Genomic DNA, 56,566 nt, shown 5'->3' on the forward strand with positions numbered 1-56,566 from the left:
GCGCCGATCGGGCCAGGGACGGCCCGTCGGCGCGTACCTCCGGAGCAAGCCCGGAGCGAGGGAACCCCCGAAGCGCAGCGTAGGGGGCCGGATGAGGGGAGCAGGGATTTTTTGGTGACTTTTTGATCCTTCAAAAAGTTACCCGCCGTAAGGGCGGAAAGGTGACGAAAAGCGTATATCGTCAATGAATGCGCATACATCTCCCAAAGCAATAACCATAAGCCCCGAACCCGAACCCGAACCCGAACCCGAACCCGAACCCGAACCCGACCCCATAAAAAAAGCCCCAACAACCATAAAGGCCATCGGGGCAAACGGTTGGGGGAGGATCCAACCAAAGGAGCTCTCAATTCAAAAGACGATCACCGCAAACTGGCCACCACCTCCGGCTGCCAGCCGCCGCCAAGGGCCTTGTAGATCGCCACGATCCCGCTATACAACTCAACCTCACCCTGCGCCTGCGCATCTTCGGCACTCAGCCGCTCCCGCTCGGCATCGAGCAGCACCAGGTAATCCACGGTCCCCTCGCGATAGCGAATCGACGCCAGCTCCGCCGCCTTGCGGCTAGCCTCGCTCTGGCGCATCAGGGCCAGCAGCCGCTGCTGGCGCTTGCCGTAATCGCTGAAGGCATTCGAAGACTCTTCCAGTGCCAGCAGCACGTGCTGCTCGTAACTGGCCAGCGCCCCCTCGGCATCGGCCTTGGCCCCGCGCAGGCGGGCCCGCACGCTGCCCAGGTCAAACGCCGCCCAGGTGATGCTCGGGCCCAGCGCCCAGGCATTGGCCGCCGTCGAACCGATCTGCGAGCCCCGCGCGGCCGTGAAGCCCAAAAAGCCGCTCAGGCTCACCCGCGGGAACAGGTCGGCAGTGGCTACGCCCACATTGGCAGTCGCGGCAGCCAACTGGCGTTCGGCGCTGCGAATGTCCGGGCGGCGGCGCAGCAGCTCTCCGGGGTCACCCACCGGCAATGCCTTGGCAATCGCCGGCAAGGCCTTGGGCGACAGGTCCACGGCCAATGCATCCGGGCGCTGGCCCAGCAGGGTGGCGATGCGGTTCTTCGCCCGCACCTGCTCGGCCTGCAACTGCGGCACGGTGGCCTCGACACCCGCCAGGCGGGCATCGGCGCGTACCACGTCGAGCTCGTTGCCAACACCGGTGTCACGCAGGGTCACGGTGATATCCCGCGACTCCTGCTGGGTTTTCAGGTTGGCCAGGGCGATCTTCTCGCGCAGTTGGGCGCCACGCAGTTGGCCGTAGGCGTCCACCAGCTCGGCGATCAGGCTCACCTGCAGCTGCGCAAGGTCGGCCGCGGCGGCCGCCTCCTGCGCTTCGCTGGCCTCGATGCGGCGCTGGATACGCCCGAACAGGTCAAGCTCCCAGGCCATGTCCAGGCCCAGGTCGTAGCGCTCGCTGTTGACCCGGCGCTCGGTCTGGCCCGGCACCTGGCCCTTGCCCAGGTCGCTGCTGGCACGGCTGGTGACCACCGGCAGTTGGTCGTTGGCCGCATCGTCGCGGATCGCCCGCGCCGACTTCAGCCGGGCAAAAGCCACCCGCAGGTCGCGGTTGCCATCCAGCGAGGCTTGCACCAACTGGTTCAGCACCGGGTCGTCGAACTGCTTCCACCACACGCTTTCGAAGTGGCTGCGGTCGAACGCCTTGGCCTCAAGGCCGCTGTCCAGCTTGGCCGGTTCAGTGGCCGGGGCCTGGTAGTCCGGGCCCACCGCGCAGGCCGCCAGGGCCAGCGCCAGCAGGCTCGGGGTCAGGGGTTTGAGCAGGTTCATGCATGGTTCTCCAGCGCGGGGGCGTGCGCAGCCTTGCGGGCCTGGCGACGCTCGACGAAACGGCGGATCAGGAAGAAGAACACCGGGGTCAGGAACAGGCCGAACACGGTCACCCCGATCATCCCCGAGAACACCGCCACACCCATGGCATGACGCATCTCGGAACCGGCGCCAGAGCTGAATACCAGCGGCACCACACCCATGATGAAGGCGATCGAGGTCATCAGGATCGGCCGCAGGCGCAGGCGGCAGGCTTCCAGTACCGCAGCCAGCGGGTCGAGGCCCTTGGCCTGTTCATCCTTGGCGAACTCGACGATAAGAATCGCGTTCTTGCACGCCAGGCCCACCAGTACGATCAAGCCGATCTGGGTGAAAATGTTGTTGTCGCCACCGGACACGATCACCCCGGTAATGGCCGACAGCAGGGTCATCGGCACGATCAGGATCACCGCCAGCGGCAGGCTCCAGCTCTCGTACTGGGCGGCCAGTACCAGGAAGGCCAGCAGCACGCACAGCGGGAACACGAACAATGCAGTGTTGCCCGAGAGAATCTGCTGGTAGGTCAGGTCGGTCCACTCGAAGGTCATGCCGTTGGGCAGCTCTTCCTTGAGCAGCTTCTCGATTGCTGCCTCGGCCTGGCCGGAGCTGTAGCCCGGGGCTGCAGCGCCGTTGATTTCGGCGGTGATGAAGCCGTTGTAGTGCATCACGCGGTCGGGCCCGGAGGTATCGCTGACCTTGAGGAAGGTCGCCAGCGGGATCATCTCGCCCAGGTTGTTGCGCACCTTCAACTGGCCGATCTGCTCGGCGTCGAGGCGGAACTGCTGCTCGGCCTGGACGTTGACCTGGTAAGTACGGCCAAAGCGGTTGAAGTCGTTGGTGTACAGCGAGCCCAGGTAAACCTGCAGGGTGTCGAAGATGTCGGTGATCGCCACGCCGTGGGTCTTGGCCTTTTCCCGGTCGATGGCGGCATCGACCTGCGGCACGTTGACCTGGTAGCTGGTGAACAGGCCCGCCAGTTCCGGCACGTTGTGGCTCTTGGCGATGATGTTCTGGGTCTCTTTGTACAGCGCTTCGTAGCCCAGGTTGCCGCGGTCCTCGATCTGCAGGCGGAAGCCGCCGATGGTGCCCAGGCCTTGTACCGGCGGTGGCGGGAAGATCGCGATGTAGGCGTCCTGGATATCGGCAAACTGCGCGTTCAGTGCGGCGGCGATGGCGGCTGCCGACTGGCTCGGGTCCTTGCGCTCGTCGAACGGCTTGAGCGGGGTGAACACGATGCCGCTGTTCGGGCTGTTGGTGAAGCCGTTGATCGACAGGCCCGGGAAGGCCACCGAGTCGGCAACGCCCGGTTGCTTCAAGGCGATTTCGCTCATGCGCTTGATCACAGCCTCGGTACGGTCGAGGCTGGCGGCGTCAGGCAACTGGGCGAAGGCCACCAGGTACTGCTTGTCCTGGGCCGGCACGAAACCGGTCGGGGTGGACGAGAAGCCCAGGTAGGTCAGGCCCATGAGCCCGGCATACACGAACAGCGCGATGCTGCTGCCGCGGATGACCCGGCGCACGCCGCCCACATAGCTGTGGCTGGCCCGGTCGAAGAAGCGGTTGAACGGGGCGAACAGCCAGCTGCCCAGGAGTTTTTCCAGCAGGCGCGAGAAACGGTCCTTGGGTGCGTGGTGGTCTTTGAGCAGCACGGCAGCCAACGCTGGCGACAGGGTCAGCGAGTTGAACGCCGAAATCACGGTGGAGATGGCGATGGTCAGGGCGAACTGCTTGTAGAACTGCCCGGTAAGACCCGAGATGAACGCCGCCGGCACGAACACGGCGCACAGCACCAGCGCCGTGGCGATGATCGGCCCGGTCACTTCGCTCATGGCCTTTTGCGTGGCCTCGAGCGGTTTCAGGCCCAGCCCGATGTTCCGTTCGACGTTCTCCACCACCACGATGGCGTCGTCCACCACGATACCGATGGCCAGCACCAGCCCGAACAATGACAGCGCGTTGAGCGAGAAGCCGAACAGGTGCATCACCGCAAAGGTACCGATCAGCGATACCGGCACGGCCAGCAGCGGGATGATCGAGGCGCGCCAGGTCTGCAGGAACAGGATCACTACCAGCACAACCAGAATCAGCGCTTCGAACAGGGTGTGCACCACTGCTTCGATGGAGCCACGCACGAACACGGTCGGGTCATAGACGATGCTGTAGTCCATGCCCTCGGGGAAGTCCTTCTTGAGCTCGGCCATTTTCGCCCGCACTTCGTCGGAGATCTCGATGGCGTTGGAACCAGGGCGCTGGAAGATCGGGATGGCCACCGCCGGCTGGTTGTTCAGCAGCGAGCGCAGGGCGTACTGGCTGGAGCCGAGCTCGACCCGGGCAATGTCTTTCAGGCGGGTGATTTCGCCATCGGCACCGGCGCGGATGATGATGTTCTCGAACTCTTCCTCGTTGACCAGGCGGCCCTGGGTGTTGATCGACAGCTGGAAGCTGCTGGCACCCGGGGCGGGCGGGGCGCCCAGCTGGCCGGCAGCCACCTGGCGGTTCTGCTCGCGAATGGCCGCGACCACGTCACCGGCGGTGAGGTTGCGCGAGGCGGTCTTGTTCGGGTCGAGCCACACGCGCAGCGAGTAGTCGCCCATGCCGAACAGCTGCACATCGCCCACGCCGCCCAGGCGCGCCAGCTCATCCTTGATGTTGAGGATGGCGTAGTTGGACAGGTACAGCATGTCGTAGCGTTGGTCTGGCGAGGTCAGGTGCACGACCATGGTCAGGTCGGGCGAGGCCTTGTCGACGGTGATGCCGATACGGGTCACTTCCTCGGGCAGCTTGGGCTGGGTGCGGGTGACGCGGTTCTGTACCTGCACCTGGGCGTTGTCCAGGTCGGTGCCCAGGGCGAAGGTGATGGTCAGGGTCAGCTTGCCGTCGGCGGTGGACTGCGAGGACATGTACAGCATGTTCTCGACACCGGTGATGGCCTGCTCAAGCGGCGCGGCGACGGTTTCGCCGATCACCTTGGGGTTGGCGCCGGGGAAGTTGGCACGCACCACCACGGTGGGCGGCACCACTTCGGGGTATTCGCTGATCGGCAGCTGGAACAGCGAGATCGAACCCGCAATCAGCAGCACCAGCGACAGCACCGCGGCGAAGATCGGCCGGGTAATGAAAAATTTCGAGAAGTTCATCGGTGTGGTCCCTTAACCGCGTGGCGCCTGGGCGCTGGCGACTTTCACGTTGGAGCCCGCAACCTTGGGCGCCGGGTTGCTGGCCTCCAGGGCCTGGCGCTGTTGGGCGAGGGCGGCGAGGGTCTGTTCGCTGGCCATCTGGGTTTCTTCAGGGGTGACAGGCGAGCCAGGGCGCACACGCTGCAGGCCCCTGACCACGATGCGGTCGTCCTTGGCCAGGCCGCTGCGCACGATGCGCAGGCCTTCAAGCTTTGGCCCCAGTTCCACGGCGCGGTAGGCCGCCTTGTTGTCCTTGTCCATCACCAGCACGAACTTCTTGCCAAGGTCGGTACCCACCGCTTCGTCGTTGATCAGCACGGCGTCGTACTGGGCGCTGCCGACCAGTTTCAGGCGGGCGTACAGGCCCGGGGTGAACTGTCCGTCGCGGTTGTCGAACACGGCGCGGCCACGGATGGTGCCGGTGCGCGGGTTGACCTGGTTGTCGACGAAGTTCATCTGGCCCAGGTGCGGGTTGCCGGTTTCGTTGGTCAGGCCCAGGTACACCGGGGTGCTCTGGCCGCGCTGGCCGTCGCGCGCCAGCTGGTTGTACTTGAGGTACACGCGCTCGTCGGCGTCGAAGTAGGCGTACACCTTGTCGGTGGACACCACGCTGGTCAGCGGGGTGACGTCGGCGCTGACGATGTTGCCGGCGGTGTATTGCGCGCGGCTGACGCGCCCGGCGATCGGCGCGGTGACGCGGGTGAAGCTCAGGTTCAGGCGGGCCAGGTCCAGTTGTGCCTGGATCGCATCGACCCCGGCGCGGGCTTCGGCGGCGGCGCTGGTGCGCGACTCGGCGAGCTCGGCAGAGATGGCGTTGCTGTCACGCAGGCGCTCGCCGCGGCGGGCTTCGTTGGCACTGCGAATGGCAGTGGCCTTGGCCTGCGACAGCTGCGCTTCGAGGCGGCGTACTTCAGCCTGGAACGGGCGCGGGTCGATCTGGAACAGCAGGTCGCCTTTCTTTACCTTGGCGCCTTCGGTGAAGGCCACCAGGTCGATCTGGCCCGAAACGCGTGGGCGCACTTCGACGGTTTCCGGTGCTTCGAGGCGGCCGGTGAACTCGTCCCATTCGTTGATCGGTTGTTCGATGACCTTGGCGACGCTGACCTTTGGCGCGGCGGGAGCCTGCACGGCGTCTGGGGTACGGCCACAAGCGCTGAGCACCACCACTGCCAGGGCAGCGAGCGGGAAGCGCAAGGGTTTGAGTGAGTGGTCCATGGAGAACTCCGCCAATGTATTTAGTAGTGGGCGGAGTGTGAGTGCCTTGCGCGTGACGCACGAATCGAACGCAGCGAAGGTTATTATCACGCGCAATGATATGAGCGATGCCGGTATCGATATGGGCGTATGGTTGATTCGCGCCTGGAGAGGACTACAGGTGCTTCTGAGCTTCGCGTAGGACGTTTCTTGTTCGTCGACTGGGTCGAATTTCAGCCTGTGCTGGCTGCTAGGGTTCCTGTCCTTCTTTTCGCGGACAGGGATCCCCGCCATGTGGCATACCGACCGGCAATCTTGTTTCAGTCATCCCTTGATGGACGGGGAGGCCTGAACATGGCAAATGACCTCCCGCCGTACAACGGCGTACGCCACAAGGAAGTCACCCAGATCATCAGCGCCGACGGCCGGCCGCTTAAAGCGGTCAGCGCCCCGGACTTCTTCATCCGCGGTGCCAACACCTTCGCCCCGGTGCGCAGCGGCAACCGGGTACGCTTCTTCACCAGCGGCCAGGCCTATTATCAGGACCTGGCCCAGGCCATCGACCAGGCGCAGGCGTCGATCTTCATCACCGGCTGGCAGGTCAACCATGACGTGCTGCTAGACGGCAAGCGCAGCCTGTGGCAATGCCTGCGCGCCGCGCTCAAAAGCAAGCCGGCGCTCAAGGTTTACGTGCTGCCGTGGCTCAGCCCCATGCCCAGCCTGGGCACCCACGATTTCGAAACCATGCTGGCGGTGTTCCACCTGAATGTGGGGCTGGGCCGCGCCCGGGCATTTTGCCTGCCGGCCATCCAGCAGAGCGACATGAAGGGCCTGGGCGCGGTGTTCTCGCACCACCAGAAGAGCGTGGTGATCGACAACCAGGTCGGCTATGTCGGCGGCATCGACCTGGCCTATGGCCGCTGCGACGACCATCGCTTCAGCCTCGACGCCAGCGCGCGGCGTGGCCGTGATGCCTACAACCCGTGCATCCCGCACCTGGGCTGGATGGACATGGACAAGCACGTCAGCCGCGCCGGCCTGCTGCTGGCCACCGTGCTCGACCTGTCGCTGCCGGCGTTTCGTATCCCCATCGGCAAGACCGGGCTGAGCATCCCGGTGCCCGCCGACCGCCTGCTCAACGCCAGCGCCTGGCTGCGTGACCTGGCGATCAGCCCGATGCACCCGGTGTTGGCCTGGCTGGTCAAGGCCGGCAGCAGTTTCAAGGAGCTGATCGGCGCCATCACCCACCCGCTGGAGGCCGGCAAGCAGTACCTCACCGATGCGGCGATCCGCCAGGTCGCCGCACTGATACGCCACAACTGGCAGCGGCTGCCGCTGGCCGAGCCGCTGAAAAGCCAGGCCGAGGCCTGGCTGCAGCAGGTCGAGGCGGCCCAGGGCGACCTGTCGATCGCCCTGCGCCTGCAAAGCCACCTGTTGATCAACCAGTGGCTGGGCAACACCGACCTTGGGCGCATGGTCGCGCTGCTGGGCGACAAGGGTTTCGATGCCATGCCTGCGGACAAGGCCATGTGGCTGAGCGGTATCGGCGAAGCCGCCAGCGCCTTGCTGATGCACCTCTACACCCTGTTGCAGCAGCGTGTGGCCAGCCACCAGGAGCCCTACCGCTACCTGGCCCACGACCCGCAGCCGTTGGGCTCGCCGGACCATCGCCGGCTGGCCGCCGACCAGCCGCGCATGCCCTGGCAGGATGTGCACAGCCGGATCGAAGGGCCGTCGGTGTACGACCTGTCGCGCAACTTCATCGACCGCTGGAACGGCCAGCAGGCGTATCTGGCGCAAACCCCGACCTTGTACAAGACCGACGCCGTGCTGGCCCTGATGGAATGGCTCAACCGCCTGGCCCGCGATGCCGGCATGCCGCACCATCTGGACCTTGCCGGCCACCTGCAACTGGACATGCCCAAACCCACGCCGGTGTGGATCGACCAGCCCGAGCTACTGCCCAGGCCCCCCGACATCGTCCGCGGCCAGGTGCAGGTACAGGTGCTGCGTAGCGCCTCGGCGGCGATGGCCGTGCAGGAGGCCAAGGGCCGCGCGCTGTCCCGGGTGCAATTGCCGCTGCCGCCGGGGATCAAGGCCGAAGGCATGCAGGACAACTGCAACAGCGCGATGCTGCAGGTGATCTCCAGCGCCCAGCATTTTCTGTACATCGAGAACCAGTTCTTCCAGAGCGAGTTTGGCGCGCAGGGCGAATTGAACGAAGGCCAGAGCTTGTCTGGCCCGATGGCCAGCCTGCGTGACCCCGACAGCCTGCGTGAGGACTTCGTCGTTCGGGTGAAGCTGCGTGAGGCGCTGGAGGCTCAGGACTATGGGCTGATCGATTGGGCAGAGCTGCAGGCCATCTGCAAGGCCTTTGGCCAGGAAGGCGTGGCCTTTGCCGAAGCCCTGCAGTCGATGTGGACGCTCAATGCCCAGGGTTGGCTGAGCCACAAACTGGGGGAACAGAAGCCGCTTGGCAACAAGATCGCCATCGCGCTGGCCGACCGCATCGGCCGGGCGATCTACGAAAACCGGCCGTTCCACGTGTATCTGGTATTGCCTGTTCACCCCGAGGGCAAGCTCGATGTGCCCAATGTGATGCACCAGGTTCACCTGACCATGCAGAGCCTGGTGTTCGGTGAGCAGAGCCTGGTAAAGCGCATCCAGCGGCATATGGCGCTCAAGGCAATCATGGATTGCGGGAAGAGCCGCGAATGTGCACAGAAGATCATCAAGCACACGAATGGCAAGGGCCAGCCGGTGTATGAGCAGCAGGACTGGAGCCGCTACCTGACGCTGCTCAACCTGCGCACCTGGGGCTACCTGAAGGGCCGGGTGGTCACCGAGCAGATCTACGTGCACAGCAAGTTGATGATCGCCGACGACCGCGTGGCGATTCTGGGCAGCGCCAACATCAACGACCGCAGCCTGAACGGCCAGCGGGATTCGGAGCTGGCAGCGATCATACGCGACACGCAACCGGTAAAGGCCAAGCTGGACGGCAAATACCCGCATACGGTGGGCAAGGCGGTGCATCAGTTGCGCGTGGACCTCTGGCGTAAACACTTCGGGCTCGATTTGCCGCCGGGCGGGCCGGTGGCGCCGTTTACCGAGCTGGCGGATTGCCTGGATCAGCCGGCGGCAGAGCATGTTTGGCGGGCGATACAGGAGCGGGCACAGCGTAATGCAGCCTCTTACGAGAAAGTATTCAATTTCATTCCTCGGAATAGAAGTCTGTTGCAGGTTATCGATAGCCCAGTGCGAAAACTGTACGAAAAAGGATTTCCTGCTCCGGTCTGGCCAACATGGACTTATCGCTTGGCCAGTAATTTGAATCTGGGGGGAGAGTTTGCTGCACTTCCAGTACATTGCGAAGCATTCTGGTCTAGTAAGTCTTTTGCAAAGTATGGGCAACTTTTGGCGCCCAAAAATATTGAGGGGTTTATCGTCAGTCTTCCGGTGGGATGGACTCGAGGCGAGAGAAATGACTCTGGCTTTAATTTGACAATTCTTGCAAGAAATAAGGTGACAGACGAACGGCTCCACGCTGGTGAATATGGGGTGGCGGAGAAAGGAGGGGGATATTCGTGATCAGGATTATCGGTTTGTTCTCATTCATGGTGTCGGTCACGCCTTCAATTGAAGCAGACGTCGCACGGCGAGAGTGTTTGGGGCGATCTACATTCGAGGTGCCTGAGTCGTTTTCCTGGGCAACCTCAAATATTAAAAAATACAGGATAGATAAGTCTAACGGGCACTCATTTACAGAGAATGTTGGAGGGGACGGTGATTTTGTCAGTTATGATTATAATGGGCTGATAGTGCGGGTGAGTGATGTAACTGTTCGCGAGCAGCTCGATTGGTCGCGAAACGCCATAATTGCTGATGTGGATGATTATAATGGCGAGCTTCGTAGAAAACTGGCCTGGGAGGAGCAGGATTTAGCGAAAGCTATAGCAAACGGTGCGGCGAAAGAAGAAATTGAAGAGCAAAATGGCTCGGTCGAGGAATTGAGGGGCAAGATTGCAGCTAATCGGGTTTATGAACACGATCTAGGGGTTTTGGACGCTCACATATTGGGGGGCGAAGATACCCCTTATGAATTTTTTTTGTGGCGTAATAGTCGGGTCTATTATTTTCATATGAGTGACCCCGCTCATAGTTCGTCCGAGCGAATCAAAGATTTGGTTGCTCGTTTTCAACCTCGAGACCTCTATGAAATTCCCGTTGGCCCAGGAATTTGCTTCCCCTACGGATTTATTCGCGACGATGGATTGACAGGTTACAGCGTGAAGAACAGTTTGCGTTTTGACAGCACTCCTAACGTAATTCTCAGCATCATCAACGCCTCACCCGATATGCAGATGCGCCCAACGTATGGCATTTACAGTACTCACTATCATCCTGCCTTCGATCGAAGGTTGTGGAGAAAGTCCAGCATCATGCAGGCCTTTAGCATCGGTCAACGTCAAACCACTCTTGAGGGGTGGCGCGTAGACCCTCGTCCTGACTCAGGAAAAAAAGACCGAGCCTGGTTCGCTATCGCCCATGTGGGTGGTTTGCTCCGCCCCTTGCTGGCAGTACATATGCAAACTTTCCCGAAAGGTACTGACGATCTGCAAACCCTGACCCCGCCCCCAGAAGAAGTGATCCCGAAGTTCTTGAAAATCACCGAAAGCATTAGGGACTTATAAGGTGTGTCTTCAGCAGGTGCCACTCGAGGCTGAGCTTAACGTGCCTGATGTGATTAAACAGATCAAATTGATCATGCAAGTATCGATGATACGCATTCAGTGGCATGTCGGCATCAGGCGATGATGGACTACGGGGCGACGCGAAAGGAGGCGCTGAACATTATTTATAACAAAGATGGCAAGGGCCAGCCGGTGTATGAGCAGCAGGACTGGAGCCGCTACCTGACGCTGCTCAACCTTCGCACCTGGGGCTACCTGAAGGGCCGGGTGGTCACCGAGCAGATCTACGTGCACAGCAAGTTGATGATCGCCGACGACCGCGTGGCGATTCTGGGCAGCGCCAACATCAACGACCGCAGCCTGAGCGGCAGCCGGGATTCGGAGCTGGCGGCGATCATTCGCGATACGGAACCGGTGAAGGCGAAACTGGACGGCAAATACCCGCATACGGTGGGCAAGGCGGTGCATCAGTTGCGCGTGGACCTCTGGCGCAAACACTTCGGGCTCGATTTACCGCCGGACGGGCCGGTGGCGCCGTTTACCGAGCTGGCGGATTGCCTAGATCAGCCGGCGGCAGAGCATGTGTGGCGGGCGATACAGGAACGGGCGCGGGCTAACAGTGAGGCTTACGAGAAGGTGTTTAATTTCATTGCGCAAAGCAGGAGTCAGGTTCAGGTGCTGAGTGGGGTTGCGCAAGACACGTATCGCGATGGCTTCCCCGCTTCCATCTGGCCTACCTGGGCATACCGAAATGCTTTGAAGTTCGAACTGGGGGGGAGCCTGAAAGTGGTACCACCCCATCAAGAGCGCTTTTGGTTAAACGCAGATCCAGATGCACCGATGGGCGTCACTGGCTTTATATGTGCACTGCCCGTGAACTGGACAAAGGGCGAGGATAATGACTCGGGTTTCAATTTGACGATTCTGGCCAACCGTCAGTCGGAACAATGGACGGAAAAAGTTGTGGCGCAGTCAGAGTCTTCGTTGCACAAGGAGCATCGTTCATGAAATGGCTCAAGGGTTTGATTTTTTTTGCGCCTTATACCCATGCCGTGGATGATGTGCGGCAGGGATGTATTGGACGTTCCGTTTTTGAAATTCCGGAGCCGCTGTCCTGGTCAACCGTTAATATCAGAAAGGCGCGTATTGATTTCCAGTCATCACCTATGTTTTCAGGCAAAATCGGAGGGCTCGCCGATCACGTTGAATACGCGGGTGATAGGGTGTGGTACAGGGTAAGTACTGTCACAACACGTTATCAGTTCGAGAGGGCTCGCCAGGCAGTGCTATTGGATTCTGAGGGTTATGTCGAGAGTCTTTGGCGTCAATTGAAGGCTGAGCTGAAAAAGTTGAGCACTTTGTCCAAGGGGGCGGATGACAAAGAAATCAATCGAGTACGGGCGAAAATCGCAGAGTTGAAAGGCCGTCTTGCGAGCCCTCGCACGCGTGACTTTGACATCGGTTTGCCTGATGCCTTTGCGTTGGGTAATGACACACCCTACAAGATCTTCTTGTGGCGAAATAATCGCGTTTATTACTTTTATTTTTCCCAGCCTGAGGGCGAAACACTCGAAAGCGTCAAGAACCTGATGGCGCGCTTTGAGCCGCGTGATAGCAATCAAATCCCGAAAGGCCCAGGGGTATGCATGCCCTACGGCTTCATCCATGACGACGGCCTAGCCACTTTCAGCATCAAGAGCACGCTGCGTTTCGACAGTACGCCAAACGTGGTCATGAGCATTATCAATGCCTCTGCGGAATATGCAGTCAAGCCGACCTTGGGGACCTACAACACCCACTATTACCCCGGCTATGACCGCCAGCGCTGGAAAAAGTCGAGCATCCTGCAGGCGATCGACCTCGGCGGGCGCAAGACCATTCTGAAAGGTTGGCGCCTGGACCCGCGCCCGGGTTCCGGCGAAGAGGAGCGCGCCTGGTTTGCGAGCGCCCATGTGGGCGGGCTGGATCGCCCGCTGCTGGCGGTGCACATGGAAACCTTCCCGAAAGGCAGCAATGACCTGGAAACCCTGACGCCAACACCGGATGAAGTGATTCCGAAGTTTCTGAAAATCACCGAAAGCCTGCGGAATCTGTAGCGCCCTCATTGGTGTTTTGTTGGCCTTGTCACCCGTACCTCAAGCCGAGGATTTCACAGTTCATGACTGTTGCAGGCCGTCAATCGGCTGAGGCCAGGCAGCAGGTTTTCTTTAAACAGTGTTTTAAAGCGCAAGGAGTACTGTTGATGAAGTGGCTGCAGTTTGTTCTGGTTTTTTCTCCCTGTGTTTACGCGGCGGATGATATCCGGCAGGAGTGCATTGGGCGCTCAGTTTTCGAGGTGTCTGAGCCTGTTTCCTGGGCGGCATTCAATGTTGGGCAGTATCGTTTCTGGGTGGACGAATCACCCATGTTTTCAAGCGGTGTCGGAGGCGTGGGAGATCACGTTCATTATGCGGATGACGGACTGCTGTACAAGGTCAGCTTTGCCAAGACACGTGAGCAGTTCGAGTACGCTCGCGAAGATTGGATATTGCAGTCTGAAGACTATGTCGAAAACCTTCATCGTCAACTGAAGATGGAACAGAAAAATTTGAAGGTTTTTTCTGATGAATTTCAAGGCGCCACACTCGACCGAATCAAAGCGAAGGTGGCAGAACTGCAAGAGCAGCTTGCGAGTGCAGGCTATCGTGAATTTGACATAGGTCTTCCTGATGCCTTCGCCGTCGGTAGGCGTTCGCCTGATCAGGTTTTCTTATGGCGTAACAATCGCGTTTACTATTTTTGGTTCACGAACCGACTCGTCAGGTCGCTCGAGGACGTCAAGAACCTGATGGCGCGCTTTGAACCCCGCGATAGCCATCAAATCCCCAAAGGGCCGGGTGTGTGTGTGCCCTACGGCTTTATCCATGACGATGGTCTGGCTACGTTCAGCATCAAGAGCAGCCTACGTTTCGACAGCACGCCAAATGTGGTGATGAGCATGCTCACTACGTCTGCGAATTACCGGACCAAGCGCACCTTGGCCCCCTATGAAACCGACGATAACCCCAGCTACGACGATACCCTCTGGAAGAAATCCAGCATCGAACAGGCCATCAACCTGGGGCGGCACCAGACTGTGCTCAAAGGCTGGCGCCTGGACCCGCTTCCGGGCTCCGGCGAAGAAGAGCACACCTGGTTTGCGACTGCTGCCGTGGATGGGCGGGCTCGCCCTTTGTTTGCGGTACACATGCAAAGTTTCCCGAAGTTCACCGGCGACCTGCAAACCCTGGCGCCACCACCGGAAAAGGTGATCCCGAAGTTCCTGAAAATCACCCAAAGCCTGCGGGATCTGTAACGGCCCGCCGTGCACCCAATGCGCTGAATCAGTCGGGGGCGGCTGCCTGCGGGCGTTGCCTCGACACCGTATTACAAAATTGTAATCTGCCCGCCACCCCCCCGATAACCACCCCTCCCTAGAGTCCCTCGCCAACGCATTCCGCCGCTTGCCGACGAGGACTTCCGCCGTGCCCATCCCCCGCAATGTCGCCTGGCTCTGCCTGCTGCTGGCCGGCCCTGCCGCCGCCGACGGCCTGAGCCTGGCCCAGGCCCTGGACGCCGCCTACGCCAACAACCCGGAGCTGGCCGCCGTCGGCCGGGAAGTCGGCGTGGCCGAAGGCGAGCGGCGCCAGGCCGGGTTGCTGCCCAACCCTGAGCTGTCCTGGGAGGTGGAAGACACCCGGCGCAGCACCAGCACCACCACGGTCATCCTCAGCCAGGCGCTGGAGCTCGGCGGCAAGCGCGGTGCGCGCATCGAGGTTGCCGAGGCCGGTCAGGCGCTGGCGCAACTGGAACTTGAGCGCCAGCGCAACGGCCTGCGCGCCGATGTGGTGCAGGCCTACCACGCGGCCTTGCGCGCACAGACCGCGCTGGAGCTGGCGCAGCAATCGCAAACCCTGACCGAGCGTGGTGTGCGGGTGGTCGAGGGCCGGGTCAAGGCCGGCCAGTCGTCGCCGGTGGAGGCGACCCGCGCCCAGGTGCAACTGGCCCAGGCCCAGGCTGCAGTGCGCCGCGCGCAAACCGGGCGCGCCGTGGCATGGCAGGCACTGGCGCGGCTGACCGGCAGCGCCGATACCCGCTTCGAGCGGCTCGATGCCGCCACCCTGTCACCCGGCCAGGCGCCGCAGGCCGAGCAGTTGTTGGCCAAGCTCGAGCAGACCGCCGACTGGCGCCTGGCGGCTGCGCAAGTACAGCGCGGCGAGGCCAGCCTGGGTTCGGAAAAGGCCCAGCGCATCCCCAACCTCACCGTCAGCCTGGGCAGCCAGTACAGCCGCGAGGACCGCGAGCGGGTCAACGTGGTCGGGCTGTCGATGCCGCTGCCGCTGTTCGACCGCAACCAGGGCAACGTGCTGGCCGCTGCGCGCCGCGCCGACCAGGCGCGTGACCTGCGCAATGCCGTGGAACTGCGCCTGCGCAGCGACACCCGCAGCGCCGTCGAACAGTGGGCCACTGCCATGGGCGAGGTGCAGGCCTACGACCGCACCATCCTGCCCTCGGCGCAACAGGCGGTGGACACCGCCACCCGCGGCTTCGAGATGGGCAAGTTCGCCTTTCTCGATGTGCTCGATGCCCAGCGCACGCTGATCGAGGCGCGGGGCCTGTACCTCGATGCCCTGGCCCAGGCCACCGATGCGCGGGCGCAGGTGGAACGCATCTACGGCGAACTCTGAGCCCGCCCCATCGCTCCCGCGGGCGCAGCTTTCAGCTGCGTGGGAGCGGGCTTGCCCCGCGATGGGGCCCGAATTGCACCTAACGAATTTTCCAGCAGGAGCCCCCATGACCACCCCCCGCAAACTCGCGATTCTCGCCGCAGCCCTGGCCGCCCTCGGCCTTGGCGGCCTGGCCTGGACCGGCACCCTGGGCCAGACCAGCAGCCAGGCCCAGCACGACGACCATGGTGAAGAAAGCCACAGTGAAGAGGGCCATGGCCATGGTGATGAAAAAGCCGAAGCTCATGATGATGACGAAGGCCAACTGCACCTGAGCGCCGAACAGATTCAGGCCGCCGGCGTGCAACTGGCCACCGCCGGCCCGCAGGCCCTGGGCAGCGCCATCAGCTTCCCCGGCGAGATCCGTTTCGACGAGGACCGTACCGCCCATGTGGTGCCGCGCGTTCCGGGCGTGGTCGAGGCGGTGCATGCCGAGCTGGGCCAGGCGGTGAAGCGCGGCCAGGTGCTGGCGGTGATCGCCAGCCAGCAGATCTCCGAGCTGCGCAGCGAACAGCAGGCTGCCCAGCGCCGGCTGGAGCTGGCGCGCCTGACTTTCGAGCGGGAACAGCAGCTGTGGCAGGAGCGCATCAGCGCCCAGCAGGACTACCTGCAAGCGCGCCAGGCCCTGCAGGAGGCCGAGATCGCCGCCGCCAACGCCGGGCAGAAGGTCGCCGCCGTGGCCCCGGCCGGGCGCGGCAACCGCTTCGAGCTGCGCGCGCCGTTCGACGCCGTGGTGGTGGAGAAGCACCTGACCGTGGGCGAGGTGGTGGGCGAGGCCAGCAATGCCTTCACCTTGTCTGACCTGAGCCGGGTCTGGGCCACCTTCGCCGTGGCCCCGCGCGACCTGGACAAGGTGGTCAGCGGCCGCGACGTCACCGTCAGCGCCCCGGACCTGGGGGCCCAGGTGCAGGGCAAGGTCAACTACGTTGGCAGCCTGCTGGGCGAGCAGAACCGCGCCGCTACGGTGCGCGCCACCCTGGCCAACCCCAACGGCGCCTGGCGCCCGGGGCTGTTCGTCAACATTGCGGTCACTGTCGAGCGTTTCGACGCCGCCGTGGTGGTGCCCGAGGTGGCGTTGCAAACCTGGGAGGACAAGACCGTGGTGTTCGCCCGCACCGAGGAGGGCTTCGAGGCCCGCCCGGTGACCCCGGGCCGACGCGATGCCGGCCAGGTGGAAATTCGCGAAGGCCTTGCCGCCGGCACCGTGGTCGCCGCAGCTGGCAGCTTCGTCCTCAAGTCCGAGCTGGGCAAAGGCTCGGCCGAACACAGCCATTGAGTGGGGACGCCTGACATGTTCGAACGCCTGATCCAGTTCGCCATCGAGCAGCGCCTGGTGGTGATGCTCGCCGTGGTGCTGATGGCCGCCGTGGGCATCCACAGCTACCAGAAACTGCCCATCGACGCGGTGCCCGACATCACCAACGTGCAGGTGCAGATCAACACCGCAGCCCCTGGCTATTCGCCGCTGGAAACCGAACAGCGCATCACCTACGCCATCGAAACCGCCATGGCCGGCCTGCCGGGCCTCAAGCAAACCCGCTCGCTGTCGCGCTCGGGGTTGTCGCAGGTGACGGTGATCTTTGCCGATGGCACGGATATCTTCTTCGCCCGCCAGTTGGTCAACGAGCGCCTGCAGGTGGCCCGCGAGCAACTGCCCGAGGGCATCGAGGCGGCCCTGGGGCCGATTTCCACCGGGCTGGGGGAGATTTTCCTGTGGACGGTGGAGGCCAAGGGCGGTGCGCTGAAGGAAGACGGCACGCCCTATACCCCCACCGACCTGCGGGTGATCCAGGACTGGATCATCAAGCCGCAGCTGCGCAATGTGCCGGGGGTGGCCGAGGTCAACAGCATCGGTGGCCATGCCAAGCAGTACCTGATTGCGCCGGAGCCCAAGCGCCTGGCGGCTTACAAGCTGACCCTCAACGATTTGATCGCAGCGCTGGAGCGCAACAACGCCAACGTCGGCGCCGGCTACATCGAGCGCAACGGCGAGCAACTGCTGATTCGCGCCCCGGGGCAGGTGGCCTCGGCCGAGGACATCGCCAACGTCGTTATCGCAAGCGTTGACGGCACGCCGATCCGCGTCAGCCACGTGGCCCAGGTGGGCCTGGGTGAAGAGCTGCGCTCCGGTGCTGCCACCGAGAATGGCCGTGAAGTGGTGCTGGGCACGGTGTTCATGCTGATCGGCGAAAACAGCCGCAGCGTGTCGCAAGCGGTGGCGGCCAAGCTTGACGAGATCAACCGCAGCCTGCCTGAGGGTGTGGTGGCGGTGACCGTGTACGACCGCACCAACCTGGTGGAAAAGGCCATCGCCACGGTTAAGAAGAACCTCATCGAAGGCGCGATCCTGGTCATCGCCGTGTTGTTTCTGTTCCTCGGCAATATCCGCGCGGCGCTGATCACCGCCATGGTGATCCCGCTGTCGATGCTGTTCACCTTCACCGGCATGTTCAGCAACAAGGTCAGCGCCAACCTGATGAGCCTGGGGGCGCTGGACTTCGGCATCATCGTCGATGGTGCGGTGGTGATCGTCGAGAACGCCATCCGCCGCCTGGCCCACGCCCAACAGCACCACGGGCGCATGCTGACCCGCAGCGAGCGCTTTCACGAGGTGTTCGCCGCCGCCCGTGAGGCGCGCCGGCCACTGATATACGGGCAACTGATCATCATGGTGGTGTACCTGCCGATCTTTGCCCTGACCGGTGTGGAGGGCAAGATGTTCCACCCCATGGCCTTCACCGTGGTGCTGGCGCTGCTGGGGGCGATGATCCTGTCGGTGACCTTCGTGCCGGCGGCCATCGCGCTGTTCGTCACCGGCAAGGTCAAGGAAGAGGAGGGCGTGGTGATGCGTACCGCGCGCCGCCGCTATGCGCCGGTGCTGGAGTGGGTGCTGGGCAAGCGCAACCTGGCCTTTGCCGGCGCCGCCGCAGTGGTACTGCTGTCGGGCGTGCTGGCCAGCCGCATGGGCAGCGAGTTCATCCCAAGCCTGAGCGAAGGCGACTTCGCCCTGCAGGCATTGCGGGTGCCGGGCACCAGCCTGTCGCAGTCGGTGGACATGCAGCAGCGCCTGGAAAAAGCCATCATCGAGCAGGTGCCGGAAGTACAGCGGGTATTCGCCCGCACCGGTACCGCCGAGATCGCCTCCGACCCGATGCCGCCGAACATCTCCGACGCCTACGTGATGCTCAAGCCACGCGAGCAGTGGCAAGACCCGGGCAAGCCGCGCGAGGCGCTGATCGCCGAGGTGCAGCGTGCCGCCGCCGGGGTGCCGGGCAGCAACTACGAGCTGTCGCAGCCGATCCAGCTGCGCTTCAACGAGCTGATTTCCGGGGTGCGCAGCGATGTGGCGGTGAAGGTGTTCGGCGATGACATGCAGGTGCTCAACCGTACTGCCGCGCAAATTGCCGCGCGCCTGCAGCAGGTGCCGGGGGCGTCCGAGGTGAAGGCCGAGCAAACCACCGGCCTGCCGGTGCTGACCATCGATATCGACCGCGACAAGGCTGCCCGCTACGGCCTGAACGTGGGCGACGTGCAGGACGCCATCGCCATCGCCGTGGGTGGGCGCAGCGCCGGCACCCTGTACGAAGGTGATCGCCGATTCGACATGGTGGTGCGTTTGCCAGAGCAGTTGCGTACCGATGTGGACGGGTTGTCCGGCCTGCTGATTCCGGTGCCGGCCAGCGCCGCCAATGGCGCCGGGCAGATCGGCTTCATCCCGCTGGGCCAGGTGGCCACGTTGAACCTGCAACTGGGGCCCAACCAGATCAGCCGTGAGGACGGCAAGCGCGTGGTGGTGGTCAGCGCCAACGTGCGCGGGCGTGACCTGGGCTCGTTCGTCGAGGAAGCCTCGCAGGCGCTGATCGACCAGGTGCCGGTGCCGCCCGGCTACTGGACCCGTTGGGGCGGCCAGTTCGAGCAGTTGCAGTCGGCGGCCGAGCGGCTGCGGGTGGTGGTGCCGGTGTCGCTGCTGCTGGTGATGGCGTTGCTGCTGATGATGTTCAACAACCTCAAGGATGGCCTGCTGGTGTTCACCGGCATTCCGTTCGCCCTGACCGGTGGCGTGCTGGCGCTGTGGTTGCGGGATATTCCGCTGTCGATTTCTGCCGGGGTGGGCTTTATCGCCCTGTCGGGGGTGGCGGTGCTCAATGGCCTGGTGATGATTGCCTTCATCCGCAACCTGCGTGAGGAAGGCCGTGGCCTGCGCGCAGCGGTGCAGGAGGGCGCGCTGACCCGCTTGCGGCCGGTGTTGATGACTGCGTTGGTGGCTTCGCTCGGGTTCATCCCCATGGCCCTGGCCACCGGCACCGGCGCCGAAGTGCAGCGGCCGCTGGCGACGGTGGTGATCGGCGGCATCCTGTCGTCGACGGCGCTGACCTTGCTGGTGCTGCCGGCGTTGTACCAGTGGGCGCACCGGCGTGAGGAAGAGCTGGAGACCGCGTGAGCTTCATCGCCGGCAAGCCGGCTCCTACAGGTCAACGTATACCCCTGTAGGAGCCGGCTTGCCGGCGATAGGGCCATCAGCGGTGCTTGAACCAGTGATCCACACTCAATCGCCCAGCCCCCTTCAACAGCAGTGGCAGCAACGCCACCAGATAGATCAACGGCAGCTTGTAGTTGCCATACCCCTGGTCACTGATCGAATAACCGCGGGCCAGCTCCGCCAGGCTCGACCACTCGGCCGGCCAGTGCACGGCCGCGATCGCCACCACGGTCACCACCATCAGCACCAGCGACGCCAGGCGCGTGCCCAGCCCCAGCACCAGCAGCAGCGGGCAGATCAGTTCGGCCCACATCGACAACTGCCAGTTAAGCCCCGCCGGCAGCAGGTTGAACGGGAACGGGAAGTTGCCCTGCAGGTCGGCGAACCAGTTGGCGCCGTTGAATTTTTCCAGCCCCGATTCGAAAAACTCCCAGGCCAGGAACAGCCGCAGCGGCAGGTCGGCGCCCCAACTGCCAAAACGGTCGAGGGTGGTGAAAGGGCGGGTGAGGGTTTGCGTCAGCATGAGCGGCTCCTTGCGGTCAGTGGGCAGGTGAGGGTGTAGCGCCGCGCAGGCGGCGTGCCTGCTTGGCGATGAGTTTGAGCACGATGGCGGCGAACATCAGGGCGAAGGCCAGCGGGTACCAGCCGCCCATGGGGATGCGCTTGTAGAACGACAGGCAGAACACCCCGGCCAGCACCCAGATGCCGGTGCTGTGCAGGCCCTTCCAAAGGCGTGGGCCAAGCAGGCGCGCCGGGGTTTTGAACGAGGTCAGTGCCAGCAGCAGGATGAACAGGTAACCCACCGAGCCCGGGATATTGGCCACGGCGGTGCGCCCGGCCCAGAACAGCTCGGGGAAGCCTTGGGCATACCGGTAGATCAGCACCCCGTGCACCGTGTGCGAAAAGGCAAAGGCCAGGCCCAGGTAGCGCCGCTCGCGCAGCAGCTGGCGGCTGAGGGCACCCGGCAGCAGGGTGACCAGGGCCGAGGCGAGGAAGGTCAGCAAGAACAGCGCGAACGAACTGCGCGCGGTGGCACGGATGGCGCTGCGCAGGGCATCGGCGCTGCCCGCCGGGTAGGCGGCCAGTACTGCGGCGGTCATCAGCAAGGTCAGGGCGGCGAGGCTGAAGAACAGCTTCCAGCCGGTGGGCAAGGCTTTCATTGGTGTGATTCCCGGAGTGCGTGGTGGTAGGCCGGGAGTGTGCGGGGGCGGGGTATCTGCAGTGTGTCGGCGGGGTGGGGGTTGTGTATCGGTTTGTACACCGATTCTGCCGGTGCGCCGCGTCCTCTGTAGGAGCGGCCTTGTGTCGCGAGAGGGCTGCGCAGCGGCCCCTGGGCATCGACTTCATGCACAATCGCCGGGGCCGCTATGCGGCCCTTTCGCGGCACAAGGCCGCTCCTACAGGTAGCGCATAAGCTTCAAGCCTACGCTGTACCTGTAGGAGCCGGCTTGCCGGCGATGAGGCCGGCACTGCCAGCACAAGGCAGTTGCACCTACAGAAGCCGCGTCAAAACAAATCTGCACTTCAGGGCTGGCGCTCAGCCACCGCCCGCAGGGTACGCAGGGTCACCACCGGGGCGTCCACCACGAAACGGTTGGCCAGCCAGCCGGGCACGTCACCGGCAGGGTCGGCCTGCAATTGGTAGGTGACCTCGGTTTCACGCTCCCCCAGGGGCTTCATGATCCATTCGCCACTCAGGTGCTGCACCCGTATCAGGCCCTTTTCTTCGGGCAGCTTGCCGGGGTCGGCGCTCAGGTGGCGCACCAGGGTGCCGTCGTCCAGGCGCTCGGTGCTGACCTTGAGCACCATGTCCCGCGGCAGCGTCGGCCAGGGCAGGTCGGTGGTCAGGTAGATCCAGGTGGTGTCGCCGTCCACCTCCAGCAGGCGCATCTGCTGGCAGGCGTACAGCCACTTGCAGGCCACCCGCAGGTTCTCCTGCAGGTCGGTGAGGGTGCGTACGCTGGCCTTCATGGTGCTGACACCGCGAAACTGCTGGTACGCCGAGCCAGGTGCGGCGCTGAGGTAAACCTTGATGCCTTCGCGGTCGTAGGCCAGGTTCCAGCTGTCGGCGGCCAGCGCGCTGGTGCACAGCAGCAAAAGGGCGAGCAGGGGGCGGTTCATGGTGTGTACCGCTGGCGGTGGGGTGCCATTGAGTATGTGTGGCAAATCGTGGTTGTGCCATTGCGCCCCCCACGCAGGAGCGAAGCCTCAATCCAGCAGCAGGCCCACCTGGGTTCGCTTGGGCAGCCTTCGCACCACCAACTGGTGCGAGCGCTTGAGCAGGTCGGTCAACTCCGCGCGGCCCATGGGGTAGGGCAGCGCCATGCTCACCCACTTGGCCCGCGCCAGGTACGGCGCCGGGCGCACCCCGGGGCGGTCGCAATAACCCAGAAACAGCTCGTCGGCCACCTTGAACGACAGCCCCGCGCCGGCCAGGTCCATGACTGCGAACATCTTGTTGCCGGCCACCGAGAACACCCGGATGCCGCCCCACTTGTAGTCTTCCCGCGCGCCCGGCAGGGCCAGGCAGAAGGCCGCCACCTGGGCTTCGCTCATCGGTTTTTCAGACATACTTTTCTCCACAGGCCTCGAACGAAGCCGCCAGGTGATCGATCCATACCCGCACTGCCGGCAGCAAGCCACGCCGGTGCGGGTACACCGCCTGCAGGTAGCCGCCGGGCAGCGACCAGTCCGGCAGCAGCCGCACCAGCTCGCCACGGGCCAGCTCTTCTTCGCAGAACATCGCCGGCAGGGCGGTAAAGCCAAGGCCTGCGCGCACCGCAGCGTTGCGCACGACAAAGTCGTCGATGGCCAGACGCGGCTCCAGGGCTATGTGCTCTTCACGGCCATTTGGGCCGTGCAGGCGAAAGTGCACCAGCCGGTCAGCCTCGGCCGCGCCCAGCACCGGCAGCCCGGCCAGCTCGGCCGGCTCGCGGATGTGGTCGGCAAAGCCGGGCGCCGCCACCAGTTGCATCTGTGCCTGGCGCAGGCGGCGGGTGACCAGGGTCGGGTCTTCGTCGCCCAGGTCGCGCACCCGCAGGCCGACGTCGATACCTTCGGAAATCAGGTCGACCCGCCGGTTGAGCAGCACCATGTCCAGTTGCACCAGCGGGTACTGGGCCAGAAAGCGGCTGATCACCTCGGGCAAAAAGGCGTGGGCCAGCGCCACCGGGCACGACACCCGCAGGCGCCCGCGCGGCTCGCTGGACATGCTGGCCACCACCTCGTCGGCCATCTCGGCCTCCAGCAGCATGGCCTGGCAGTGGTGCAGGTAGCGCTCGCCCACGGCGGTGAGCTTGAGCTGGCGGGTGGTGCGCTGCAGCAGGCGGGTGCCCAGGCGCTCCTCCAGCTCGGCGATGCGCCGCGACAGGCGCGACTTGGGGATACCCAGCTGGCGGCCGGCGGCGGCGAAACCACCGGCCTCGACTACGCGGGCGAAGTAGAACAGGTCGTTGAGGTCTTGCATCGGCGGCGGCTCATTGTTCCATCAGTGGGACAAACTAACGCATTTTTGCCTGCTTATCAGCCATTCGCTGTGCCGGTAGGATTCTCCCCATCGTGATCGCTCAACGCCGCGGTCTTCAAAACACAGGAGAGTCCCATGAAACTGTTGCACATCGATTCGAGCATCCTCGGCGACAATTCCGCCTCCCGTCAGCTGAGCCGCGAAGTGGTCCAAGCCTGGAAGGCCGCCGACCCGAGCATCGAAGTGATCTACCGCGACCTGGCCGCCGACGCCATCAGCCACTTCTCCGCCGCCACCCTGGTGGCTGCCGGTACCCCGGAAGAAATGCGCGATGCCGCCCAGGCCCACGAAGCCAAGCTCAGCGCCGAAACCCTGGAAGAGTTCCTGGCCGCCGACGCGGTGGTGATCGGTGCGCCGATGTACAACTTCACCGTGCCCACCCAGCTCAAGGCCTGGATCGACCGCGTGGCCGTGGCCGGCAAGACCTTCCGCTACACCGAGGCCGGCCCGGAAGGCCTGTGCGCTGACAAGAAGGTGGTGCTGGTGTCCACCGCCGGTGGCCTGCACCACGGCCAGCCGACTGGCGTTGGCCATGAGGACTTCCTCAAGGTGTTCCTGGGCTTTATCGGTATCACCGACCTGGAAATCGTCCGCGCCCACGGCCTGGCCTACGGCCCTGAGCACCGCGCCAAGGCCATCGACGCCGCCCAGGCGCAGATCGCCGACGAGCTGTTCACTGCTGCCTGATCCCGCAGTTGTAAAAAAGCCGGCTGTCGCCATGCGCCAGTCGGCTTTTTTTCATGCTTTTTTCATGCAGTGCCTGCACCTGCGGTTCTAAGCTCAGACATACCTGCGCCCAAGTGGGGGAGCCCCTCCCATGAACCGACTGCAAAACCTCTTTGCCCTGCTGCTGTTCGGCGGCCTGCTGGCCAACGCCGAGGCGGCGTCGTGGTCGGCCGGCCTTCACCGCCTGACCCTGACCGACCCGGTAGACGCAAAACCCATGCAGGCGCTGGTGTTCTACCCCTCCAGCGGCGAGGCGCACCCGCTGCGTATCGAGGGATACCAGACCCGCGTTGCCGAAGAGGGCCCGGTGGCCCTTGGGCAGTTCCCGCTGCTGGTGATCTCCCACGGCAACACCGGCAGCCCCATGGCCCTGCATGACCTGGCCAACGGCCTGGCGCGCCAGGGTTTTGTGGTGGTGGCGGTGGTGCACCCTGGTGACAACAGCCGCGACCACAGCCGCCTGGGCACCCTCAGCAACCTGTATGGCCGGCCGTTGCAGATCAGCGCGGCGATCACCGCAGCGCGAGATGACGCGCTGCTGGCTCCGTACCTGAACGATGGCAAGGTGGGGGTGATCGGTTATTCCGCCGGGGGCGAGACGGCGTTGATCTTGTCGGGCGCGCAGCCAGACCTGGACCGTTTGCGCCGCTACTGCGAAGAGCGCCCGGACGATGCCGACGCCTGCAAGACCCACGGCGTGCTGATTGCCGACCACAGCGAGCTTACGCCCCGGGCCGACCCGCGGGTGGGGGCGGTGATGCTGATGGCGCCGCTGAGCCTGATGTTCGGCCGCCACGCCCTGGCCGGGGTGCAGGTGCCGGCGCTTATCTACAGTGGCGACCATGACCAGTTGCTGGCCCTTGAGCACAACGCCGATGCCCTGGCGCGCAAGCTGCCGGTGACCCCGGACTACCGGCTGTTGTCCGGCGCCGGGCACTTCGTGTTCATGGCCCCGTGCGACGACGAGCAGCACCTGCGCATGCCGGCGCTGTGCAAGGATGCCGATGGCGTCGACCGGCGCATCATCCACCGCTCGCTGCGCAGCGAAACCACCGCGTTCTTCAGCCAGGCGCTGGGCGCGCCGGAGCCGGCCGAGCGCTCAGCGGCGACGGGCGAGCAGTAGCGTCAGCCCCACCCCTGACAGCGCCAGCAGGGCCGCCACGGCAAAGATCGAGGCATAGCCCAGGTGCACCGCCACCGCGCCCATCAGCGGGCCGGCAATCGCCAGCGCCAGGTCGAAGAACACCGCGTACGCGCCAAGCCCGGCGCCACGGCTGCTGCTGGGCACCTGGCGGATGGCCTCGACCCCCAGCGCCGGGTACACCAGCGACAGGCCGAAGCCGGTGAGCCCGGCACCGACCATTGCCCACAGCGGCGAGGGCGCCAGCCACAGCAAGGTCAGCCCCAGCACCTCGGTGGCCATGCAGGCGATGGCCACGTTGTAGCCGCCAAAGCGGTTGACCGCGTTGACGAACAACAGCCGCGAGACGATAAAGCACACGCCGAAGGCGCTCAGGCACAGGGCCGCGCCGCTCCAGCCGCGTTCCAGGTAATACAGGGTGACGAAGGTGGTCAGGGTGCCGTAGCCGATGGAGGCCAGGGTCAGCCCCAGCCCGCACGGCGCCACCCGGCCGAACGCCGACCAGAACGCCAGCCGTTCGCCGCGCACCACCACCACGTCGGGTCGCGTGCGCAGCGCCAGCAGGGCGAGCAGGGCCAGCAGCAGCAGCGCCGGGCCCAGCACCACGAAGTGCACCGCATCCACCAGCAGCACGCCCACCGGGGCGCCGATGGCGATGGCACCGTAAGAAGCAATGCCGTTCCACGAGATCACCCGCGCGGTGTGCTCCGGGCCCACCTGGCTGATGCCCCAGCTCAGCGTGGCCACGCCGATCAGGCCCTGGGCGATGCCCAGCAGCAGGCGCCCGCCCAGCAGCAACAGCAGGCTCAGCCAGGGCAGGGGCAGGGTCCAGGCCGACAGCAGGGTGAGCACGCCGCAGCCGGCAATGCCAAACAACCCGTAGCGGATCGCCCGCTTGCCGCCAAGGGTGTCGGCCACGCGCCCGGCAAAGGGCCGGCTGAGCAGGGTGGCGAGGTATTGCAGGCCGATGGTCAGGCCGGCGATCACCGCGCCGTAACCGAGCTGGTCATGCACGTGGCCGGGCAGCACCGCGATCGGCAGGCCGATGCAGAGGAAGGCGATGAAGGTATAGAAGACGATGGAGAGGATTTGCAGCGTGATGCCACGGGTGTGGGCTGGGGCGGGTTCTGGCGCGGTCATGGGCTCGTTCGCGGGGTAGGCGGTTGGGCGTACGGGCAATCATGGCCGTTGTGCGGCGTAAAAGAAAGCAGGCTAACGAATTATTCGTCGGGTGGTGCCAGGCATCGGTGATCTGTAGGAGCCGGCTTGCCGGCGATGAGGCCGTCACAGGCAATGGATGGCACCGGCGTTGCCGGTGATCGCCGGCAAGCCGGCTCCTACAGGTTGTCGATACCCCTGTGGGAGCGGGCTTGCCCCGCGATGGCTGGCCTCAGGTCAGACCACGACGCCCTGGCTGCGCAGGTAATCGTCGTAGGTACCGCTGAAGTCCACCACGCCATCGGCGGTCAGCTCGATGATGCGGGTGGCCAGCGACGACACGAATTCACGGTCGTGGCTGACGAACAGCAGGGTGCCTGGGTAGTTTTCCAGCGCCAGGTTCAGCGCCTCGATCGATTCCATGTCCAGGTGGTTGGTCGGCTCGTCCATCACCAGCACGTTGGGCTTTTGCAGGATCAGCTTGCCGAACAGCATGCGGCCTTGCTCACCACCGGAAATCACCTTCACCGACTTGAGGATCTCGTCGTTGGAGAACAGCATGCGCCCCAGCGTGCCGCGGATCACCTGCTCGCCGCTGGTCCACTGGCCCATCCAGTCGAACAGGGTCACGTCGTCTTCGAAGTCGTGGGCGTGGTCCTGGGCGTAGTAGCCCACTTCGGCGCTGTCGGTCCACTTCACTTCGCCCTTGTCCGGGGTCATTTCACCGACCAGGGTGCGCAGCAGGGTGGTCTTGCCGATGCCGTTGGGGCCGATGATGGCCACGCGCTCGCCGGCTTCGATGGTGAAGCTGAAGTCCTTGAACAGCACCTTGTCGTCGAAGGCCTTGGCCATCTTGTCGACGATCACCGCCTGACGGTGCAGCTTTTTCGTCTGCTCGAAGCGGATGAACGGGCTGACGCGGCTGGACGGCTTGACCTCGGCCAGCTGGATCTTGTCGATCTGCTTGGCCCGCGAGGTGGCCTGCTTGGCTTTCGAGGCGTTGGCCGAGAAGCGGCTGACGAAGGTCTGCAGCTCGGCGATCTGGGCCTTTTTCTTGGCGTTGTCCGACAGCAACTGCTCGCGCGACTGGGTGGCCGCGGTCATGTACTCGTCGTAGTTGCCTGGGAACAGGCGCAGCTCGCCGTAGTCCAGGTCGGCCATGTGGGTGCAGACGCTGTTGAGGAAGTGACGGTCGTGGGAAATGATGATCATGGTGCTGTTACGCGCCGTGAGGATCGTTTCCAGCCAGCGGATGGTGTTGATGTCCAGGTGGTTGGTCGGTTCGTCCAGCAGCAGCACGTCCGGGTCCGAGAACAGCGCCTGGGCCAGCAGCACGCGCAGCTTCCAGCCTGGGGCCACTTCGCTCATCGGGCCGAAGTGCTGCTCCAGCGGGATACCCAGGCCCAGCAGCAGTTCGCCGGCGCGGGATTCGGCGGTGTAGCCGTCCATTTCGGCGAATTCGGTTTCCAGCTCTGCCACTGCCATGCCGTCTTCTTCGGTCATTTCCGGCAGCGAGTAGATGCGGTCGCGCTCGGCCTTGACCTGCCACAGCTGGGCGTGGCCCATGATCACGGTGTCGATCACGGTGAAGGCTTCATAGGCGAACTGGTCCTGGCGCAGTTTACCCAGGCGGGTGTTCGGCTCGAGCATCACCTGGCCGCCGGACGGCTCCAGGTCGCCGCCGAGGATCTTCATGAAGGTCGACTTGCCGCAACCGTTGGCGCCGATCAGGCCGTAGCGGTTGCCGTTGTTGAATTTGACCGAGACGTTCTCGAACAGCGGCTTGGAGCCGAACTGCATGGTGATGTTGGCGGTAGAAATCAAGTGCTTGTCCTGCGGGGGTTCCAGAGGTGTATGTAGGCCTTCTCGTCAGCATTGGGCCGGTTGTGGGCCAATGCGACGCGGGGCGGCAGCTTCTTGAGCGCCTTTCTGTCCGAGGAGGCGCTGATCCATTTCGCGTTAGGCACAGGGCGACATCTCGACGCAGTGGCCGAGCAGGCTCGCGATGAACACAGGGTTCATCCAAGGCATCTGGCTCAGGGTTGCGCGGGTGTGGCGGGTGGCGTACTGACGGCGTTCATGGCGGTTCAGCGGCTTGGGCGCTGATTTGAAGGGGCGCAGTGTATCACTTGGTGCGTTGAACCACAGCCTGCCTTTGCTTGGGTGGGGCACAAAAGGGCTTGCTGGGTGGTGGATTTGGGCGCCATGCGTCGAAGAGTGGCCATCGGCTGGGCCTTGGGGCACAAGTGCGGCTCACGGCTGTGCAGTCAGTAAGCTCCAGCCGGTGTACCGCTCCCTAGCCGAGGGCTCAGCTATCGCCAGCTGGACGACAGACCTTGCCCACCCTATCGTCCAATACGATCCGGTACGCCGTGTCGCTGTTCCTGATGACCGGCGACATGGCCCGAATGTCGTTTACCCCTATCAGCCTGCCACAGATGCTGATCGCCCGAAGATCGAACAACTGGAACGCCTCGTCCGCTGCCCTGACGCGCGAATGCGTCAAGAAGTACCCATCATGCGTTTGACCGCTGGGAATGACGACAGTGCATGATGCCGGGTCCGCACTATGGCAGTAACTGACCGGCACACCCAGTTCATTCTGAACTTTGAGTTCATATAAAAAGGCAGGTTCCAGCGTACAACCGGACAGCACGACCGCCAGCCCGGCTACGCTCGTTGCGCTTAAACATGTAGGCCAGATTCTTGACATTGTTCTCTCGCGCAACCGAATGTGGGTGGACATAACCGAAATCTGCGCCCTGATAACATTTCATACGTCTGATTTCGCCAGGCGCCGGCACCTGGTGCCGCATCCACTTGCCCACGCCCCATGTGCAGGGCCTGCGGCTGGCTACCAATTTAAGCCTGAGCCGCAACTCCCGTGATGCATCACTGAACAATCAGTTGCTGTTATCCAAATACGCGTCCATGTCTAACCTGGGAAACTTGCGAATCATGAATTGGCGCGCTTCCGGATCCCGGTTTTCCCGATAACGGCGCACAGCATTCAAGGCATCAATTCCGCCCCACATCTCAGTCCAGAGGATTTCGGGTTTGTGGCGCAGTAACACCGTCAGTGCTTCCAGAGAAGTACCACCCAGGTTAGTCACAAAACTCGCCACCGAATGCCCGTGATTGTCGACAGCATTGATATCGGCCCCGGCCAGCAACAGGCGCTCCATGATGTGCGGATGGCATCTGTTGGTTGCCCACATCAAAGGTGTCATCCCCTGATAGGTCGGGCCCTCAATGGGCTCGTCGGGGTTCTTCCCTGCCGATAACAGCGCGTCGACCACGATCAGGTCACCACTCATCGCCGCACTGGCCAACGTCCCATCCCCAGCATTCGCTGCGCCCAGTCGCACAAGCTCTGCGGCCAACTGCGAGCGCCTGTGGCTGATCGCACACTTCAGCGCGGTTTCTCCCCATTCACCACGCAAATAACGCAGCCTCCAGGGGCGCGCCAGTTGCAATGCGGCCTGGTCGTTACCGAGTTCAATCTGCTGAAACAGTCGAGAACGAAGGGTTCGGCGAAACCAGTGTTTCAAATGGTAAGGGGCCCAGTTTTCCGGGAAGGTGAAAACGAACGTTCTCCAGCCCGGAATCCGTATAACGAAAACACTAGCCATAGAAGCACTCAGCGCCGAAATAGGTGGCTCGATGCTATCACTGCCCGTTCAATTCCTGAACTCTGGAGACCTCGAAGGAGCTGCTGAAGGCATTTCGCTACAAGTGATTGCTGAGGACCTGGAATTTCTGGGCCGGCGCAAGCAGCAGGGGCAGTGCGAGTTGTTGACGCAGAGGTTTTGCAACGATGCTTATCGGGTGAAGGAGGCGGCTCATCAGCATTTACTTCCTTGCAGGCTGATTAGGGCTGCCCATGACAAGGGCTTGGCCTTTCAAGTTCAGTACCCGAACAGCATTGAGGCTTGGTTTACAAATATTCCCGGGTTGCCCAACGCTTGGGGCCGATGGCGCGCCATGCCGACCGGCTCTTGTGTTAAAACAAGGCGTTCAAACAGGATGTTGATCATGGGCAGGACAGCCAGACCGCTATACGTTGTGGGCACCATCATGGTCGCCTTGGGTGCCATAGCCACTTTCATGGGTGTGCCCGGCAGGGCGGCACTCGGTTATACCTCCATCGAACTTTTGCTGCTTGGCTTCGTGCTGCTTGGCCAGGGCGCCCGGGTGACCCGACGGCGTGCTGCCGAAGTTGCGGCCACACAGGGCCCGGGCGGCCAGCAGGGTCAGGGTTGATTCACTGTGTGCTGCGCTTGAGTTTTCGACGTTCGCCAATAAACCACTGCAAGCATCAGGCACGATGTCACACCGGGGCTCATGAAAAAGAGAAGGGGTGTTGGAAGGCCTTTCCACAAGAAGGCACCAATGGCCACCCCCCAAGTGGTGCTGAGCAAGGCGCCGGTCAGCAACAACCACCGCCTGGCCGGTGACGGCCGTTCGGCCATGGCTCGCCCGTAGGTTTTCCAGCCCGTCCACAAGCCGAAAGCTGATACGCCAACCATACCCAGTACGCTGAGTACTCCCTGCCATGGCATGTCCATGGTCGGTACAAAGAGTGCGATCAAGCCATAGATGAACAGAATGGTGACGGGCAAAAGCCCGATGAGCGCGCCGAGTGTGAGACAGATTCGTAGTGCAATAAGGCCGGGCATCGTTCCTTGATCCAAACGCTGTGTCCAGTTGAGTGCTCGCATGATGATCAACCGGCGCTACAAAATCAAAGTGCGCTTTCCCGGCCCACTTCGCAGGAAGGACCCTCATCAAACGTTGCATCGCGGGCAAGCCCGCTCCTACAAGGCGCGCGCTGGCTTTCAGACAGGCAGCAAGACTTAAAGCAGCGAATGCACCTGCTGCCTGGCAATGCTTACCGGGTCGTTGGCCGGGTATTGCGCCGCTTTGTCGACTGGCCGGGGCGGGAGCAGTAGGGGCTGGGCGGGGCGTGCTTCGTATGCAGTCAGGGTCAACCCACTAGGCGGCATATGCACATGCAACTGCCGACGCCGCTGCTGGGTGAGTTTGTGCAGGCGTTTCATGGCGGTATACCTCACCGGCGCGCGTCGATAAGTGCACCGACCATTAAGCGCCTGTTCTGGGCGCGCCGTCTGCCGGGCTGACCAGCGGATAGCCGCAGGTCTCGATGGCCAACTGCGCCCGCTCCCGGGTCAGCGCCTTGAGCACGCCGTCGGCGTTGCCGATCTTGGTGTACAGGTAGTAGCTGCCCTGGCCGTCGTGGAAGATCCGGTAAACCTCGCCAGTGCGGTGGGTCAGTGGGTTCAGTTGCTTGTCGATGATCAGCACGTGGCGGTGGATGCCCAGCTTGGCCAACGCGGCCGCGAAGTCCTTCAAAAAGCCGGCATGCCAGCGGTTGCGCTCGTAAGTAGCGCCCCAGAACATCGCCAGCAGCACCAACGGTGGCAGGCAAAAGCGCACGATATCTTCCAGTAACCCGTCCATGGTCGTCCTTGCATCAGGCCGCTCGTCCGGCCAGGTGCCAGCATGGTGCCACAGTGGAGCGGGTTCGGGGCTAAGCTGGTAAACCGTAAGCACACTACTAAAAAGGGTTGTCCGTAGCGTTCACCGTGCAGGTTTTCTGATGGGGGCTCGGAGGCTCGTATGTATCGCCTGATCAAACCGGCCCTGCTGGCCATTGCCGTCGGCCTGCTGGCCGGCTGCGCCCACGACCCGGACATTCGTGCGGGGCATGACAATACCTATGGCACCACGGCCAAAAGCCCGGACGCGTACCTGGGGTGCGTGAAGGGTGAGCTGCCTGCCAGTACGCAGACTTATACGGTCCAGGGCCAGGATGGCCCGGCGCTGTTCGTGACCAGTACCGACCCGAACAAGGCCGATGGCTTGGTGCAGTTTTCGGGCGGCCGGTACATGGCCTATCAGCGCGACGCCTGGTATGACCATGGGCGGTTGCTGGATGCGGCGTTGATGTGCTCAAGGACCTGAAGGGCTGGCCCCCTGTAGGAGCCGGCTTGCCGGCGATGGGGCCGGCACAAGCCCCTGCGGTTGCAGGGCCGGCCTCATCGCTGGCAAGCCAGCTCCTACAGAGGGGCGCATTGGCAGCTTATAGCGGCTTTTGCGCCATCATCTGCTTGTAACGGCGGGTACGGCGCAGCGCGCTGCATTGCTCCAGCACCAGCGCCCGCAGTGGCGATGCGCCGGGTTTGGGTTGCGCACCTGCAGCCAAGCGGCGCATCTGCAACTTCACCAACGCCATGTACGCCAGCGCAGCGAACGCCTTGCGCTTCCAGCGAATCGGCGGCAGCTCGGCGCTGGCGCCGGCTTCACCTTGCTGCCAGCGCCGGGGCAGGGCGGGGTCGACCGCCAGCGCCGTGGCAATGCCGGCCATGGCCACGCCGCTTGCCAGCACTTGCTCCACCACCGGCAAGCGGCGGATGCCGCCAGTGACCATCACTGGCATGCGCGCGAGGGTGGCGATGTCCTGGGCGAATTCCAGAAAGTAGGCTTCCCGGGCCAGGGTGCGGCCATCGCGGGCCTCGCCCTGCATGGCCGGTGCCTCGTAGCTGCCGCCACTGAGCTCTACCAGGTCCACCGCCAGCTCGTTCAGCCACAGCACCACCTGGCGGGCGTCGGCCGGCTCGAAGCCGCCGCGCTGAAAGTCTGCCGAGTTGAGCTTCACCGCCACGCTGAACCCCGGCGACACGGCGCCGCGTACGGCCTTGACCACCTCCAGCAGCAGGCGCGCGCGGTTTGCCAGGCTGCCGCCCCAGCGGTCCTGGCGCTGGTTGCTCAGCGGCGAAAGAAACTGGCTGAGCAGGTAGCCGTGGGCGGCATGCACCTGCACGCCGCTGAAGCCGGCCTGCTCGGCCAGCGCGGCGGTGCGGGCGAAGCGCTGGATAATCCCGGCGATTTCGTCTTCGGTCAGTGCCCGGGGTGCGGCGAACAGCTTCGACAGCCCGGCCATGTCCAGGGCCACTGCCGAGGGCGCCACTGTGGGCTGGCCAAGGCTGGCCTGCATTTGCCGGCCCGGGTGGTTGATCTGCATCCAGAACTGCGCCCCACGGCTGCGGCCGATGCGTGCCCACTGCGCAAAGCGCTGCAGCGGCTGGCTGTCATCGAGCATCACCCCGCCAGGGCCGGTCATCGCCCGGGGGTCGATCATCACGTTGCCGGTCAGCAGCAGGCCGGCGCCGCCGTCGGCCCAGGCCTGGTACAGGCGCAGCAGTTCATCGGACGGGGTCTGGTCGGGGTTGGCCAGGTTCTCCTCCATCGCCGCCTTGGCGATGCGATTGGGTATCTGGCTGCCGTTGGGCAACTGAAGGGGCTGGAAGGCGTGCATGGGGGTTCTCCGTATCGAGTGCCGCGCGTCGGCAAGGTGACTGCGCGGCTGGGATGCGAAGAAGGCTAAGGTTAAAGTAAACCTTAAGGTCAATAGAGATTGAGCAAACAAGATGAAAATCGGTGAACTGGCCCGACGCACGGGTTTGAGTGCTTCGCGTATTCGCTTCTACGAAGCCAGCGGGTTGATCGAGGCCCGCCGCCTGGGCAATGGCTACCGCGACTACCCCGAAGAGGCGGTGCAGCGCTTGGAAATTATCACCTGCGGCCAGCAGGCCGGCTTTAGCCTTGAAGAGATGCGCGAGCTGAGCCAGGACCGCGCCGCAGGCAGCCCGCGGCACGACCGGCTGCTGGCCAGCCTCAAGGCCAAGGTGGTGGAAATCGAAACCCTGCAGCAGCGCCTTGCGCAAAACCGTCTGCACCTGCTGGAGCTGATCGCCGGTATCGAGGGCAAGCCTGCGGGCATGGACTGCGACGAGAATGCCCAGCGCCTGCTGGCCCGCTGGCGCGATGCTTGAGCAAGAAAGCGGGTGCGGCAGGCGGGCAGGGTGGTTAAAGTGCGCCCATTATCACTTGCAACGGAGCCTGCCATGGCCTGCGCCTTCACCCTGATGCAATCGCCGGTCGGTGTCCTCACCCTGGTGGCGCGCGGCGACAGCCTGGCGGCCGTGCTGTGGGAGCATGAACGGGAGAACCGTGTGCGCCTGGGCGAGCTGCACCGCGATGACGATCACCCGACGCTGCGCGACACTGCCCGGCAACTGGGCGAGTACTTCGTCGGTGAGCGCCGCCAGTTCGAACTGGCACTGGATTTTGTCGGCACCGAGTTCCAGCGCCAGGTGTGGGCGGCGCTGCTGACCATCCCCTTCGGCGAAACCCGCAGCTACAGCGATATCGCCCGGCAAATCGGCAACCCGGACGCGGTGCGTGCGGTGGGCGCGGCCAACGGGCGCAACCCGATCTCGATCATCGCCCCGTGCCACCGGGTGATCGGCGCCTCGGGCAGCCTCACCGGGTTTGCCGGCGGCTTGCCGGCCAAGCAGTACTTGCTGGCGCTGGAAGGGCGCCAAAGCCTGGCGCTGGACCTTTAAGCCGCTCAGCCCAACCAGGCACACAGCAGCACCAGCACCGCAGCCAGCAGCGTGCCGGCGAACAGGCTGTAGCGCAGGTGAGTACGCCGGGCATGGCTTTGCACTTCGCGCAGGTACTGGCCCGGCGGCGGCGCGTCGGGGCGATGGCGCAGCCCCTCGGCAACGTCGGCCAACTGCCCGCGAATCAGCAGCCCCACCAGGTAATACACCCCGGCGTAGCTGGCCAGGGCCACCAGCAGGTACTTCATGGCGTGAGCACCAGCGGGTGGGCCTGGGCGCTGTTGCGGGTGGTATCGAGCAGCAGCAGGCCTTCGCGCTGGTCGTCGAGGTTTGCCAGCAACTGGCCGCTGGCATCCCAGGCCGCCGACTCGCCGGCGCTGACGAAGTTGTCGGCCGGGCCCACGCTGTTGCTCATCAGCACCGGCATTTGCAGTTGCCGCGCCACCTCGGGGTAGTGCTCGAAGCCTTCGCCGATGCCTTTGGCGGTCTTGACCACGCTTACCAGGTACAGCTGCGCGCCTTGTGCCCGGGCGCGGGCGGCGTGCTCGATGAACATCGACTCGTAGCAGATGGCCGGGGCCAGCTGCAGTTCGCCTGCGCTGAACACCAGCGACTTGTCGCCGGGTATGAAGTAGTCGAACTCATCGGCGTGCAAGCGTTGCTTGGCGTAGCTCAGTGCCGGCAAGCCCGGGCGCAGCACCAGCATGCCGATACGCACGCCGCCCACCGCCGGCAGGGGCAGGCCGATGGCCGCCAGGACCCCGAGCCGGTCGCACGCCGCTTGCAAAGGCGCCAGCAGCGCGGCGTCGGCCGGGGTGGCCAGTTGCCGGGCCAGCGTGGGCTCGTAGCCACTCAGGGACAATTCGGGGAATACCACCAGCTCGGCGCCCAGGGCGGCGGCCTGTTCGATGGCTTGCAGGTGGCGGTGCAGGTTGCCGGCCAGGTCGCCTTTGCGCGAGGCCAGTTGTACGGCGCAGAGCTTCACGGTATTCCATCCTTGGTGCGGGTGTATGGGTGGAGGATACAATCGCAGGCTTTGCCTTCACCAGCAGCAACTCACCGATTCCATGGATGGAGACCGCAATGACCTACACCACGGCCATTCCCGGCGATTCGCTGATCGCCCCCTACACCGCCCAAGCCGGTTTTCGCCACTGCCGGGCGATCAACCTGGACAGCTGCGGGCAGCCTGCCATGGGCTATTTTTTGCGCTTGATGGGCGCCATGCCGGGCTGGATCGATAACCTGATGGTGCTGCGCAACCGCCTGGTAAGCCGGCTGGGGCTCAAGGACTTAGGCCGCCTCACCGCCATCGACCCGGCCCGCGCGCCGGCCAGCTATCAGCCCGGCGAGCGGGTGGGCATCTTCACCTTGCTGGCCAACACCGAGCAGGAAGTGCTGCTGGCCGACTGCGACCGCCACCTGGACGTGCATATCGCGCTGCTGCGCCGGGTGGGCGCCGACGGCCAGTGCCAGGTGCTGGTCAGCACCGTGGTGCGCACCCACAACCTGCTGGGGCGCTTGTACATGCTGCCGGTGGCGCCGTTCCACCGGCTGATTGCGCCCATCGCCCTGCGCCGCCTGCGCGGCTGATCAGGGCACCGACGGGCTGGCGAAGCGCAGGCGGAACCAGTCATCGAGCATGGCCTTTTCGGCGAACAGGCGGTCGCTGCTGCCCAGGCGGCCGGGGCGGCTCAGGTACATCTTGTCGCTCAGGTGCTCGTCGGCCTTTTGCACCGGCTGGCCGGGCTGGGTCAGGCTGTAGCTGAGGTCGATGGCCGGCCAGGTGATCTCGCGCATGAAGCGCACGTCGTAGGCCTGCTGCTGCCAGGGCTCGTAGCGCCCGGCCAGGTCGATGTCGCGGATGTCGATGAGCAGTTGCTGGCCAGGGTGCAGGTAACGCTGGCCGAGTTTCTGCAGGTGTGCGGTGAGCACCTTCATTACCTCGGCATCGGCGCCACGCTGGTAGCCCGGGCCGCGCAGGCTGGCGTCGCGAAAGTGTTCGGGGTGGTCGAAATGCACCTCGACCTGTGCGGTCGGGGTCCCCTGTGCCATGCTGTCGAATGCCAGCACCATCAGTACGGCACAGGCCAGGGCAGTACGCATGATGCACCTCCGGGTGAGTCGGTTTGCCCTGCCATTTTACCCCTGTGCCGGGGCCGCCGCAGAGGAACCATGCAATGAGCCGCTTTCGGCGCATAGCCGCCAACACCCACGGCCGCGACCTGGCCGTGGGGGATATTCACGGGCATTTCCGGCGCTTGCAGGCGTGCCTGGACAGCGTCGGCTTCGACCCGGCCGTCGACCGCCTGTTCAGCGTGGGCGACCTGGTCGACCGCGGGCCGCACAGCCCCGAGGCCCTGCACTGGCTGGCCCAGCCGTGGTTCCACGCGGTGCAGGGCAACCACGAGTCGCTCGCCATCAGCCACCTGCACGGTGGCCGGGTGGACCTTGCCATGTACCGCGCGGCCGGGGGCGGCTGGTTTCTCGACCTGCCCACAGACCAGCAAGAGCCCTTCGTTGAAGCCTTTATGAACATGCCCATCGCATTGGAGGTGGACACGCCCGACGGGTCGGTGGGCCTGCTGCATGCCGACAGCCCGTTCAGCAGTTGGGAGCAACTGCGCGACAGCCTGCTGTACGACGACGACCCGGCCGCGCGGGAGGTTTGCCAGTGGTCGCGGCGGCGCCTGAAAGAAGGCGACACTACGCCGGTCGAGGGCGTGCGCGCCGTGCTGGTGGGGCATACCCCGGTGCTGGCGGTGAAAGTGCTGGGTAACGTCTGGCACTTGGACACCGGCGGTTGGAGCAGCGGCTGCTTCAGCCTGCTCGACCTCGCGACCCTGCAAGTGCTCAGCCCAGCGCAAGGCGCGTGAGCATGCCGCCGGCCAGCAGCATCAACAGCACCCCGGATGCCCGCTCAAGCCAGGGCAGCACCTCACCGAAGCGGCGCAACACTCGCTGATTGCCGATGGCCAGTGCCACCAGCAGGTCCCAGGCCAGCACTGCGGTGAACATCCAGCTGCCATACACCAGCTTCAGCCATGCGGGGCTGGCGGCCACCAGGCTGGCCAGGCTGGCGTAGAACAGCGCGTTTTTCGGGTTGAGTACGCCCGAGGCGAAGCCCATGCCCAGGCTCGCCAGCCAGCCGCTGGCGGTCGTGCCGGCGCCGGCCTGGGTGAGGCTGCTGCGCCCGGCGTGGCGCAAGAACAACTGGCCGATGTACAGCAGGTAGGCGCAGCCGGCCAACTGCAGGGCGATGAACAGCGCGCTGCCGTCACGCAAGATCGACACCCCGGTGAATGCCGCGCAAATGAACGCGCCGTTGGCCAGGGCAATGCCCAGGCAGGCGCCGCTGGCCACGCGCCAACCGGCGTTGGCCGAGGTGCGGGCAACCAGGAAGAAGTCAGGGCCGGGGGAGAGCAGGGCGAGGAAGTGCGCGGCGGCGATGAGCAGAAATTGTTCCATTGGGGGGGCTTTCTTGTGCAGGGAAAGCCGCAGTGTGTTGGGGGTGGGGTTGGGCGGTATTGAAGAATATTGCAGCAGGGGCTTGTAGGAGCGGCCTTGTGTCGCGATGGGGCGCGAAGCGGCCCCAAGATCTCGGCTTCATGCAAGAAAGCCGGGCCTGCTACGCAGCCCATCGCGACACAAGGCCGCTCCTACAGGGCGTCTTGCGCACCTGTGAACCGGTACCTGCCACAACGCAATCGGTTTGAACCCTTGCCCCGCAGCACAACCCAACCCTGTACATGCCAACGGGAGAGTGCTCATGGAAATCGGAACGATCTGGCTTTTCGTCGCCCTGGTGGTCATTGCCCTGGAGATCTGCGCCATCTGGCAGATCATCGGCAGCGACCGGCGCGCCGAGCGCAAGATGCTGTGGGTGGTGTTCGTCGTCTACGCACCGTTCCCCGGCCTGCTGTTCTGGGCCTGGCGCGGGCCACGGGCGGTGAAGGGGCGGGCGGTGCTGCAGGAAAAGTGACCCACCCCTTGACCTTGAGTTAACCCAAGGTTTGATACTCGGCGCTCTTTCATCCGATGGAGCGCCCGCATGACCCCACCCGCCGCCTTCACCCTGTACAACCCCGAAGGGCTCTACGACCCAAGCCCCAATGCCTATTCCCATGTCGCCGAGGTGCGCGCCGGCAGCCGCTTGCTGTCCATCGCCGGGCAGGGCGGCGAAGACGCCAGCGGGCAACTGCCGGCCGATTTCCAGGCCCAGGCGCGCCAGGCCCTGGCCAACCTGCAGACCGCGCTTGCGGCCAGGGGCGCAACACTGGCCGATGTGTACAAGCTCACCCTGCTGATCGTCGACCACAGCCAGGCCCGCCTGCAGCAGTGGACTGCACTTGCCAACCAGGCCTGGGCCGGCGCCATGGCCCCGACCTGCACGCTGATCCCGGTACCGCGCCTGGCACTGGACGGCATGCTGGTCGAAATCGATGCTCTGGCGGCGCTGCCGGGCGCCTGACCGCCTGCCCTTTGGTGGGGAGCAGCCGCTTGGTGGGGCGCAGCCGCAGCGCTACAATCGTGCCCCCGCCACTTGCCCGAGCCCGCCATGCCAGCCCCCATCGAACTGCTCAAGACCACCCCCGAGCAGGCGGATTTGATCCGCAACCTCTACCAGTTCTACGCCTACGAAGGCTCGGACCTCGAGCAGGAGGACGTCGATGTGGAGGGGCGTTTCTACATCCACGAGCCGCACCTGCAGCGCTACTGGCAGTCGCCCGGTTGGGGCGCCTACCTGGTGCTGGTCGATGACTTCATCGCAGGCTTCGTGCTGATCGAGCGCAGCGAGCTGCCGGGCATCGACGCCCTGGAGCTGGCCGACCTGTTCATCCTCAAGCGCTTTCGCCGCCAAGGCGTGGGCAGCGCCGTGGCCGGGCAGTTTCTCGGCGATGGCAACCACCACTGGTTGCTGCGCTGCCACGGCGGCGATGCGCCGGCCGTGGCGTTTTGCCAGGCGCTGCTGGCCAAGCTGCCACGGGCGGTCGAGGAAATCGCCCTGGGCGATGAGCCGCAGCTGCGCAACTTCATGGTGGGTGGCACCCGGCATTGACTTCGCGCATGGAAAATTCGTGACAGAGCGCACAAAAGCCGTTCATCAGACGGCATAATGCCAGTATTTCGCGGTTCCGGGCCGGCCCGACACAGGGGGTTCGGATGCTTTCCTTTTCGTGCGTGTCGCGTGTTCAGGTAAACCCCATGTCGCTAGCTGCAAGCCCCGATGTGATGTACCGGCTGTTGATCCAGAGCGTAGCGGACTACGCCATCTACCTGCTCACCCCCGAAGGTATGGTCGCCAACTGGAACCCCGGGGCGCAGCGGGCCAAGGGCTATAGCGCCGAAGAGATCGTCGGCCAGCACTATTCGCTGTTCTACCCCGAGCACGAGCGCGCCGCCGGTTTGCCGGCCAAAAATCTGGAGCAGGCCCTGGCCAACGGGCGTTTCGAGGAGCACGGCTGGCGCCTGCGCAAGGATGGTTCGCAGTTTCGCGCCCATGTGGTGATCGAGGCGGTGCGCGACGACGCCGGGCAACTGGTGGGCTTTGCCAAGATCACCCGCGACTGCACCGAGCAATACCGCGCGCAACTGGCCCAGCGCGAGCAGGAGCGGCACTTTCGCATGCTGGTGCAGGGCGTGCGCGACTACGCCATCTACATGCTCGACAACCACGGCCATGTGGTCAACTGGAACGCCGGGGCCGAGCGTGCCAAGGGCTACCGCACCGATGAAATCGTCGGCCAGCATTTTTCGGTGTTCTACACCGACGATGACCGTGAGGCCGGCCTGCCGGCGCTCAGCCTTGCCACCGCGCGGGTCGAGGGGCGCTTCCAGGCCGAAGGCATCCGCCAGCGCAAGGACGGCTCGCACTTCTGGACCAGCGTGGTGATCGAGCCGATCCGCGACGAAGAGAGCGGCCAGCTGATCGGTTTCGCCAAGATCACCCGCGACATTTCCGAGCGCCGCCAGCAGCAGCAAGAGCTGCTCAAAGCCAAGGAGCTGGCCGAGCAGTACAGCCAGGAGATGACCACCCTGTCGCAGTTCCTCGACTCGGTGATCGCCAACATTCCCGCCAGCGTGATCGTGCAAGACCTGCAAACCCGGCAAATTCTGCTGGCCAACCAGCAGGCCGAGCGCCTGTTCGGCGGCCAGGGCGCCAGCATGATCGGCAAGCTGCCAGGCCAGGGCCTGGCCCCGGCCGCTGCCGACTACCTCGAGCAGCAACTGGCCCGTGGCGCGCGCAGCGCCAAGGGCTTTGGCGCCGAGACACGGGTCGACACCGCCATCGGCCCGCGCACCCTGCGCAGCCGCGCCATGCTCTGCCAGAACCGCGAGGGCCAGGCCGACTACGTGCTGTTCGTCGCCGAGGACGCCACCGAGGAGCTGGCCGCCCACGCGCAGATCCACCACATGGCCCACCACGACGCGCTGACCGGCCTGCCCAACCGCACGCTGTTCCACGAGCGCCTCAAGCAGGCGCTGCTGCGCGGCGAGGACAACGACAAGCTGACCGCCGCGCTGTGCCTGGACCTGGACAACTTCAAGAACATCAACGACACCCTCGGCCATGCCTTCGGCGACAAGCTGCTGCGCGCCCTGGGCAAGCGCCTGCGCCGCGAGCTGCGCGAGCACGACACCCTGGCCCGGCTGGGCGGTGACGAGTTCGCCGTGGTGCTGGTTGGCCTGGACAGCCGCGACGCCGCGCGCAACACCGCCCAGCGCCTGATCGAGGCGATGTGCCCGCCGTTTCATATCGAAGGCCACCAGTTCACCGTGGGGGTGAGCATCGGCGTGGCCATCGCCCCGGGCGATCACGAGCAGGCCGAGCAGTTGCTCGGTTACGCCGACATGGCTCTGTACGAGGCCAAGCGCAACGGCCGCAACCGCTTCGAGTGCTTCCACGTCGAGCTGGATGTCGCCGCGCGCCAGCGCCGGCTGGTCGAGACTGACCTGCGCACCGCGCTGCACCTGGGCCAGTTGCAACTGCACTACCAGCCGGTGATCGACCCGCAGAACAACAGCGTCACCGGCTACGAGGCGCTGATGCGCTGGCAGCACCCGGGGCGCGGCATGATCATGCCGATGGACTTCATCCCCATCGCCGAGGAGACCGGGCTGATCCACGAACTCGGCGCCCGCGCGCTGAACCTGGCCTGCCAGGAAGCCGCCAGTTGGGGCACCGACCAGACCGTGTCGGTGAACCTGTCGCCGGTGCAGTTCAAAAACGCAAGCCTGGTGCATACCGTGGCCCTGGCGTTGTCCGACTCAGGGTTGCCGGCCAGCCGCCTGGAGCTGGAAATCACCGAGTCGGTGCTGCTGGGCAACAGCGAAGAGAACGTGCGCACGCTGCGGGCGTTGAAGGACCTGGGGGTGTCGATCTCGCTGGATGACTTTGGTACGGGGTATTCGTCGCTGGGTTACCTGCGTTCGTTCCCGTTCGACCGCATCAAGATCGACAAGTCGTTCGTCCACGACATGTGCGACAGCCGCGAGGCGATGTCGATCATCCGCGCCATTACCGAGCTGTCGAACAGCCTGATGATCAAGACCACTGCCGAGGGGGTGGAGTCGGCTGAGCAGATGGAGCGGCTGATGGCCGAGGGCTGCTCGAACTTCCAGGGTTACCTGTACGGCCGCCCGGTGCCGGCCAGCGAGCGTTTGAAGCAGGTCGTGCCACTGGAGCCGGGGCGCCCGCTGTAGACCCTGACACGGCCCGTGTAGGAGCGGCCTTGTGTCGCGAAAGGGCTGCGCAGCAGCCCCTGGATATCGGCTCCATGCACAATTGCTGGGGCCGCTTCGCGCCCCATCGCGACACAAGGCCGCTCCTACACGTACCGCACAGCGTTCAAACCTGCGCGGTCCCTGTAGGAGCCGGCTTGCCGGCGATGAGGCCGGCACAGGCAGCACAAGCCAGCTGCCCCCATCGGCATCAAGCCAGCAGCCTCACTCAACCAACGGCCAATCCCCCCCCAGCACCTTGTACAAGGTCACCCGGTTGACCTGCTCGGCCAGCTCCAGGCTGATCAGGTTCTGCTGCGCGCTGTACAGCGAACGCTGGGCGTCCAGCACCTCCAGGAAACTCTCCGAACCCTGCCGGTACAGCGCCAGCGACAGCTCATAGCTCTGCCCGGTGGCCTGGGCCAGGTTGCGCTGGGCATCCAGCCGTTCATTGATGTGCCCGCGCACAGCCAAGGCATCGGCCACTTCACTGAAGGCGGTTTGCAGGGCCTTCTCGTAACTGGCCACCTCGATCTCGCGGTTGACCTTGGCGGCATCCAGGCTGGCGCGGTTGCTGCCGGCGTTGAAGATCGGCAGGTTGATCGACGGGGCAAAGCTCCAGGCGCCACTGCCACCCTTGAACAGCCCGGACAGCTGGCTGCTGGCGCTGCCGCCACTGGCGGTGAGGGTGACGCTGGGGAAGAACGCCGCGCGGGCAGCGCCGATGTCGGCGTTGGTGGCCTTGAGCGTGTGCTCGGCGGCGAGCACGTCGGGGCGCCGTTGCAGCAGGGTCGAAGGCAGGCCGGCCGGCACGCTGACCAGCAGCGCCGCATCCAGCCGGGCATCCCCGGGCAGCAGGTGCTCGGGCACTACCTGGCCCACCAGCAGTTCCAGCGCGTTGCGGTCCTGCTCCACCTGGCTTGCGTAGTTGGCCGCCTCGGCGCGGGCCGACTCCACCGTGCTGCGCGCCTGGGCCAGGCTCAGCCCGGACTCGCCCCCCAGGCCGTGGCTCTGCTGCACCAGGGCGTAGGTTTTCTGCTGGCTGGCGTAGGTGTCGTTGGCCAGCTTGAGCAACTGCTGGTCGGCGGCCAGGGTCATCCAGGCGCTGGCCACCTCGGCCACCAGGCTCAGCTGGGTGCTGCGGCGGGTTTGCTCCAGGGCCAGGTAATCCTCCAGCGCGGCATCCTTGAGGTTGCCCAGGCGGCCGAACAGGTCCAGCTCGTAGCTGCTCACCCCCAGCCCCACGTTGTACTGGCTGCTCACAGCCGTACTGGTGCCGGACAGCGCCCGCTGGCGGGTGCCGTCGGCACTGGCCGACACTGCCGGGAACAGCGCTGCGCGCTGGATGCGGTACTGCGCCCGCTGGTACTCGACATTCAGTGCCGCCACCCGCAGGTCGCGGTTGCCGGCAAGGGCCAGGGCGACGGTGTCGCGCAGGCGGCTGTCGACGAACAGCGCCTGCCAGCTCACCTCGGTGCTGCTGCTGCCAGAGGCCTGGCGCTGTTGCCATTGCCCGGCCACCGGCGCCGCCGGGCGTTGGTAGTCGGGGGCAAGGTTGGCGCAGCCGGTCAGGGCCAGGGCCAGCAAAAGGGGGGACAGACGCATCAGGCTTCTCCGGCAAGGGTGTCGGCGGCGGGGGCGCGGCGCCCGGCCAGGCGCTGCACCAGCACATAGAACAAAGGAATGAAAAACAACCCCAGCAGCGTGGCGGCCAGCATGCCGCCCAGCACGCCGGTGCCGATGGCCTGGCGCCCGCCGGCACCGGCGCCGCTGCTCAGGGCCAGCGGCAGCACGCCGAGAATGAACGCAAGCGAGGTCATCAGCACCGGGCGCAGGCGAATGCGCACGGCGGCAAGCGTGGCGCTGACCAGGTCCTGCCCGCGCTCGTAACCTTCTTTAGCGAACTCGACGATCAGGATCGCGTTCTTCGCCGCCAGGCCCACGGTGGTTAGCAGGCCTACCTGGAAGTACACATCGTTGGCCAGCCCGCGCAGGCCGGTCAGGGCCAGGGCACCGAGGATGCCCACCGGCACCACCAGCATTACCGCAAACGGCACCGACCAGCTTTCGTACAGCGCCGCCAGGCACAGGAACACGAACAGGATCGAAATGGCGTACAGCAGCGGTGCCTGGTTGCCGGCCAGGCGTTCCTGGTAGGACTGCCCGGCCCAGGCGTAGCCGATGCCGTCAGGCAGCTGCGCCATGATTTCCTGCACCGCAGTCATGGCCGCGCCCGAGCTGACCCCGGCTGCCGGCTCGCCGACCAGCTCATAGGCGCCAAAGCCGTTGAAGCGCTCCAGCAGCGGCGAGGCGGTGCTCCAGCGGGTGCTGGTGAAAGCCGCCAGCGGCACCATGGCGTCGCTTGAGTTGCGCACGTACCAGGCGCCGATATCCTCGGCCTGCATGCGCTTGTCGGCCTCGCCCTGCAGGTAGACCTTCTTCACCCGGCCGGCGTCGATGAAGTCGTTGACGTAGCTGCCGCCCATCACCGTGCTCAGGGTGGCGTTGATGTCACTGGCGGCAACGCCCATGGCGCCGGCCTTGCGGTCGTCGATATCGACGTTCAGTTGCGGGGTGTCTTCCTGCCCCTGGGCACGCACGTTGGCCAGGCGCGGGTCCTTGGCGGCCAGCGCGATGAATGTGTTGCGGGCAGCCAGCAGTTGGGCGTGCCCCAAGCCTGCCAGGTCCTGCAACTGCACGTCGAAGCCCGAACTCTGGCCCAGGCCCTGAATGGCCGGCGGCGCCATCACGAACACGTTGGCGTCGAGGATCTGCGCCAGCGCCAGGTTGGCCCGGCGGGCCACGGCGGCGGCGCTGAGCTGCTCGCCCTGGCGCTCGCTCCAGCCCTTGAGCTTGACGAAGCCGCGCCCGCCATTCTGCGCGTTGCCGCCATTGCCCAGGCCGCGCACGGTCAGCACCGAGGCCACCTCGGGCTGCGCCAGCATGTAGTCCTGCACCTGTTTGCTCACCGCTTGCAGGCGCTCGTCGGTGCCGCCCACCGGCAGGGTCATCTGCAGCATCAGCATGCCCTGGTCTTCCTCAGGCAGGAACGAGGTGGGCAGCTTGTGCAACATCAACCCCACGCCGCCCAGCACCAGCGCGTACACCAGCAGCGCGCGCAGCGGCCGTGCCAGCACCTTGGCGACGCTGCCCTGGTAACGCAGCGAGGTGCGCTCGAAGTGGCGGTTGAACCAGCCGAAAAATCCGCGGCGCGGCTCGCCATGCCCGGCAACCGGCTTTAGCAGAGTGGCGCACAGGGCCGGGGTGAGGGTCATGGCCACCAGCACCGACAGCGTCATGGCCGCGACCAGGGTTACCGAGAACTGCCGGTAGATCACCCCGGTGGAACCACCGAAAAATGCCATGGGCACGAACACCGCCGACAGCACCACGGCAATGCCCACCAGTGCGCCGCTGATCTCGCCCATCGACTGGCGCGTCGCCTCGCGCGGCGCCAGGCCTTTTTCGGCCATGACGCGCTCGACGTTCTCCACCACCACGATGGCATCGTCCACCAGCAGGCCGATCGCCAGCACCATGCCGAACATGGTCAGGGTGTTGATCGAGTAGCCCAGCAGCGCCAGCACGCCGAAGGTGCCCAACAGCACCACCGGCACGGCAATGGCCGGGATCAGCGTGGCCCGCAGGTTCTGCATGAACAGGTACATGATCAGCACCACCAGGGCGATGGCCTCGAACAGGGTCTTGACCACCTCCTCGATGGAAATCTTCACGAACGGCGCGGTGTTGTAGGCCACCTCGCTGCGCAGTTGCAGCTTGCTCGGGAAAAACTGCGCAAGCTCGGCCAGCTTGGCCTGCACCGCCTCGGACACATCCAGGGCGTTGGCGCCGGTGGCCAGGCTCACCGCCAGGCCACCGGAAGGGCGACCGTTGTGCTCGGCGACCACGTCGTAGCTTTCGCTGCCCAGCTCCACCCGGGCCACGTCAGCCAGGGTCACCACGGCGCCGGCGCTGTTGTACTTGAGCACCAGCTGGCGAAACTGCGCGGCGGTCTGCAGCTTGCTGCGCGCGCTGATGGTGGCGTTGAGCTGCTGGCCGGCGCGGGCGGGCAGGGCGCCCAGCTGGCCGGCCGAGGTGTCGACGTTCTGCGCCTCGAGCGCGCTGCTGACATCCGACGGCATCAGCGCAAACTGACGCAGTTTGTCCGGGTCGAGCCAGATGCGCATGGCGTAGCTCGAACCCAGGGTGGTCACCTGGCCGACGCCGGTCACCCGGCTGATCTGGTCATACAGGGTGCTGGAAATGAAGTCGCTGATGTCGGTGGCGCTGACCTCGGGGTTGTCCGAAACCAGCGACAGGATGATCAGAAAGTCGCTGGCTGAGTTGTGGATCTCGATACCCTGCTGCTGCACCGCCTCGGGCAGGCGCGCCTTGGCTTGCTCAAGCTTGGTCTGCACCAGCATCTGCGCGGTGTTGATGTCGGTGCCGGCCTCGAAGGTGAGGGTGATCGAGGCGCTGCCCGCCGAGCTGCTGCTCGAAGACATGTAGGTCAGGCCGTCCAGGCCGGTCATCTGCTGCTCGATCACCTGGGTGACCGAGTCTTCCATGGTCTTGGCCGAGGCGCCGCTGTAGGTGGCGCTGAGGCTGATCTGCGGCGGGGCGATGTTGGGGTACTGGGCCAGCGGCAGCTGGAGGATGGCCAGGCCCCCGCCCAGCATCACCAGAATGGCGAGTACCCAGGCGAAGATCGGCCGGTCGATGAAAAAACGTGCCATGTGCCGGGCCCTCAGTGGCTGTCGTTGTGGGCGGTGAGGGTGCTGGCCTGCACCTGCACCTGTTGGCCGACCCGCACTTTTTGCAGGCCCTGAACGATCAACTGGTCACCGGCGTTAAGGCCTTGGCTGACCCACCAGCGGTTGCCCACCGCGCGGGCCAGGGTCAGCTCGCGCTGCTCGACCTTGCCATCGACCACCACCAGGGCGGTGGCGGCGCCGCGCTCGTCGCGGCTGACACCTTGCTGCGGCACCAGGATGGCGTCGGGCTGCACGCCCTCCTGCAAGGTGGCCTTGAGGTACATGCCGGGCATCAGCAGGCCGTCCGGGTTGGGCACCACGGCGCGCAGGGTGACGCTGCCGGTACTTTCGTCGACGCTGACGCCGTTGAAGGTCAGGGTGCCGGCATGGGCGTAGGTGCTGCCGTCTTCCAGCTCCAGGCTGATGCGCGTGGCGTCCTGCTGCCCGGCCGGGGCGAGCTTGCCCTCGGCCAGTTCGCGCTTGAGGCGCAGCAGGGTGCTGCTGGGCTGGGTGAAGTCGACGTAGATCGGGTCCAGTTGCTGCACCGTGGTCAGCGCGGTGCTTTGCTCGGCGGTCACCAGGGCGCCGGGGGTCACCGACGAAGTGGCGGTGCGCCCGGCGATCGGGGCGTTGATGCGGGTGTAGTCGAGGTTGATGCGTGCAGTACGCTGGGCGGCTTCGGCCGATTGCAGGCTGGCACGGGCCTGCAGCAGGCTGGACTGGGCGCTCTCGTTGCTTTCGGCGCTGATGGCGTCGAGCTTGACCAGTTGCGCATCGCGCCGGGCCTTGAGCTCGGCGGCCTTGAGCGTGGCGCGGGCGGAGCTGACCGTGGCTTGGGCCTGGGCCAGCGCGGCCTGGTAGGGCTGCGGGTCGATCTGGTACAGCGCCTGGCCGGCCTTGACCGTGTCGCCTTCATTGAACAGGCGCTGCTGGATGATGCCGCCCACCTGTGGGCGAATCTCGGCGCTCAGGTGCGCCGTGGCGCGACCGGGCAGGGTGCTGCTCAGGGCCTGGGGCGCCGCGCTGACGGTGTGCACCGCCACCGTTTGCACAGGCAAGGCGGCGTTGACGGTTTCGCCCTCGCCGCAGCCGCCGATGGCCGCAAGGCCTACGCTGAGCAACAGGGCCCGCGCCAAAGGCGAGCGGGTGAACAGCAGGGATTGGAACAAGGTAGGCATCGCAGGCTCCGAGCCGAAGGAATCGATGGCCGCAGCCTGCTTGGCGAATGTGCAGCCAATGTGCAGAAATCTGGGAGATTGCCCGGCGCGCCTTGCCGCGGCGGGCCCTGCGCGCTTCAATGACGGCCTCAGCAAGCTGCCGGCGGTGCCATGAAACTCAGCCTTTCCCGCAAGTTCTTCCTCGCCATGCTGGCGGTGTGCGCCTTCGCCGTGCTGGGCATGGTGTTCGCTGCCTACCTGAGCCTGAAGTACGGCTTTCTCGGTTACCTCAACCAGCAGGCCGAGGAGCGCATGGAGCGCATCGTCCCAAGGGTCGAGCAGGCCTACGCCCGCCACGGCAGCTGGGACTTCATCCGTCGCGACAAGGACCAGTGGTTCGAACTGCTGCGCCCCGACGACGCCCAACCGGACAAGACCTTCGACCCTAGTCTTTTGACCGTCTCCGACCTGACCGGCGCCTTTGTGCGCTTTGCCCTGCTGGATGCCCGGCGCCAGCCGATCATCGGCTACCAGGCCGCCGGCCAGGACATGCTGCTGCGGCCCATCCATCACCAGGGCCAGGTGGTCGGCTGGATGGCCCTGGCGCCGTTGCAGTCGGTGACCAGCGTCGGTGACCAGCGCTTTCAGCTCAACCAGCTGCACTCCAGCCTGCTGATCGGCCTGGCCTGCCTGCTGGCCACGGCGGTGATCGCCTGGTGGCTGAGCCGCGCACTGCTGCGCCCGATCCGCGAGGTGGCCCGCGCCACCCACCGCCTGGCTGCGGGCGACTACGCCATCCAGCTGCCGGTGCGCTCGGCCGACGAGGCCGGGCAACTGGCCGGCGACTTCAACCGTATGGCCGCAACCCTTGCCAGCAACGAGCGCCTGCGCCGCGACTTCATGGCCGACATTTCCCACGAGCTGCGCACGCCGCTGGCGGTGATGCGCGCGGAGCTTGAGGCCATGGAAGACGGCATCCGCCCGCTGGACGGCAATGCCCTGCGTTCGCTGCAGGGCGAGGTGGGGGCGCTGAGCAAGCTGGTGGACGACTTGTTCGACCTGTCCCTGGCCGAGGTGGGTGGCCCCACCTACCGGCGCGAACGCATCGACCTTCGGGTGTTGCTGGCGGTGGTGGCCGAGGCCTTTGGTGCAAGTTTCGCCGAGCGTGGCCTGGCGCTGCAGGTGGAACTGGCCGACCAGCCGCTGTGGGTGCTGGGCGATGAGGCGCGCCTGGGCCAGTTGCTGCACAACCTGCTGGAGAACAGCCGGCGCTACACCGATGCCGGCGGCCACACCGTGCTGCGTGCGTTCCAGGCCGGCGACCAGGTGCTGGTGCAGTGTGAAGACACCGCGCCCGGCGTTGACGGCGAAGCGCTGGCCCGGCTGTTCGAGCGCTTTTACCGCGCCGAGCGTTCGCGCAACCGCGCCAGTGGCGGCACCGGGCTGGGCCTGGCGATTTGCCGGGGCATTGCCGAGGTGCACGGTGGCAAGCTCAGTGCCCGTGCCTCGGCCATGGGCGGCTTGCTGCTGGCCCTGGCGTTGCCGGCGGTGGAGGGCGAGGCATGAGCCGTATTTTGCTGGTGGAAGACGAACCCAAGCTGGCGGCATTGGTGGCCGACTACCTGCGTGCCGGCGGCCATGAAGTGGAGCACCTGGCCGACGGCCTGGCGGTGCTGCCGGCGGTGCGCCAGGGGCACTACGACCTGATGCTGCTCGACCTGATGCTGCCGGGCCGCGACGGCCTGGACATCTGCCGCGAGCTGCGCAGCTTCAGCCAGATGCCGCTGATCATGATGACTGCGCGGGTGGACGAAATCGACCGCCTGCTGGGGCTGGAGCTGGGCGCCGATGACTACATCTGCAAGCCGTTTTCACCGCGCGAGCTGGTGGCCCGGGTCAAGGCGTTGCTGCGCCGCAGCGGTGCCCAGGCGCCGGCATTGGGGCTGGAGCTCGATGCCCGGGCGTTCCAGGCGCGCTACAAGGGCGTGCTGCTGGACCTCACGCCGGTGGAGTTCCGCATGCTCGCGGCGCTGGCGGCGCGGCCGGGGCAGGTGCTGTCGCGGGACCAGTTGATGAACCATATCTACCAGGACCACCGGGTGGTGGCCGACCGCACGGTGGACAGCCATGTGAAGAACTTGCGGCGCAAACTGGTGGCGGTTACGCCGGGGCAGGACCCGGTGCGTTCGGTGTATGGGGTGGGCTACAGCCTGGAATTGGAGTAGCGATAAGCTGGAAATACATCCTGTAATAAAATTTTTCCCGGTGAACAAGGGAGCAAGCCCGGTTCAGAGGGGCTTCATGGCTTGAAAGCTTTTGCCACATCGTTACTATCGCGCTTCGGATTTGGGCCCGGCATCGCCACATGGCCTGCCCCTCTCACAAGGTAGTGATTAATGATTTGGTTTCTGCAAGGCCAGGCTTCGCAGCGTGATGTCATTCTTGGTGCCCGCGAGGCACTGCCGGCTGCGGTGCAGGTGTTCGCCTCCCACGCCGGGGACCGGCCAGAAATCACCGGCGTCGCCGATGTGGGCCTGCGCGAGCCGCAGGGCGCCGCCGAGAGCATCGACTGGGTCATCGACACCGCCACCCGCCACGGCATCACGCTGGTCGTTGCCGGGCGCAACGGCGCTGCGTACGAGCAACGCCGCGCAGACTTCAGCGCAGCAGGGCTGGCGCTGGTTACCGGTGGCATGAGCCCGCGCACTTTCGAGCTGGTCGACAACAAGGACCAGTTCACCGCCGAAGCCGAACGCGCAGGCCTTGCCTGCATCCCGGCAATCACCGTCACCGACGCGCAGCAGCTCGAGGCCGCCTACCAGCGCCTGGCTGCCGTGGGCGAGGTGTGCATCAAGCCGGCGGTTGGCATATACGGCCAGGGCTTCTGGCGCTTCAAGGCCGGTGCCGAACCCTTCCGTTGCTTCGCCAACCCGGATGCCCGCGAGGTGGATTTTGCCACCTATCACCGCGCCTACGCCGCCGCCCAGGTGCACCAGCCGATGCTGGTGATGCCGTACCTGCCCGGCACCGAATGCTCGGTCGACATGGTGTGCGAGGCCGGCGAGGCGGTGGCTTGGGTTGGCCGACGCAAGGCAGGCGTGCACCAGGGTTTCGAGCGTGACTCGGCCGCCACCGCGCTGGCCATCGCCGCCGCCCGGCACTTTGCCTGTGACGGCATCATCAACGTGCAGACCCGTGACGATGCCCAGGGCCGGCCACACCTGCTCGAAATCAACCCGCGTTATTCGGGGGGCATTGGTTATACCCGGGCCACCGGCATCAACCTGCCCGGGGTGTTCGCAACCCGCAGGCTTGGCCTGGCGCCACCACCGGGCGAATGGCTCGAGGGCGTGCGGGTAAAGGCGATCACGGTCGGCGTGGCGCTGCCTGCGTGATGTCAAAAAGCCGTTGTTTCTGGTACATTCCCGTTCTCATTGGAGAACCATGTCACTCAGGGAGCGAGACATGCTGACGCCGGGCGCGAACATTCCACTCAGTTCGCCTAACCCCTCATGGACACTTGAAACCTCGCTTCACGACGCATTCGGCAGCACTGCAGCAATCGCCCTGATCCCCGTCGATGACAAGCGCTCCCCCAAGGGCAGCGCGGCCTTGCTGCACCAGGAACAAACCGCCTGGATGTGCTGGAACGGCGACCGCGCCAAGGTCGGTTGCGACCTGCGCCTGGACTGCCTGCCGGCCGGCAGTGACCGGGTGCTGCTGGTGCTCTACCGCTACTCCAACCTGGGGCCGGTCAGCCCACTGGGCACCTTGCGCCTGCGCCTCGACGGCGGCGCCAGCTACGACCTGGACGTCTCGGCCCATGGCGAGAGCGCGCTGATCTTCGGCGAGTTCTACCAGCGCGCAGACCAGTGGAAGTTCCGCGCGCTGGCCGAGGGTTCTGCCTATGGCCTGGCCGCACTGGGGCGGCGCATGGGCGTGGACATCGATGAAGCGCACCCGGACCGCCCGGAACCCTCGACCGGGCGCAGCGGTACCGCGACCGGTACCGGCTTTGCGGTGTCCAGCAACGCCTTGCTGACCTGCGCCCATGTAATCGAGGGCATGTCCCACATCGAAGTCAACTCGTTCACCGGCCGCCACCGCGCGCAGCCGGTGATGGTCGACCCCAGCAACGACATTGCCCTGTTGCGGGTCGATGGCGCGCAGTTGCAACCGGTGCGTTTCGCCACCCGTGGCGGCAGCGCGCTGGGCGACCCGGTGACCGCCGTGGGCTTTCCCATGTCCGGCTTTGCCGGCGGTGGCGCCCACGTGACCCAAGGCGGCGTCTCTGCGTTGTTCGGGGTGCGCAACGACGCCAGCCTGTTGCAGTTCACCGCCGCCATCCAGCCCGGCTCCAGCGGCAGCCCGCTGTTCGACGCCGCTGGCCGTGTGGTGGGCATGGTCACCTCGACGGTGCCGGATGCGCAGAGCATGAACTTTGCGGTGAAGTCGCAGCTGCTCTGCGCCTTTCTCGAGGCCTGCCACATTGGCATCGACCATGCCGACTCGGCGCTTGTGCAAACCCCGGCGCAGATCGCCCGCGATGTACAGCCATCGCTATGGAAAATCGAAGCGCGCAATTAAAGCGTGCGCGTTCATCGAAAACACACGTGCGCACGGTAGCCTCGACGCTGCCGTCCACAGGAATTGAAGCAGGGAGCAACACCTCGTGAATCACGCGGCTACAAAACTCAGCGCCACGCTCAAGCGTGGGGTGCTGCATGTCGATGTCGACAACGCATCGATGGCCCCGCAGTCGCTGTTCGGCTTTGCCGAGCGGCGCAACCCCAAGCGTGCGTTTCTGTTCGTCTCGCGTGTGCTGGGCAAGCACATTCCGGTGAAGCCTTCAGTCATGGAGTTCACCTACCAGGCCCTGGCAGAAAAGATCCCCGCCGACCTGCCTGGGCCGGTGCTGGTGGTCGGCATGGCTGAAACCGCAGTCGGCCTGGGCGCCGGGGTGCACCGCGCGTACTCGCGCAAGCGCGCCGACAGCCTGTACCTGGTCAGCACCCGGCACCCGGTGGGCGAGGCCATTTTTGCCCGCTTCGAAGAAGAACACAGCCATGCCAGCGCCCACCTGGTGCATGAGCCGGCGGATGCCGAGCTGTCGCGCATGATGCGCGAGGCCCGCTCGCTGGTGCTGGTGGATGACGAAGCCTCGACCGGCAAGACCTTCGTCAACCTGCACCGGGCGCTGGTCGACGCCGGGCTTGAGCGCATCGAACGGGTGGTCACCTGCGTGCTCACCGACTGGTCGGCGGGCGCAGTGGCGGCGGGTATCGGCCAGGCGGCCGACCAGGTGTCGCTGCTCAGCGGCGCCTATCGCTTTCTCGAAGACCCGCAGGCACCCCTGCCGGACATGCCGCACACCGGCACCGTGGCCGCGGGAACCTGGGCCATCGACCCGGCCAATGACTGGGGCCGGCTTGGCACCCGCGAGGTCGCCGACACCCTCGGGCGCGACATCCAGGCCAAGCCCGGCGAGCGCATCGCGGTGATCGGCACTGGCGAGTTCGTCTGGAAGCCGTTTCTGTTGGCCGAGCGCCTGGAGCGCGCGGGCGCCGAGGTCTATTTCAGCTCGACCACCCGCTCGCCGATCGCCCTGGGCCACGCCATCGAGCACGCCCTGAACTTTGCCGACAACTACGGCCTGGGCATCGTCAACTTCCTCTACAACGTGGCCCCCGGGCAGTTCGACCGGGTGCTGATCTGCAGCGAAACCGATGCCCGGGCCATGCCCGCAGAGCTGGTCGAGGCCCTTGGCGCAGAGGTGATCGTCGATGCTCGCTGATCGCCCGCTGGTACTGGTGGACCTGGACGACACCTTGTTCCAGACCGCCCGCAAGATGCCCGAGGGCACGCCGCGCCACCCGGCCTCGTTCGACATCCACGGCGGTGTCAGCGGCTACCAGAGCCCGGTGCAGAAGGCCTTCGTCGACTGGCTGCTCGCCAGCACCGACGTGGTCCCGGTGACCGCCCGCAGCGCCGAGGCCTTCGGCCGTGTGCGCCTGGGCTTCAGCGGCGCGGCCATCTGTTCCCACGGCGGCCTGCTGCTGAACCCCGACCGCAGTGTCAACCGCCACTGGCATGGCGTCATGGACCAACTGCTGGGCAGCTTCCACGAGCGCCTGCCGGCGCTGTGCGAGCGCGCCTTGCAGCTCGGTGACGAGCAGGGTGTGTCGTTGCGCGGCTGGGTGGTCGAGGAGGCCGAGCAGCGCCACTACGTGGTAATCAAGCACAACGACGGCGCAGACGCCGACCTGCTGATGGTCATGGCCAGGCTGCGCGAGGCGGGCCTGCTCGAGGGCATGCACACCCACGCCAACGGCAACAACCTGGCGCTGATGCCGCTGGGGCTGAGCAAGGCGGCGGCGGTGCGCTACTACCTGGAACTGGACCGCGAGCGCCATGGCGAACGCCCGGTGCTGGGCTTTGGCGACAGCATTACCGACCTCGGTTTCATGAACCTGTGCAACTTCTGGTCGACGCCGGTGAACAGCCAGCTCGCCAACTGCCTGGCGGAGGCCGTGCATGCTTGAGCCTGAGCTGCTTGCACAGACCGTGGGCAGCGGCAGCTACCTGCCCGAAGACGTCCAGTTCCTGCTGCGCCCGGTGAGTATCGGCCTGACCGATGTGCTGGAAAAGGAGCGCCTGATCCAGACCCGGCAAAAGCACTATTCGGAAATGATCAGCCAGGAGGACGCACCCTCTGAGGCACACATGGCGCTGTACGAGCAGGCGCTGCGCCAGAACGGCCTGCGCATGGCCGCCGATGTGCAGGCCCTGGCCCTGGCGCTGAACCAGCACTGCCAGGGGCCGCGCATCGTGCTGGTGTCGTTCGTGCGGGCCGGCCTACCGCTTGGTGTGCTGCTGCGCCGTGCGCTGAGCGGGCTGGGGCGCGAGGTGCATCATTACGGCATCAGCATCGTTCGCGACCGCGGCATCGACAAGGTGGCGCTGGAGGCGATCATTGCCGCCCATGGTGCCGAGCACATCGTCTTCGTCGACGGCTGGACCGGCAAGGGCGCCATCTGCGGCGAGATCATGCGCAGCCTCGGTGACGACCCGCGGTTCCCGGGCAAGCCGCGCCTGGTGGTGCTTGCCGACCCTTGCGGGCATGCCTGGCTGGCCGCCTCGGCAGAAGACTGGATCATCCCGTCCGGCATTCTCGGGGCCACCGTCTCCGGGCTGGTGTCGCGTTCGATCTGGCCGGCCGATAACGGCCTGCATGGCTGTGTGGTGTATGACCACCTGGCCCCGTGCGACGTGACCCGTTCGTTCATCGAGCGGCTGGAAGCGGCGCGCGCTGGTGTCAATGTCGGCCCGGCGACCCCGTGGCGCGACGACCAGGCCCAGCGCCTGCAGCGTGCTGCGCTGGGGGTGGTGCAGGGCTTGGCCGAACGCTTCGGCATCAGCAACCTGAACCGCATCAAGCCGGGCATTGCCGAGGCGACCCGTGCGGTGTTGCGCCGCGTGCCCGACCAGGTGCTGGTGCGCGACAGCAGCGATGCCGATGTTCAGTTGCTGGTGCACCTTACCGACCGCGCCGGCCTGCAGGTGCAGCAGGTGGGGGATGTGCTGGGCCCGTACCGTGCCGTCACGGTGATTCGGGGGGTCAGCTGATGAATACGGTATCCCCCTACGCGCTGGGTGCGACCTTGTACATGCCGGCCACCCGCGCCGACATTCTCGAGGTGATCGCCGGGCACAAGCTGCCCGGGCTGCGCTCGCTGGTGATCTGCCTGGAAGACGCCGTGGCCTGCGCAGATGTCGACTACGCCCTGGGCTCGTTGCGCACGGTGCTGCAAGGCGTGCAGCGCCTGGCCGCTGAGCATCGCAGCGGG

Annotated in this window: 48 protein-coding genes (1 of these 48 cut by a window edge); 28 read left to right on the plus strand and 20 right to left on the minus strand. The window is 65.2% G+C overall.

Annotated elements, in window-relative coordinates; translation table 11 throughout:
- Positions 1 to 362: 362 nt before the first annotated feature.
- Genes ACI2KK_RS21585 through mexE form a run of 3 tightly spaced genes read right to left on the minus strand, consistent with a single transcriptional unit; the run spans position 363 to position 6,208 of the window.
- Positions 363 to 1,778: an efflux transporter outer membrane subunit gene (locus ACI2KK_RS21585; protein ID WP_404670510.1), complete on the minus strand. Its 1,416-nt coding sequence runs from the start codon at positions 1,776 to 1,778 to the stop codon at positions 363 to 365.
- Positions 1,775 to 4,954: an efflux RND transporter permease subunit gene (locus tag ACI2KK_RS21590; RefSeq protein WP_404670511.1), complete on the minus strand. Its 3,180-nt coding sequence runs from the start codon at positions 4,952 to 4,954 to the stop codon at positions 1,775 to 1,777. The genes ACI2KK_RS21585 and ACI2KK_RS21590 overlap by 4 nt, the downstream gene beginning before the upstream one ends.
- A gap of 12 nt (positions 4,955 to 4,966) precedes the next feature.
- The gene (gene mexE / locus ACI2KK_RS21595) at positions 4,967 to 6,208 is read right to left on the minus strand and encodes a multidrug efflux RND transporter periplasmic adaptor subunit MexE (protein ID WP_404670512.1); all 1,242 of its coding nucleotides are present in this window, start codon (positions 6,206 to 6,208) and stop codon (positions 4,967 to 4,969) included.
- A 333-nt stretch (positions 6,209 to 6,541) separates the two neighbouring features.
- Here mexE and ACI2KK_RS21600 point away from each other — a divergent pair, with 333 nt between their 5' ends.
- The 8 genes from ACI2KK_RS21600 (at position 6,542) to ACI2KK_RS21635 (ending at position 20,067) form a co-directional block, all read left to right on the plus strand.
- Complete coding sequence (locus tag ACI2KK_RS21600) at positions 6,542 to 9,778, plus strand: phospholipase D-like domain-containing protein (RefSeq protein ID WP_404670513.1); 3,237 nt, start codon at positions 6,542 to 6,544, stop codon at positions 9,776 to 9,778.
- Positions 9,775 to 10,881, plus strand: coding sequence for a hypothetical protein (locus tag ACI2KK_RS21605; protein WP_404670514.1), 1,107 nt, complete (start codon positions 9,775 to 9,777; stop codon positions 10,879 to 10,881). Before ACI2KK_RS21600 ends, ACI2KK_RS21605 begins: the two co-directional genes overlap by 4 nt.
- A gap of 120 nt (positions 10,882 to 11,001) precedes the next feature.
- Entirely contained in the window at positions 11,002 to 11,889 is an 888-nt protein-coding gene (locus ACI2KK_RS21610; protein ID WP_404670515.1) for a phospholipase D-like domain-containing protein, read from the plus strand.
- Positions 11,886 to 12,977, plus strand: coding sequence for a hypothetical protein (locus ACI2KK_RS21615; protein ID WP_404670516.1), 1,092 nt, complete (start codon positions 11,886 to 11,888; stop codon positions 12,975 to 12,977). The genes ACI2KK_RS21610 and ACI2KK_RS21615 overlap by 4 nt, the downstream gene beginning before the upstream one ends.
- Positions 12,978 to 13,039: 62 nt before the next feature.
- Complete coding sequence (locus ACI2KK_RS21620; RefSeq protein WP_404670517.1) at positions 13,040 to 14,215, plus strand: T6SS immunity protein Tli4 family protein; 1,176 nt, start codon at positions 13,040 to 13,042, stop codon at positions 14,213 to 14,215.
- 169 nt (positions 14,216 to 14,384) lie between these two features.
- Positions 14,385 to 15,587, plus strand: a complete 1,203-nt coding sequence (locus tag ACI2KK_RS21625) for a TolC family protein (RefSeq protein WP_404670518.1) — start codon at positions 14,385 to 14,387, stop codon at positions 15,585 to 15,587.
- Positions 15,588 to 15,693: 106 nt separating this feature from the next.
- Positions 15,694 to 16,902 (plus strand): efflux RND transporter periplasmic adaptor subunit, encoded by a 1,209-nt coding sequence (locus ACI2KK_RS21630; RefSeq protein WP_404670519.1) that lies wholly within the window; start codon positions 15,694 to 15,696, stop codon positions 16,900 to 16,902.
- Positions 16,903 to 16,917: 15 nt separating this feature from the next.
- Complete coding sequence (locus ACI2KK_RS21635; protein ID WP_404670520.1) at positions 16,918 to 20,067, plus strand: CusA/CzcA family heavy metal efflux RND transporter; 3,150 nt, start codon at positions 16,918 to 16,920, stop codon at positions 20,065 to 20,067.
- A 76-nt stretch (positions 20,068 to 20,143) separates the two neighbouring features.
- On the opposite strand, the gene ACI2KK_RS21640 is transcribed toward ACI2KK_RS21635, so the two are convergent.
- From ACI2KK_RS21640 to ACI2KK_RS21660, 5 genes are all read right to left on the minus strand, one after another.
- Positions 20,144 to 20,629, minus strand: a complete 486-nt coding sequence (locus tag ACI2KK_RS21640) for a DoxX family protein (protein ID WP_404670521.1) — start codon at positions 20,627 to 20,629, stop codon at positions 20,144 to 20,146.
- 16 nt (positions 20,630 to 20,645) lie between these two features.
- The gene (locus ACI2KK_RS21645) at positions 20,646 to 21,266 is read right to left on the minus strand and encodes a ferric reductase-like transmembrane domain-containing protein (protein ID WP_404670522.1); all 621 of its coding nucleotides are present in this window, start codon (positions 21,264 to 21,266) and stop codon (positions 20,646 to 20,648) included.
- Positions 21,267 to 21,630: 364 nt separating this feature from the next.
- Positions 21,631 to 22,227, minus strand: a complete 597-nt coding sequence (locus ACI2KK_RS21650; RefSeq protein WP_404670523.1) for an START domain-containing protein — start codon at positions 22,225 to 22,227, stop codon at positions 21,631 to 21,633.
- Positions 22,228 to 22,314: 87 nt separating this feature from the next.
- On the minus strand, positions 22,315 to 22,677 hold the full coding sequence (locus ACI2KK_RS21655; protein ID WP_217884794.1) for an MmcQ/YjbR family DNA-binding protein: 363 nt from the start codon (positions 22,675 to 22,677) through the stop codon (positions 22,315 to 22,317).
- Positions 22,670 to 23,572, minus strand: coding sequence for a LysR substrate-binding domain-containing protein (locus tag ACI2KK_RS21660; protein WP_404670524.1), 903 nt, complete (start codon positions 23,570 to 23,572; stop codon positions 22,670 to 22,672). The genes ACI2KK_RS21655 and ACI2KK_RS21660 overlap by 8 nt, the downstream gene beginning before the upstream one ends.
- 135 nt (positions 23,573 to 23,707) lie before the next feature.
- Between ACI2KK_RS21660 and ACI2KK_RS21665 the strand changes: the two genes are divergently transcribed.
- Both ACI2KK_RS21665 and ACI2KK_RS21670 read left to right on the plus strand, forming a co-directional pair.
- Positions 23,708 to 24,319 (plus strand): FMN-dependent NADH-azoreductase, encoded by a 612-nt coding sequence (locus tag ACI2KK_RS21665; protein WP_404670525.1) that lies wholly within the window; start codon positions 23,708 to 23,710, stop codon positions 24,317 to 24,319.
- 130 nt (positions 24,320 to 24,449) lie between these two features.
- On the plus strand, positions 24,450 to 25,481 hold the full coding sequence (locus tag ACI2KK_RS21670; protein ID WP_404670526.1) for an alpha/beta hydrolase family protein: 1,032 nt from the start codon (positions 24,450 to 24,452) through the stop codon (positions 25,479 to 25,481).
- Here the strand turns inward: ACI2KK_RS21670 and ACI2KK_RS21675 are convergent.
- The 3 genes from ACI2KK_RS21675 to ACI2KK_RS21685 form a co-directional block, all read right to left on the minus strand.
- Positions 25,458 to 26,639: an MFS transporter gene (locus tag ACI2KK_RS21675; RefSeq protein ID WP_404670527.1), complete on the minus strand. Its 1,182-nt coding sequence runs from the start codon at positions 26,637 to 26,639 to the stop codon at positions 25,458 to 25,460. The genes ACI2KK_RS21670 and ACI2KK_RS21675 overlap by 24 nt on opposite strands.
- A 255-nt stretch (positions 26,640 to 26,894) precedes the next feature.
- Positions 26,895 to 28,481, minus strand: coding sequence for an ABC-F family ATPase (locus ACI2KK_RS21680; protein ID WP_217838948.1), 1,587 nt, complete (start codon positions 28,479 to 28,481; stop codon positions 26,895 to 26,897).
- Between the two features lie 1,079 nt (positions 28,482 to 29,560).
- Positions 29,561 to 30,289, minus strand: coding sequence for an ankyrin repeat domain-containing protein (locus ACI2KK_RS21685; RefSeq protein WP_404670528.1), 729 nt, complete (start codon positions 30,287 to 30,289; stop codon positions 29,561 to 29,563).
- Positions 30,290 to 30,320: 31 nt separating this feature from the next.
- Between ACI2KK_RS21685 and ACI2KK_RS21690 the strand changes: the two genes are divergently transcribed.
- On the plus strand, positions 30,321 to 30,920 hold the full coding sequence (locus tag ACI2KK_RS21690) for a hypothetical protein (RefSeq protein WP_404670529.1): 600 nt from the start codon (positions 30,321 to 30,323) through the stop codon (positions 30,918 to 30,920).
- Between the two features lie 840 nt (positions 30,921 to 31,760).
- Here the strand turns inward: ACI2KK_RS21690 and ACI2KK_RS21695 are convergent.
- On the minus strand, positions 31,761 to 32,138 hold the full coding sequence (locus ACI2KK_RS21695; RefSeq protein ID WP_404670530.1) for a hypothetical protein: 378 nt from the start codon (positions 32,136 to 32,138) through the stop codon (positions 31,761 to 31,763).
- Positions 32,139 to 32,297: 159 nt separating this feature from the next.
- On the opposite strand from ACI2KK_RS21695, the gene ACI2KK_RS21700 reads away from it, so the two are divergent.
- Positions 32,298 to 32,642: a hypothetical protein gene (locus ACI2KK_RS21700; RefSeq protein ID WP_404670531.1), complete on the plus strand. Its 345-nt coding sequence runs from the start codon at positions 32,298 to 32,300 to the stop codon at positions 32,640 to 32,642.
- A gap of 118 nt (positions 32,643 to 32,760) precedes the next feature.
- Here ACI2KK_RS21700 and ACI2KK_RS21705 read toward each other — a convergent pair whose 3' ends face one another.
- Positions 32,761 to 33,996, minus strand: a complete 1,236-nt coding sequence (locus ACI2KK_RS21705; RefSeq protein ID WP_404670532.1) for an NADH:flavin oxidoreductase/NADH oxidase family protein — start codon at positions 33,994 to 33,996, stop codon at positions 32,761 to 32,763.
- Positions 33,997 to 34,108: 112 nt separating this feature from the next.
- Between ACI2KK_RS21705 and ACI2KK_RS21710 the strand changes: the two genes are divergently transcribed.
- A complete protein-coding gene (locus ACI2KK_RS21710; RefSeq protein ID WP_369991368.1) occupies positions 34,109 to 34,513 on the plus strand; it encodes a MerR family transcriptional regulator in 405 nt (134 codons plus the stop codon).
- Between the two features lie 72 nt (positions 34,514 to 34,585).
- A complete protein-coding gene (locus ACI2KK_RS21715; RefSeq protein WP_404670533.1) occupies positions 34,586 to 35,086 on the plus strand; it encodes a methylated-DNA--[protein]-cysteine S-methyltransferase in 501 nt (166 codons plus the stop codon).
- 5 nt (positions 35,087 to 35,091) lie between these two features.
- Here the strand turns inward: ACI2KK_RS21715 and ACI2KK_RS21720 are convergent, their stop codons facing one another.
- Positions 35,092 to 35,334, minus strand: coding sequence for a hypothetical protein (locus ACI2KK_RS21720; protein WP_404670534.1), 243 nt, complete (start codon positions 35,332 to 35,334; stop codon positions 35,092 to 35,094).
- Positions 35,331 to 36,071, minus strand: coding sequence for a carbon-nitrogen hydrolase family protein (locus ACI2KK_RS21725; protein ID WP_404670535.1), 741 nt, complete (start codon positions 36,069 to 36,071; stop codon positions 35,331 to 35,333). The genes ACI2KK_RS21720 and ACI2KK_RS21725 overlap by 4 nt, the downstream gene beginning before the upstream one ends.
- A gap of 98 nt (positions 36,072 to 36,169) precedes the next feature.
- Between ACI2KK_RS21725 and ACI2KK_RS21730 the strand changes: the two genes are divergently transcribed.
- Entirely contained in the window at positions 36,170 to 36,679 is a 510-nt protein-coding gene (locus ACI2KK_RS21730; RefSeq protein ID WP_404670536.1) for a DUF2867 domain-containing protein, read from the plus strand.
- On the opposite strand, the gene ACI2KK_RS21735 is transcribed toward ACI2KK_RS21730, so the two are convergent.
- Positions 36,680 to 37,192 (minus strand): DUF3016 domain-containing protein, encoded by a 513-nt coding sequence (locus ACI2KK_RS21735; RefSeq protein WP_404670537.1) that lies wholly within the window; start codon positions 37,190 to 37,192, stop codon positions 36,680 to 36,682.
- A 74-nt stretch (positions 37,193 to 37,266) separates the two neighbouring features.
- Here ACI2KK_RS21735 and ACI2KK_RS21740 point away from each other — a divergent pair, with 74 nt between their 5' ends.
- Positions 37,267 to 37,962 carry a metallophosphoesterase gene (locus tag ACI2KK_RS21740; protein WP_404670538.1) on the plus strand — a complete coding sequence of 232 codons (696 nt, stop codon included), beginning with the start codon at positions 37,267 to 37,269 and terminating at the stop codon, positions 37,960 to 37,962.
- Here ACI2KK_RS21740 and ACI2KK_RS21745 read toward each other — a convergent pair.
- Positions 37,940 to 38,554, minus strand: a complete 615-nt coding sequence (locus ACI2KK_RS21745) for a LysE family translocator (RefSeq protein WP_404670539.1) — start codon at positions 38,552 to 38,554, stop codon at positions 37,940 to 37,942. The two genes, ACI2KK_RS21740 and ACI2KK_RS21745, sit on opposite strands and share 23 nt — an antisense overlap.
- A 301-nt stretch (positions 38,555 to 38,855) precedes the next feature.
- Between ACI2KK_RS21745 and ACI2KK_RS21750 the strand changes: the two genes are divergently transcribed.
- From ACI2KK_RS21750 to ACI2KK_RS21765, 4 genes are all read left to right on the plus strand, one after another.
- Entirely contained in the window at positions 38,856 to 39,068 is a 213-nt protein-coding gene (locus tag ACI2KK_RS21750; protein WP_217838935.1) for a PLDc N-terminal domain-containing protein, read from the plus strand.
- A gap of 69 nt (positions 39,069 to 39,137) precedes the next feature.
- Entirely contained in the window at positions 39,138 to 39,557 is a 420-nt protein-coding gene (locus ACI2KK_RS21755) for a RidA family protein (protein WP_404670540.1), read from the plus strand.
- Between the two features lie 87 nt (positions 39,558 to 39,644).
- Positions 39,645 to 40,145, plus strand: coding sequence for a GNAT family N-acetyltransferase (locus ACI2KK_RS21760; protein ID WP_404670541.1), 501 nt, complete (start codon positions 39,645 to 39,647; stop codon positions 40,143 to 40,145).
- 146 nt (positions 40,146 to 40,291) lie between these two features.
- Positions 40,292 to 42,790, plus strand: a complete 2,499-nt coding sequence (locus ACI2KK_RS21765) for an EAL domain-containing protein (RefSeq protein WP_404670542.1) — start codon at positions 40,292 to 40,294, stop codon at positions 42,788 to 42,790.
- A 243-nt stretch (positions 42,791 to 43,033) separates the two neighbouring features.
- Here ACI2KK_RS21765 and ACI2KK_RS21770 read toward each other — a convergent pair whose 3' ends face one another.
- Genes ACI2KK_RS21770 through ACI2KK_RS21780 form a run of 3 tightly spaced genes read right to left on the minus strand, consistent with a single transcriptional unit; the run spans position 43,034 to position 48,740 of the window.
- Positions 43,034 to 44,413, minus strand: coding sequence for an efflux transporter outer membrane subunit (locus tag ACI2KK_RS21770; protein ID WP_404670543.1), 1,380 nt, complete (start codon positions 44,411 to 44,413; stop codon positions 43,034 to 43,036).
- Positions 44,413 to 47,544, minus strand: a complete 3,132-nt coding sequence (locus ACI2KK_RS21775) for an efflux RND transporter permease subunit (protein WP_404670544.1) — start codon at positions 47,542 to 47,544, stop codon at positions 44,413 to 44,415. The genes ACI2KK_RS21770 and ACI2KK_RS21775 overlap by 1 nt, the downstream gene beginning before the upstream one ends.
- Positions 47,545 to 47,555: 11 nt before the next feature.
- Positions 47,556 to 48,740, minus strand: coding sequence for an efflux RND transporter periplasmic adaptor subunit (locus tag ACI2KK_RS21780; protein WP_404670545.1), 1,185 nt, complete (start codon positions 48,738 to 48,740; stop codon positions 47,556 to 47,558).
- 150 nt (positions 48,741 to 48,890) lie between these two features.
- On the opposite strand from ACI2KK_RS21780, the gene ACI2KK_RS21785 reads away from it, so the two are divergent.
- From ACI2KK_RS21785 to ACI2KK_RS21820, 8 genes are all read left to right on the plus strand, one after another.
- The gene (locus tag ACI2KK_RS21785) at positions 48,891 to 50,285 is read left to right on the plus strand and encodes an ATP-binding protein (RefSeq protein ID WP_404670546.1); all 1,395 of its coding nucleotides are present in this window, start codon (positions 48,891 to 48,893) and stop codon (positions 50,283 to 50,285) included.
- Positions 50,282 to 50,944 (plus strand): response regulator, encoded by a 663-nt coding sequence (locus ACI2KK_RS21790; RefSeq protein ID WP_404670547.1) that lies wholly within the window; start codon positions 50,282 to 50,284, stop codon positions 50,942 to 50,944. The genes ACI2KK_RS21785 and ACI2KK_RS21790 overlap by 4 nt, the downstream gene beginning before the upstream one ends.
- Before the next feature lie 171 nt (positions 50,945 to 51,115).
- Positions 51,116 to 52,114: an ATP-grasp domain-containing protein gene (locus ACI2KK_RS21795; protein WP_404670548.1), complete on the plus strand. Its 999-nt coding sequence runs from the start codon at positions 51,116 to 51,118 to the stop codon at positions 52,112 to 52,114.
- Positions 52,115 to 52,184: 70 nt separating this feature from the next.
- A complete protein-coding gene (locus ACI2KK_RS21800) occupies positions 52,185 to 53,306 on the plus strand; it encodes a trypsin-like peptidase domain-containing protein (protein ID WP_404670549.1) in 1,122 nt (373 codons plus the stop codon).
- An 85-nt stretch (positions 53,307 to 53,391) separates the two neighbouring features.
- Entirely contained in the window at positions 53,392 to 54,513 is a 1,122-nt protein-coding gene (locus tag ACI2KK_RS21805; RefSeq protein ID WP_404670550.1) for a phosphoribosyltransferase domain-containing protein, read from the plus strand.
- Complete coding sequence (locus ACI2KK_RS21810; protein ID WP_404670551.1) at positions 54,503 to 55,261, plus strand: trehalose phosphatase; 759 nt, start codon at positions 54,503 to 54,505, stop codon at positions 55,259 to 55,261. The genes ACI2KK_RS21805 and ACI2KK_RS21810 overlap by 11 nt, the downstream gene beginning before the upstream one ends.
- Positions 55,254 to 56,345: a cysteine protease StiP domain-containing protein gene (locus ACI2KK_RS21815; RefSeq protein WP_404670552.1), complete on the plus strand. Its 1,092-nt coding sequence runs from the start codon at positions 55,254 to 55,256 to the stop codon at positions 56,343 to 56,345. The genes ACI2KK_RS21810 and ACI2KK_RS21815 overlap by 8 nt, the downstream gene beginning before the upstream one ends.
- Positions 56,345 to 56,566, plus strand: partial view of an HpcH/HpaI aldolase/citrate lyase family protein gene (locus tag ACI2KK_RS21820; RefSeq protein WP_404670553.1) — the 5' end (the start) only. The gene runs 726 nt beyond the window's last position; the window shows 222 of its 948 coding nt (coding positions 1-222); it begins with the start codon at positions 56,345 to 56,347; its stop codon lies beyond the right edge, outside the window. The genes ACI2KK_RS21815 and ACI2KK_RS21820 overlap by 1 nt, the downstream gene beginning before the upstream one ends.

The organism is Pseudomonas sp. NPDC089406 (genome assembly GCF_044900265.1).
GTDB lineage: Bacteria > Pseudomonadota > Gammaproteobacteria > Pseudomonadales > Pseudomonadaceae > Aquipseudomonas > Aquipseudomonas fakonensis.

Bases quoted from the DNA above. Each gene is read 5' to 3' on its own strand.
- ACI2KK_RS21585 (WP_404670510.1), bottom strand. From the start codon at position 1,778: ATGAACCTGCTCAAACCCCTGACCCCGAGCCTGCTGGCGCTGGCCCTG.
- ACI2KK_RS21590 (WP_404670511.1), bottom strand. From the start codon at position 4,954: ATGAACTTCTCGAAATTTTTCATTACCCGGCCGATCTTCGCCGCGGTG.
- mexE (WP_404670512.1), bottom strand. From the start codon at position 6,208: ATGGACCACTCACTCAAACCCTTGCGCTTCCCGCTCGCTGCCCTGGCA.
- ACI2KK_RS21600 (WP_404670513.1), top strand. From the start codon at position 6,542: ATGGCAAATGACCTCCCGCCGTACAACGGCGTACGCCACAAGGAAGTC.
- ACI2KK_RS21610 (WP_404670515.1), top strand. From the start codon at position 11,002: ATGATGGACTACGGGGCGACGCGAAAGGAGGCGCTGAACATTATTTAT.
- ACI2KK_RS21615 (WP_404670516.1), top strand. From the start codon at position 11,886: ATGAAATGGCTCAAGGGTTTGATTTTTTTTGCGCCTTATACCCATGCC.
- ACI2KK_RS21620 (WP_404670517.1), top strand. From the start codon at position 13,040: ATGACTGTTGCAGGCCGTCAATCGGCTGAGGCCAGGCAGCAGGTTTTC.
- ACI2KK_RS21630 (WP_404670519.1), top strand. From the start codon at position 15,694: ATGACCACCCCCCGCAAACTCGCGATTCTCGCCGCAGCCCTGGCCGCC.
- ACI2KK_RS21635 (WP_404670520.1), top strand. From the start codon at position 16,918: ATGTTCGAACGCCTGATCCAGTTCGCCATCGAGCAGCGCCTGGTGGTG.
- ACI2KK_RS21640 (WP_404670521.1), bottom strand. From the start codon at position 20,629: ATGCTGACGCAAACCCTCACCCGCCCTTTCACCACCCTCGACCGTTTT.
- ACI2KK_RS21645 (WP_404670522.1), bottom strand. From the start codon at position 21,266: ATGAAAGCCTTGCCCACCGGCTGGAAGCTGTTCTTCAGCCTCGCCGCC.
- ACI2KK_RS21650 (WP_404670523.1), bottom strand. From the start codon at position 22,227: ATGAACCGCCCCCTGCTCGCCCTTTTGCTGCTGTGCACCAGCGCGCTG.
- ACI2KK_RS21655 (WP_217884794.1), bottom strand. From the start codon at position 22,677: ATGTCTGAAAAACCGATGAGCGAAGCCCAGGTGGCGGCCTTCTGCCTG.
- ACI2KK_RS21660 (WP_404670524.1), bottom strand. From the start codon at position 23,572: ATGCAAGACCTCAACGACCTGTTCTACTTCGCCCGCGTAGTCGAGGCC.
- ACI2KK_RS21665 (WP_404670525.1), top strand. From the start codon at position 23,708: ATGAAACTGTTGCACATCGATTCGAGCATCCTCGGCGACAATTCCGCC.
- ACI2KK_RS21670 (WP_404670526.1), top strand. From the start codon at position 24,450: ATGAACCGACTGCAAAACCTCTTTGCCCTGCTGCTGTTCGGCGGCCTG.
- ACI2KK_RS21675 (WP_404670527.1), bottom strand. From the start codon at position 26,639: ATGACCGCGCCAGAACCCGCCCCAGCCCACACCCGTGGCATCACGCTG.
- ACI2KK_RS21685 (WP_404670528.1), bottom strand. From the start codon at position 30,289: ATGGCTAGTGTTTTCGTTATACGGATTCCGGGCTGGAGAACGTTCGTT.
- ACI2KK_RS21690 (WP_404670529.1), top strand. From the start codon at position 30,321: ATGCTATCACTGCCCGTTCAATTCCTGAACTCTGGAGACCTCGAAGGA.
- ACI2KK_RS21695 (WP_404670530.1), bottom strand. From the start codon at position 32,138: ATGGACGGGTTACTGGAAGATATCGTGCGCTTTTGCCTGCCACCGTTG.
- ACI2KK_RS21700 (WP_404670531.1), top strand. From the start codon at position 32,298: ATGTATCGCCTGATCAAACCGGCCCTGCTGGCCATTGCCGTCGGCCTG.
- ACI2KK_RS21705 (WP_404670532.1), bottom strand. From the start codon at position 33,996: ATGCACGCCTTCCAGCCCCTTCAGTTGCCCAACGGCAGCCAGATACCC.
- ACI2KK_RS21710 (WP_369991368.1), top strand. From the start codon at position 34,109: ATGAAAATCGGTGAACTGGCCCGACGCACGGGTTTGAGTGCTTCGCGT.
- ACI2KK_RS21715 (WP_404670533.1), top strand. From the start codon at position 34,586: ATGGCCTGCGCCTTCACCCTGATGCAATCGCCGGTCGGTGTCCTCACC.
- ACI2KK_RS21720 (WP_404670534.1), bottom strand. From the start codon at position 35,334: ATGAAGTACCTGCTGGTGGCCCTGGCCAGCTACGCCGGGGTGTATTAC.
- ACI2KK_RS21730 (WP_404670536.1), top strand. From the start codon at position 36,170: ATGACCTACACCACGGCCATTCCCGGCGATTCGCTGATCGCCCCCTAC.
- ACI2KK_RS21735 (WP_404670537.1), bottom strand. From the start codon at position 37,192: ATGCGTACTGCCCTGGCCTGTGCCGTACTGATGGTGCTGGCATTCGAC.
- ACI2KK_RS21740 (WP_404670538.1), top strand. From the start codon at position 37,267: ATGAGCCGCTTTCGGCGCATAGCCGCCAACACCCACGGCCGCGACCTG.
- ACI2KK_RS21745 (WP_404670539.1), bottom strand. From the start codon at position 38,554: ATGGAACAATTTCTGCTCATCGCCGCCGCGCACTTCCTCGCCCTGCTC.
- ACI2KK_RS21750 (WP_217838935.1), top strand. From the start codon at position 38,856: ATGGAAATCGGAACGATCTGGCTTTTCGTCGCCCTGGTGGTCATTGCC.
- ACI2KK_RS21755 (WP_404670540.1), top strand. From the start codon at position 39,138: ATGACCCCACCCGCCGCCTTCACCCTGTACAACCCCGAAGGGCTCTAC.
- ACI2KK_RS21760 (WP_404670541.1), top strand. From the start codon at position 39,645: ATGCCAGCCCCCATCGAACTGCTCAAGACCACCCCCGAGCAGGCGGAT.
- ACI2KK_RS21765 (WP_404670542.1), top strand. From the start codon at position 40,292: ATGTCGCTAGCTGCAAGCCCCGATGTGATGTACCGGCTGTTGATCCAG.
- ACI2KK_RS21770 (WP_404670543.1), bottom strand. From the start codon at position 44,413: ATGCGTCTGTCCCCCCTTTTGCTGGCCCTGGCCCTGACCGGCTGCGCC.
- ACI2KK_RS21775 (WP_404670544.1), bottom strand. From the start codon at position 47,544: ATGGCACGTTTTTTCATCGACCGGCCGATCTTCGCCTGGGTACTCGCC.
- ACI2KK_RS21780 (WP_404670545.1), bottom strand. From the start codon at position 48,740: ATGCCTACCTTGTTCCAATCCCTGCTGTTCACCCGCTCGCCTTTGGCG.
- ACI2KK_RS21785 (WP_404670546.1), top strand. From the start codon at position 48,891: ATGAAACTCAGCCTTTCCCGCAAGTTCTTCCTCGCCATGCTGGCGGTG.
- ACI2KK_RS21790 (WP_404670547.1), top strand. From the start codon at position 50,282: ATGAGCCGTATTTTGCTGGTGGAAGACGAACCCAAGCTGGCGGCATTG.
- ACI2KK_RS21795 (WP_404670548.1), top strand. From the start codon at position 51,116: ATGATTTGGTTTCTGCAAGGCCAGGCTTCGCAGCGTGATGTCATTCTT.
- ACI2KK_RS21800 (WP_404670549.1), top strand. From the start codon at position 52,185: ATGCTGACGCCGGGCGCGAACATTCCACTCAGTTCGCCTAACCCCTCA.
- ACI2KK_RS21810 (WP_404670551.1), top strand. From the start codon at position 54,503: ATGCTCGCTGATCGCCCGCTGGTACTGGTGGACCTGGACGACACCTTG.
- ACI2KK_RS21815 (WP_404670552.1), top strand. From the start codon at position 55,254: ATGCTTGAGCCTGAGCTGCTTGCACAGACCGTGGGCAGCGGCAGCTAC.